The 57671-nt window shown below is 74.2% G+C and carries 47 protein-coding genes (2 of these 47 running past the window's edge); 33 read left to right on the forward strand and 14 right to left on the reverse strand.

All coding sequences use genetic code 11. The annotated features are described in order from the left end of the window. The 8 genes from hutU to ACZ407_RS12730 all read left to right on the forward strand — a co-directional run. Positions 1–1230: the 3' portion of a urocanate hydratase gene (hutU, locus tag ACZ407_RS12695; RefSeq protein WP_468127945.1), read on the forward strand. 435 nt of this gene lie to the left of the window's left edge; 1230 of the gene's 1665 nt are visible here — the last part of the coding sequence; its start codon lies beyond the left edge, outside the window; it ends in the stop codon at positions 1228–1230. A gap of 11 nt (positions 1231–1241) precedes the next feature. Continuing rightward, a complete protein-coding gene (locus tag ACZ407_RS12700) occupies positions 1242–2432 on the forward strand; it encodes an allantoate amidohydrolase (RefSeq protein WP_468128056.1) in 1191 nt (396 codons plus the stop codon). Next, positions 2423–3760, forward strand: coding sequence for a formimidoylglutamate deiminase (locus ACZ407_RS12705; protein ID WP_468127946.1), 1338 nt, complete (start codon positions 2423–2425; stop codon positions 3758–3760). The genes ACZ407_RS12700 and ACZ407_RS12705 overlap by 10 nt, the downstream gene beginning before the upstream one ends. A gap of 111 nt (positions 3761–3871) precedes the next feature. Further along, positions 3872–5038 (forward strand): imidazolonepropionase, encoded by a 1167-nt coding sequence (gene hutI / locus ACZ407_RS12710; RefSeq protein ID WP_468127948.1) that lies wholly within the window; start codon positions 3872–3874, stop codon positions 5036–5038. Between the two features lie 151 nt (positions 5039–5189). Then, the gene (locus ACZ407_RS12715; RefSeq protein ID WP_468127950.1) at positions 5190–5876 is read left to right on the forward strand and encodes an LPXTG cell wall anchor domain-containing protein; all 687 of its coding nucleotides are present in this window, start codon (positions 5190–5192) and stop codon (positions 5874–5876) included. 23 nt (positions 5877–5899) lie between these two features. Beyond that, a complete protein-coding gene (locus tag ACZ407_RS12720; protein ID WP_468127952.1) occupies positions 5900–6973 on the forward strand; it encodes a COG1470 family protein in 1074 nt (357 codons plus the stop codon). Positions 6974–7155: 182 nt separating this feature from the next. Beyond that, the gene (locus tag ACZ407_RS12725) at positions 7156–8313 is read left to right on the forward strand and encodes a hypothetical protein (protein WP_468127954.1); all 1158 of its coding nucleotides are present in this window, start codon (positions 7156–7158) and stop codon (positions 8311–8313) included. Positions 8314–8327: 14 nt separating this feature from the next. Further along, entirely contained in the window at positions 8328–9680 is a 1353-nt protein-coding gene (locus tag ACZ407_RS12730; protein WP_468127956.1) for a hypothetical protein, read from the forward strand. 78 nt (positions 9681–9758) lie between these two features. Here the strand turns inward: ACZ407_RS12730 and ACZ407_RS12735 are convergent, their stop codons facing one another. Beyond that, positions 9759–11273: a peptide MFS transporter gene (locus ACZ407_RS12735; protein WP_468127958.1), complete on the reverse strand. Its 1515-nt coding sequence runs from the start codon at positions 11271–11273 to the stop codon at positions 9759–9761. A gap of 463 nt (positions 11274–11736) precedes the next feature. Here ACZ407_RS12735 and ACZ407_RS12740 point away from each other — a divergent pair, with 463 nt between their 5' ends. Both ACZ407_RS12740 and ACZ407_RS12745 read left to right on the forward strand, forming a co-directional pair. Further along, the gene (locus ACZ407_RS12740; protein ID WP_328970136.1) at positions 11737–12414 is read left to right on the forward strand and encodes a response regulator transcription factor; all 678 of its coding nucleotides are present in this window, start codon (positions 11737–11739) and stop codon (positions 12412–12414) included. Between the two features lie 15 nt (positions 12415–12429). After that, the gene (locus ACZ407_RS12745; RefSeq protein ID WP_468127959.1) at positions 12430–13695 is read left to right on the forward strand and encodes an ATP-binding protein; all 1266 of its coding nucleotides are present in this window, start codon (positions 12430–12432) and stop codon (positions 13693–13695) included. On the opposite strand, the gene ACZ407_RS12750 is transcribed toward ACZ407_RS12745, so the two are convergent. After that, positions 13692–14231: a GtrA family protein gene (locus ACZ407_RS12750; protein ID WP_468127960.1), complete on the reverse strand. Its 540-nt coding sequence runs from the start codon at positions 14229–14231 to the stop codon at positions 13692–13694. The two genes, ACZ407_RS12745 and ACZ407_RS12750, sit on opposite strands and share 4 nt — an antisense overlap. Before the next feature lie 133 nt (positions 14232–14364). Here ACZ407_RS12750 and ACZ407_RS12755 point away from each other — a divergent pair, with 133 nt between their 5' ends. From ACZ407_RS12755 to ACZ407_RS12770, 4 genes are all read left to right on the forward strand, one after another. After that, on the forward strand, positions 14365–15552 hold the full coding sequence (locus tag ACZ407_RS12755; protein WP_468128058.1) for a 5-(carboxyamino)imidazole ribonucleotide synthase: 1188 nt from the start codon (positions 14365–14367) through the stop codon (positions 15550–15552). Next, positions 15549–16076, forward strand: coding sequence for a 5-(carboxyamino)imidazole ribonucleotide mutase (gene purE / locus ACZ407_RS12760; RefSeq protein WP_468127961.1), 528 nt, complete (start codon positions 15549–15551; stop codon positions 16074–16076). Before ACZ407_RS12755 ends, purE begins: the two co-directional genes overlap by 4 nt. Beyond that, positions 16073–17281: a dipeptidase gene (locus ACZ407_RS12765; RefSeq protein WP_468127962.1), complete on the forward strand. Its 1209-nt coding sequence runs from the start codon at positions 16073–16075 to the stop codon at positions 17279–17281. Before purE ends, ACZ407_RS12765 begins: the two co-directional genes overlap by 4 nt. 135 nt (positions 17282–17416) lie before the next feature. After that, entirely contained in the window at positions 17417–18553 is a 1137-nt protein-coding gene (locus tag ACZ407_RS12770) for a dipeptidase (RefSeq protein ID WP_468127963.1), read from the forward strand. A gap of 14 nt (positions 18554–18567) precedes the next feature. On the opposite strand, the gene ACZ407_RS12775 is transcribed toward ACZ407_RS12770, so the two are convergent. Beyond that, positions 18568–19908 carry a UDP-glucose dehydrogenase family protein gene (locus ACZ407_RS12775; RefSeq protein ID WP_468127965.1) on the reverse strand — a complete coding sequence of 447 codons (1341 nt, stop codon included), beginning with the start codon at positions 19906–19908 and terminating at the stop codon, positions 18568–18570. Positions 19909–20112: 204 nt separating this feature from the next. Here ACZ407_RS12775 and ACZ407_RS12780 point away from each other — a divergent pair, with 204 nt between their 5' ends. After that, positions 20113–21276: an acyl-CoA dehydrogenase gene (locus ACZ407_RS12780; RefSeq protein ID WP_468127967.1), complete on the forward strand. Its 1164-nt coding sequence runs from the start codon at positions 20113–20115 to the stop codon at positions 21274–21276. Positions 21277–21370: 94 nt separating this feature from the next. Here the strand turns inward: ACZ407_RS12780 and ACZ407_RS12785 are convergent, their stop codons facing one another. After that, on the reverse strand, positions 21371–22048 hold the full coding sequence (locus ACZ407_RS12785; protein WP_468127969.1) for a tellurium resistance protein: 678 nt from the start codon (positions 22046–22048) through the stop codon (positions 21371–21373). A 142-nt stretch (positions 22049–22190) separates the two neighbouring features. On the opposite strand from ACZ407_RS12785, the gene ACZ407_RS12790 reads away from it, so the two are divergent. Genes ACZ407_RS12790 through ACZ407_RS12810 form a run of 5 tightly spaced genes read left to right on the forward strand, consistent with a single transcriptional unit; the run spans position 22191 to position 28057 of the window. Next, on the forward strand, positions 22191–23693 hold the full coding sequence (locus ACZ407_RS12790) for a methyl-accepting chemotaxis protein (RefSeq protein WP_468127970.1): 1503 nt from the start codon (positions 22191–22193) through the stop codon (positions 23691–23693). Continuing rightward, positions 23690–24196 (forward strand): hypothetical protein, encoded by a 507-nt coding sequence (locus ACZ407_RS12795; protein ID WP_468127972.1) that lies wholly within the window; start codon positions 23690–23692, stop codon positions 24194–24196. The genes ACZ407_RS12790 and ACZ407_RS12795 overlap by 4 nt, the downstream gene beginning before the upstream one ends. 18 nt (positions 24197–24214) lie before the next feature. Next, on the forward strand, positions 24215–24880 hold the full coding sequence (locus ACZ407_RS12800) for a vWA domain-containing protein (RefSeq protein ID WP_468127974.1): 666 nt from the start codon (positions 24215–24217) through the stop codon (positions 24878–24880). Positions 24881–24890: 10 nt separating this feature from the next. Then, the gene (locus tag ACZ407_RS12805) at positions 24891–27113 is read left to right on the forward strand and encodes a protein phosphatase 2C domain-containing protein (RefSeq protein WP_468127976.1); all 2223 of its coding nucleotides are present in this window, start codon (positions 24891–24893) and stop codon (positions 27111–27113) included. Next, positions 27110–28057: a hypothetical protein gene (locus ACZ407_RS12810; protein WP_468127978.1), complete on the forward strand. Its 948-nt coding sequence runs from the start codon at positions 27110–27112 to the stop codon at positions 28055–28057. Before ACZ407_RS12805 ends, ACZ407_RS12810 begins: the two co-directional genes overlap by 4 nt. 63 nt (positions 28058–28120) lie before the next feature. On the opposite strand, the gene ACZ407_RS12815 is transcribed toward ACZ407_RS12810, so the two are convergent. Beyond that, entirely contained in the window at positions 28121–29452 is a 1332-nt protein-coding gene (locus ACZ407_RS12815; RefSeq protein WP_468127979.1) for an LCP family protein, read from the reverse strand. Between the two features lie 105 nt (positions 29453–29557). On the opposite strand from ACZ407_RS12815, the gene ACZ407_RS12820 reads away from it, so the two are divergent. Next, complete coding sequence (locus ACZ407_RS12820; RefSeq protein ID WP_468127981.1) at positions 29558–30094, forward strand: acyl-CoA thioesterase; 537 nt, start codon at positions 29558–29560, stop codon at positions 30092–30094. 69 nt (positions 30095–30163) lie between these two features. On the opposite strand, the gene ACZ407_RS12825 is transcribed toward ACZ407_RS12820, so the two are convergent. Then, complete coding sequence (locus tag ACZ407_RS12825; RefSeq protein WP_468128060.1) at positions 30164–31687, reverse strand: LCP family protein; 1524 nt, start codon at positions 31685–31687, stop codon at positions 30164–30166. Positions 31688–31782: 95 nt separating this feature from the next. On the opposite strand from ACZ407_RS12825, the gene ACZ407_RS12830 reads away from it, so the two are divergent. Then, the gene (locus tag ACZ407_RS12830; protein ID WP_468127983.1) at positions 31783–32808 is read left to right on the forward strand and encodes a glycosyltransferase family 2 protein; all 1026 of its coding nucleotides are present in this window, start codon (positions 31783–31785) and stop codon (positions 32806–32808) included. A gap of 85 nt (positions 32809–32893) precedes the next feature. Here ACZ407_RS12830 and ACZ407_RS12835 read toward each other — a convergent pair whose 3' ends face one another. From ACZ407_RS12835 to ACZ407_RS12850, 4 genes are all read right to left on the reverse strand, one after another. Next, on the reverse strand, positions 32894–34660 hold the full coding sequence (locus tag ACZ407_RS12835) for an LCP family protein (RefSeq protein ID WP_468127985.1): 1767 nt from the start codon (positions 34658–34660) through the stop codon (positions 32894–32896). Positions 34661–34792: 132 nt separating this feature from the next. Continuing rightward, a complete protein-coding gene (locus ACZ407_RS12840) occupies positions 34793–36532 on the reverse strand; it encodes an LCP family protein (RefSeq protein WP_468127986.1) in 1740 nt (579 codons plus the stop codon). A 223-nt stretch (positions 36533–36755) separates the two neighbouring features. Continuing rightward, on the reverse strand, positions 36756–37910 hold the full coding sequence (locus tag ACZ407_RS12845; RefSeq protein ID WP_468127988.1) for an LCP family protein: 1155 nt from the start codon (positions 37908–37910) through the stop codon (positions 36756–36758). Positions 37911–38549: 639 nt separating this feature from the next. Next, positions 38550–39299 carry a TIGR03089 family protein gene (locus ACZ407_RS12850; protein WP_468127990.1) on the reverse strand — a complete coding sequence of 250 codons (750 nt, stop codon included), beginning with the start codon at positions 39297–39299 and terminating at the stop codon, positions 38550–38552. A gap of 149 nt (positions 39300–39448) precedes the next feature. On the opposite strand from ACZ407_RS12850, the gene ACZ407_RS12855 reads away from it, so the two are divergent. The 3 genes from ACZ407_RS12855 (at position 39449) to ACZ407_RS12865 (ending at position 43761) form a co-directional block, all read left to right on the forward strand. Further along, a complete protein-coding gene (locus ACZ407_RS12855) occupies positions 39449–41311 on the forward strand; it encodes a peptidoglycan recognition protein family protein (protein ID WP_468127992.1) in 1863 nt (620 codons plus the stop codon). A gap of 102 nt (positions 41312–41413) precedes the next feature. Further along, positions 41414–42544, forward strand: coding sequence for a mannose-1-phosphate guanylyltransferase (gene manB, locus ACZ407_RS12860; protein ID WP_468127994.1), 1131 nt, complete (start codon positions 41414–41416; stop codon positions 42542–42544). A gap of 209 nt (positions 42545–42753) precedes the next feature. Then, entirely contained in the window at positions 42754–43761 is a 1008-nt protein-coding gene (locus ACZ407_RS12865; protein ID WP_468127996.1) for a DNA-3-methyladenine glycosylase family protein, read from the forward strand. Positions 43762–43840: 79 nt separating this feature from the next. Here the strand turns inward: ACZ407_RS12865 and ACZ407_RS12870 are convergent, their stop codons facing one another. The 3 genes from ACZ407_RS12870 to ACZ407_RS12880 are packed head-to-tail and all read right to left on the reverse strand — an operon-like array spanning position 43841 to position 46729. Continuing rightward, positions 43841–45148 (reverse strand): coenzyme F420-0:L-glutamate ligase, encoded by a 1308-nt coding sequence (locus tag ACZ407_RS12870; RefSeq protein ID WP_468127997.1) that lies wholly within the window; start codon positions 45146–45148, stop codon positions 43841–43843. Next, on the reverse strand, positions 45145–46104 hold the full coding sequence (gene cofD / locus ACZ407_RS12875; RefSeq protein WP_468127999.1) for a 2-phospho-L-lactate transferase: 960 nt from the start codon (positions 46102–46104) through the stop codon (positions 45145–45147). Before cofD ends, ACZ407_RS12870 begins: the two co-directional genes overlap by 4 nt. Before the next feature lie 13 nt (positions 46105–46117). Continuing rightward, positions 46118–46729 carry a cysteine dioxygenase gene (locus tag ACZ407_RS12880; protein WP_468128000.1) on the reverse strand — a complete coding sequence of 204 codons (612 nt, stop codon included), beginning with the start codon at positions 46727–46729 and terminating at the stop codon, positions 46118–46120. A gap of 654 nt (positions 46730–47383) precedes the next feature. Here ACZ407_RS12880 and ACZ407_RS12885 point away from each other — a divergent pair. From ACZ407_RS12885 to ACZ407_RS12895, 3 genes are all read left to right on the forward strand, one after another. Then, complete coding sequence (locus tag ACZ407_RS12885) at positions 47384–47647, forward strand: WhiB family transcriptional regulator (RefSeq protein ID WP_226734470.1); 264 nt, start codon at positions 47384–47386, stop codon at positions 47645–47647. Between the two features lie 178 nt (positions 47648–47825). Continuing rightward, positions 47826–51575: a glycosyltransferase family 2 protein gene (locus tag ACZ407_RS12890; protein WP_468128001.1), complete on the forward strand. Its 3750-nt coding sequence runs from the start codon at positions 47826–47828 to the stop codon at positions 51573–51575. Further along, the gene (locus tag ACZ407_RS12895; protein WP_468128003.1) at positions 51572–53050 is read left to right on the forward strand and encodes a DUF5719 family protein; all 1479 of its coding nucleotides are present in this window, start codon (positions 51572–51574) and stop codon (positions 53048–53050) included. The genes ACZ407_RS12890 and ACZ407_RS12895 overlap by 4 nt, the downstream gene beginning before the upstream one ends. Positions 53051–53088: 38 nt before the next feature. Here ACZ407_RS12895 and ACZ407_RS12900 read toward each other — a convergent pair whose 3' ends face one another. Then, entirely contained in the window at positions 53089–53565 is a 477-nt protein-coding gene (locus ACZ407_RS12900) for a metallopeptidase family protein (RefSeq protein WP_468128062.1), read from the reverse strand. Positions 53566–53741: 176 nt separating this feature from the next. Between ACZ407_RS12900 and ACZ407_RS12905 the strand changes: the two genes are divergently transcribed. The 5 genes from ACZ407_RS12905 to manA all read left to right on the forward strand — a co-directional run. Beyond that, a complete protein-coding gene (locus tag ACZ407_RS12905) occupies positions 53742–54110 on the forward strand; it encodes a DUF3499 domain-containing protein (protein ID WP_468128005.1) in 369 nt (122 codons plus the stop codon). Between the two features lie 67 nt (positions 54111–54177). Next, positions 54178–55542, forward strand: a complete 1365-nt coding sequence (locus tag ACZ407_RS12910) for a phosphomannomutase/phosphoglucomutase (protein WP_468128007.1) — start codon at positions 54178–54180, stop codon at positions 55540–55542. A 118-nt stretch (positions 55543–55660) separates the two neighbouring features. Next, positions 55661–55843, forward strand: a complete 183-nt coding sequence (locus tag ACZ407_RS12915; protein WP_468128009.1) for a Trm112 family protein — start codon at positions 55661–55663, stop codon at positions 55841–55843. Positions 55844–55860: 17 nt separating this feature from the next. Beyond that, positions 55861–56994: an SIS domain-containing protein gene (locus ACZ407_RS12920; protein WP_468128011.1), complete on the forward strand. Its 1134-nt coding sequence runs from the start codon at positions 55861–55863 to the stop codon at positions 56992–56994. 85 nt (positions 56995–57079) lie between these two features. Next, positions 57080–57671, forward strand: the 5' end (the start) of a protein-coding gene (gene manA / locus ACZ407_RS12925) for a mannose-6-phosphate isomerase, class I (protein ID WP_468128012.1). Its footprint extends 608 nt past the window's final position; only the first 592 of its 1200 coding nucleotides appear in the window; it begins with the start codon at positions 57080–57082; its stop codon lies beyond the right edge, outside the window.

Raw genomic sequence — 57671 nt, forward strand, 5'->3', positions numbered from 1 at the left:
GAGACCTTCGCCGCGGTCGCCGCGAAGAAGTTCGGCGGCACCCTGGCCGGCACCATCACCCTCACCGCCGGCCTCGGCGGCATGGGCGGCGCCCAGCCGCTGGCCGTCACCATGAACGACGGCGTCGCGATCTGCATCGACGTGGACCCCCGCGCCATCGAGCGCCGCATCGAGCACCGCTACCTCGACGTCAAGGCCGACAACCTGGCGCACGCGCTCCAGCTGGCCACCGAGGCCCGCGACGCCCGCCGGCCGCTCTCCATCGGCCTCCTGGGCAACGCGGCCGAGCTGGTCCCGCAGATGCTCGCCGAGGGCGCGCCCATCGACATCGTGACGGACCAGACCTCCGCCCACGACCCGCTGTCCTACCTCCCCGTCGGCATCGCCTTCGAGGACATGGCCGACGCCGCCGCCAAGGACCCGGCCGGCTTCACCACCCGCGCCCGCGAGTCCATGGCCCGGCACGTCGAGGCCATGGTCGGCTTCATGGACGCCGGCGCCGAGGTGTTCGACTACGGCAACTCCATCCGCGGCGAGGCCCAGCTGGCCGGCTACGACCGCGCCTTCGCCTTCCCCGGCTTCGTCCCCGCCTACATCCGCCCGCTGTTCTGCGAGGGCAAGGGCCCCTTCCGCTGGGCCGCCCTCTCCGGCGAGGCCTCGGACATCCACAAGACGGACAAGGCGATCCTGGAGCTCTTCCCGGAGAACGAGTCCCTGCACCGCTGGATCAAGATGGCCGGTGAGCGCGTCCACTTCCAGGGCCTGCCCGCCCGCATCTGCTGGCTCGGCTACGGCGAGCGCGACAAGGCCGGCGAGCGCTTCAACGACATGGTCGCCTCCGGCGAGCTGGCCGCCCCGCTGGCCATCGGCCGCGACCACCTCGACTGCGGCTCGGTGGCCTCCCCGTACCGCGAGACCGAGGCCATGCTCGACGGCTCGGACGCCATCGCCGACTGGCCGCTGCTCAACGCCATGGTCAACGTGGCCTCCGGCGCCTCCTGGGTCTCCCTCCACCACGGCGGCGGCGTCGGCATGGGCCGCTCCATCCACGCCGGCCAGGTGACCGTCGCCGACGGCACCCCGCTCGCGGGCGAGAAGATCCGCCGGGTCCTCACCAACGACCCCGGCATGGGCGTCATCCGGCACGTGGACGCCGGCTACGACATCGCCGAGACCGTCGCCGACGAGCGCGGCGTCCGCGTCCCCATGCGCGAGGGCGACCAGGCGTGACCTTCCACGAGATGTGGGCCGAGCTCGCGCCCATCGGCCGCCACGCGGACTCCGGCGGCTACCGCCGGTTCGCGTGGACCGGAGCCGACGCGGACTGCCGCGCCTGGTTCCGCGCCCAGGCGGAGGCGCGCGGGCTGGCGTACGAGACCGACCGCAACGGCAACCAGTGGGCCTGGCTCGGCGACCCCCTCGCCGGGGACGCCGTCGTGACCGGCTCGCACCTGGACTCCGTGCCCGACGGCGGGGCCTTCGACGGCCCCCTCGGCGTGGTCTCCTCCTTCGCGGCCCTGGACGAACTCCGCAGCAGGGGCGTGGAGTTCACCAGGCCGCTGGCCATCGCCAACTTCGGTGACGAGGAGGGCGCCCGCTTCGGCCTCGCCTGCGTCGGCTCCCGGCTCGCCGCCGGACAGCTGACCAAGGAGAAGGCGTACGAGCTCCGCGACGCCGACGGCATCTCCCTGCCGCAGGCGATGGAGGCCGCCGGGTACGACCCGGAGGCCATCGGGGCCGACCCCGAGCGCCTCGCGCGCATCGGCGCCTTCGTCGAACTCCACGTGGAACAGGGCCGCGCCCTGGACCTCAGCGGGGACGCCGTCGGCATCGCCTCCTCCATCTGGCCGCACGGCCGCTGGCGGTACGACTTCGCGGGCGAGGCCAACCACGCCGGCACCACCCGCCTCGCCGACCGCCGCGACCCGATGCTCCCCTACGCGGAGACGGTCCTCGCGGCCCGCCGCGAGGCCGAGCTGGCCGGCGCCGTCGCCACCTTCGGCAAGATCGCGGTCGAGCCGAACGGGGTCAACGCCATCCCCTCCCTGGTGCGGGGCTGGCTGGACGCCCGCGCCTCCGACGGCCGGGCCCTCACCGAGGTCATCGAGGGGGTCCGCCGGGCCGCCCGGCAGCACGCCGAGCGGCACGGGGTCGAACTCACCGTCACCCGGGAGTCCTTCACCCCCGTGGTGGAGTTCCAGCACGCCCTGCGCGACGAACTCGCCCGCATCCTGGGGGAGAAGACCCCCGTCCTGGGCACGGGCGCGGGACACGACGCCGGAATCCTCTCCGCGTCCGTCCCGACCGCGATGCTGTTCGTGCGCAACCCCACCGGCATCTCGCACTCCCCGGCGGAATCCGCCGCGGAGGACGACTGCACCGCCGGTGTCCTCGCCCTCGCCGACGTACTGGAAGGTCTCGCGTGCCGGTGAAGACGTATTGGCTGGAGCACGCCTGGCTCGGCGCCCACGTCGAGCCGGGCGTCGCCCTGGACGTGGCCGACGGCCGCATCACGGCCGTCCGCACCGGGGCCGCAACCCCGCCGCCGGGCGCCGAGGTCCTGCGCGGCCTCACCCTGCCCGGCCTCGCCAACGCCCACTCGCACGCCTTCCACCGGGCGCTGCGCGGCACCGTGCAGGTCGGGTCGGGGACGTTCTGGACCTGGCGCGAGGTCATGTACGCCGTCGCCCAGAACCTGACCCCCGACACGTACTTCGCCCTCGCGCGGGCTGTGTACGCCGAGATGGCCCTCGCCGGCATCACCTCCGTCGGCGAGTTCCACTACGTCCACCACGCCCCCGGCGGCGCCCCGTACGCCGACCCCAACGCCATGGGCGAGGCCCTGATCGAGGCCGCGGCCGCGGCCGGAATCCGCATCACCCTCCTCGACACCGCCTACCTCTCGGCGGGCTTCGGCGAGGCCCCCAACGCCCACCAGCTGCGCTTCTCCGACGGCACCGCCGAGGCCTGGGCCGAGCGGGCCGCCGCGCTCAAGCCGCGCGAGCACGCGGTGGTCGGCGCGGCGGTCCACTCCGTACGGGCCGTCCCCGCGGACCAGCTCGCCACGGTGGCCCGCTGGGCCGAGGAGCGCCGGGCCCCGCTGCACGTCCACCTCTCGGAGCAGACCGCCGAGAACGACGCCTGCCGGGCCGCGCACGGGTGTACGCCGACGCAGCTGCTGGCCGACCACGGGGTGCTCGGGCCGCGCACCACCGGGGTCCACAACACCCACCTCACCGACGAGGACATCGCCCTCCTCGGCGGCACCACCACCGGCACCTGCATGTGCCCGACCACGGAACGGGACCTGGCCGACGGCATCGGCCCGGCCGTCCGGCTCCAGCGCGCGGGCAGCCCGCTCTCCCTCGGCAGCGACAGCCACGCGGTCATCGACCTGCTGGAGGAGGCGCGGGCGATGGAGCTGAACGAGCGGCTCGCGTCCCGGACGCGGGGGCACTGGACCGCGGCGGCGCTGCTGCGCGCGGCGACGGCGGACGGGCACGCGGCGCTGGGGTGGCAGGACGCGGGCGTCCTGGAGCCGGGTGCGCTGGCCGACTTCTCGACCATCGCGCTGGACTCCGTACGGACGGCCGGTCCGGTGCCGCGGCTGGGCGCGGAGACCGCGGTCTTCGCGGCGACGGCGGCGGACGTCCGCCACACGGTGGTCGGCGGCCGCCACATCGTCCGCGACGGGGCGCACACCCTCGTCGGCGACGTCGCGTCGGCCCTGACCGAAGCCATCGCCGCCGTCCGCGGCTGACGTTTTGATTCCCCCACCCCGCCCTTCCTCCGTTCCCCGGGGGTCCGGGGGCGGAGCCCCCGGTTACGGGAAGGGGCGGGGTGGGGGAAGGAACCCCACGAGAGGAACCCCGTGACCACCACCCTCATCACGAACATCGGCAGCCTCGTCACCAACGACCCCGCCCACGGCGAAGCCCTCGGCCTCGTCGAGGACGCCGCCGTGGTCATGGACGGGGACCGGATCGCCTGGACCGGCCCGGCCGCACACGCCCCCGCCGCCGACCAGGCCGTCGACGCGCAGGGCCGAGCCGCCATCCCCGGCTTCGTCGACTCGCACTCGCACCTCGTCTTCGCCGGCGACCGGACCCAAGAGTTCAACGCCCGCATGTCCGGCCGCAGCTACACCGCCGGCGGCATCCGCACCACCGTGGCCGCCACCCGCGCCGCCACCGACGCGGAGCTGGAGGCCAACCTCGTACGCCACCTGCACGAGGCCCGCCGCCAGGGCACCACCACCTTCGAGACCAAGTCCGGCTACGGGCTCACCGTCGAGGACGAGGCCCGCGCCCTGCGCATCGCCGCCGCCCACACCGAAGAGGTCACCTACCTCGGCGCGCACATCGTCTCGCCCGACTACGCCGAGGACCCGGCCGCGTACGTGGACCTCGTCACCGGCGAGATGCTGGCGGCCTGCGCCCCGTACGCCCGCTGGGTGGACGTGTTCTGCGAGAAGGGCGCCTTCGACGGGGACCAGGCCCGCGCGATCCTGACCGCGGGCAAGGCCGCCGGGCTCATCCCGCGCATCCACGCCAACCAGCTGAGCTTCGGCCCCGGCGTGCAGCTCGGCGTGGAGCTCGGCGCGGCCTCCGCCGACCACTGCACCCACCTCACCGACGCCGACGTGGACGCCCTCGCCAACTCGGAGACCGTGGCCACCCTGCTGCCGGGCGCGGAGTTCTCCACCCGCGCCCAGTGGCCCGACGCCCGCCGCCTGCTCGATGCGGGGGCGACCGTGGCCCTGTCCACCGACTGCAACCCGGGCTCCTCGTACACGAGTTCCATGCCCTTCTGCATCGCGCTCGCGGTGCGCGACATGGGGATGACCCCGGACGAGGCCCTGTGGTCCGCCACCGCCGGCGGCGCCCGCGCCCTGCGGCGCACGGACATCGGGGCGCTGACCCCCGGCGCCCGGGCCGACCTGGTGCTCCTCGACGCCCCGAGCCACGTGCACCTCGCCTACCGGCCCGGGGTCCCGCTGGTGTCGGCGGTCTGGCAGCGGGGCGAGCGCGTGGTCTGAACCGGGTCCGGCGCGCGGCGGGGCGCGGCGGGCGCGCGGGCGCCGGCCCGATCCGGTGCGTCCTTTGTCTTCCCTCGGCAAGGCCCCGGGCGTACCTTGGCGGCCGATCTGACTTATCGTCAGTAACTTTGGCCCGAGGGGAAGTCCAGAGGTGTCCAAGCAGCCACGCTCCGCCGCGCTCGCGCTGGCCTCGGCGTTGGCCGGGGCGGCGGTGCTGGCGGCCGCCCCCGCGGCCAGTGCCGACGTCGTCGACGTCAAGTACGACTGCAAGACCCCCATCGGCCCGAAGTCGGCCGTCTCGCCCATCGACATCACGGCGGTCAAGGCCGGCAGCGGCTACAAGCTGACGATGTCCTTCAAGAAGGGCGTCTCCTCCAGCCCGATCGAGCTGGGCAAGGGCGCCATGAAGCCCAGCGCCGTGATCGTGGTGGGCGGGGACGAGACCGGGACCGTGGCCGTCTCCGGGCCGCCCAACGCCGTGGCCGCCCCCGCCGACACCCCCATCAAGATCAACGACCTGTCGGGCACGTACACCCCCAAGCGGGGCGGCCGGCTCACCTTCACCGCGGGCGTGCTCACCATCAACGCCCTGATGACGACCACCACGTGCACCCCCGGCAACCACCCCGGGCCCTCGCTGTCCCTCCAGGCGGAGCCCGTGGCGGGCAGCGCGAACGCCGAGACCGGCAAGAACGCGGCGGGCCGGGCCGCGACCCTGCCGCAGACCGGCCCCATGGACTCCGCCCTCGCCCTCGGCACCCTCGGCGGCACCGTCCTGCTCTCCGGGGCCGCCGGGGTGCTGTGGCTGACCCGCCGCGGCCGGACCACCCGGGCCTGACCCGGCGGACAGGGGACCCGCCCATGCCGTCGCGCACCCGTCGCCGCCACACCGCAGCCCCGGCCCTCCTCCTCGCCCTCCTGCCCCACAGCGCGAGCGAACCCCCCACAGCGGGGGCGCCCCCGGCCCCCGCCCCGGCCGCCGCATCCGCCCCGGCAGCCGCAGCGGTCGGCTCCGGCGCGTCCCCGGGGGAGCCCGTCTGGACGGCCGCGCCCGCCGGCGGCCGTGCCGGCGGGACCGGCAGCGCGGAGGGCCGGCCGTGGTTCTACCTGCAAGGCGCGCCCGGCGCCGTCCTGGAGGACCGGCTCGTGCTCACCAACCCCTCCGGCCGCAGCCGTACGGTCACCCTGCGCGGGGCCGATGCCGGGAACGCGCCCGGCGGGGCCCTCGCCGCACGCCCGACCGCCCGCGGCTCCGGCTCCGGATCCGGCTCCGGGTCCTGGATCCGCTTCGCCGACGCCACCGTCCGGATTCCGCCGCGCACCCGCGCCGTGGTGCCGTTCACGGTGACCGTGCCTGCCGGGGCCTACCCCGGCGACCACCCGGCCGCCGTCGTGGCCTCCGAAGGCGGGCGGCAGGCCGGGGTACGGGTGCAGCTGCGGGTCAGCGGGCCCGCCCTGTCGGCCCTCACCGTCGAGGACGTGTCCGTGACCGGCAGCGGGCGCTCCGCGGCCCTGCACTACACCCTGGTCAACCGCGGGAACACGGTCCTGGTCCCGGAACTCGCGGTACGCGCCGAGGGGGTCTTCGGGGCCGTGCCCGGACCCCGGCCCGCGCGGCCGGGCGCGGAGCTGCTGCCCGGCGGCCGGATCGCACTCAGCGCGCCCTGGCCCGATGCCCCGGCCCTCGACTCCGTGGACCTGGCCCTCACGGTCACCGCCGCCGGAGGAGTACGCGCCACCGGCCGGGCCGCGGCCCGTTTCGTGCCGTGGGGCGCGGTCGCCGGGACCGCGGCGGGCCTCGCGGCCGCGGCGGCCGCCGCATCGGTCCTCGTACGCAGCAGGCGGGTCCGGCGCGCGGCCGCCGACCCGGAACCCGCGGGGGAGCGGGCCACCCGGCCCGCCCCGGAAGCCGAGCTGACGGGAGCGGCCAGGTGAACGGCGAGGTCAGGCGCGGCATCCGGACTCCGACCGGGGGCACCCTCCGGCTCGGGCCGAAAATCCGGCCCGGGGGCACATTCCAGCCCGTCCAGGGGGCACCTCCCGGCGGTAGCCGGGGGAGATTGAGGACCGGGGTCCGGGGCGGAGCCCCGGAAAGGGCCCGGGGAGACGCGCCCCGCGTGCTGCGACTCGTCCTGCTTCTCGCCCTGGCCCTCGGCCCGCTCGGCCCGCTCGGACTGCCCGGGGCCACCCCCCGCCCCGCCGCGGCCGCCGAGGCCACCACCCGCCCCGCCGCGGAGGCCACCGTCGAGCTCTCCCTCACCGAGGCGGCCAAGGGCACCGAGATCACCGTCGCGGGCACCGGCTGGCGCCCCCGCACCCTTCTCACCCTGCTGGTCTGCGGCCAGAACATGATCGGCGGCACCAACAGCTGCGCCAACGCCGACGGCCGCGCCGCCACCACCGACGACACCGGGCGCTTCGGCAAGCAGCTGCCGGTGGCCGCCCCGCCCAAACCCTGCCCCTGCGTGGTCGCCGTGGCCACCGTCACCGGCGAGCAGGCACAGGTGCTCGCCCCGCTGAAGATCACCGACCACCCGGTGGCGGCCCTGCCCGCGCAGACCGGCAGCGCCCGGCTCGCCCTGCTCGCCGCACCCCGGCTGGAGGGCGAGGACGGGGTGCTGACCTGGTTCGGCGCCCCGCCCGCCCGCAAGCTCGTGATCACGGTCGGCAACCTCGGCTCCGCCCCGCTCAAGGACCCGCTCTTCCAGGTCGGCACCGCCCACGGGGTCTTCGCCCCGGTCTGGGAGGAACGGCAGTGGCGCGGCACCGTCCCGCCCGGCGGCAAGGCCCGGATCAGCCTCGACGTGGGCCTGACGGCGGGCGCGCACGGGGACTACACCGTCTCGCTCAAGTACGGCGAGAAGCTCCTCGTCCTCCAGCCCTGGGGGGTGGACCGGCCGTACGGGGTCACCCTCTTCTGGATCCTGCTCTGCGTGGTGGTCCCCGCCGGGGTCTTCCGTACCGGCATGGCCGTCGTCGACCGGGTCCGGCCGCGGGCCGGGGCCGGCGGACGGCACCGCGGGGCGGCCCGGATCCCGGAGGCGGCCGCCGCCGTCACCGCGAAGCTGCCGCGGATCCCGGCCGGGCCCCCGGGCCGCCGGCCCGCGGACCCCCGGCCCCCGGCGGTCGCCGGCGGCAGCACGGCGGCCCTGCCGTGGTTCGGCCCCGGCCGCGCCCCGGCGTCCGCCCCGGCCTCCGCACCCGCGTCCGCCCCGGGCGCCCCCCAGACATCCGCACCGTCTGAGAACAGTTCGACGACGAAGGGAACCCAGTGAAGACCCAACGGAGGGTGAGCGCGGCCGTGGCCGCGGTGCTGCTCGGCGGCGCGGGCATCGTGGTGGCGGCCTCGCCCGCCCAGGCCGCCGAGGTCACGTTCAAGGTGAAATGCGTGCCGCCGGCCGGTGGCGGCGGGCCCGTGGAGGGCGAGACCACCGCCAAGATCACGGCTCCGGCCACGGCCAAGGTCGGGGACGTGGTGGACGTGTCGTGGGAGACGGTCAAACCGGCCTCCAACAACACGGACCTGATGGTGATCCCCAAGGACTCGGTCCAGCCCACCGGCTGGATCACCGCGGGCGGCGGCACCGGCGAGTTCAAGCTCGTCGGGGAGAAGAAGAACCCGGAGATCCCGAAGCGGGCGCCGATGGTCATGTCGGTGATGAAGGGCAAGGTGAAGCTCACCAAGGCCGGGAGGATCACGCTGACCCCGGGCAAGTACGACGTGGCCGTCACCTTCCCGTTCGGCACGTACGTGACCAAGTGCGCGCCGGTCGGAAGCGTGGGTGCCGGAGCGACCATCGACGTGTCGGGCGGCTCCAGCGGCGGCACGACCGCGGGCACGACCTCGGGGACCACCTCCGGTACGACCTCCGGCACCACGAGCGGCACGACCAGCGGCACGACCTCGGGCACCACGTCCGGTACGACCTCCGGCACCACCGCCGGTACGACCTCCGGCACCACCGCCGGTACGACCTCCGGCAACACCAACGGCGGCACCGGCGGCCCCGGCGAGGTCAACGGCAAGGCCGTCACCGTCACCTACGACTGCAAGCCCTTCGTCCCGGACCCGATCAAGGCCCCGGCCACGATCAACGCCAAGAAGAACGGCGGCAGCTGGGACCTGACCGTCAAGACCGGCAAAGGGATCATGAAGAGCCCCGCCGACCTGGCGGCCGGTGCCCTCAAGCCCTCCATGAAGATCAAGATCGGCGGGGCCGACAGCGGCACCGTCGTGGTCACCGGCCCGGCCAACGCCACGGCCGTCAAGGCGGGCGATCCCGTGGACCTCGCCGACATGACCGGCACCTACAAGCCGGGCGCCTCCGGCAAGGCCACCCTCAGCCCCGACGAGCTGCTGATCACCGTCTCCGGCAGCATCAAGGTGCCCTGCAAGGCGGTCGCCAGCGGGGTCTCCCTGCAACTGGACACCGCCGCCCAGCCCGGCGGCAGCGGCAACGCCACCAACGGCACCAACGGCAACACCACCACGACCACGAGCACCGGCGGCGGGCTCGCCGACACCGGCGCGGACGACGAGGGCGGCCTCAAGGCCCTCGGCCTGGTCGCCGGCACCGTGCTGCTGCTCGGCGCGGCCGTCTTCACCTTCACCCCCTGGCGCCGGCTGCGCGGCACCAGGTAGGGGGCACGCCGAACGGCCCGGCACACCAGGAGGTGTGCCGGGCCGTTCCGGTACGTCAGGGCAGTGCCCGCGGGTGCGTCAGTGGACGTCGCCCATGAGCGCCTGGACCTTCTTGCGGTACATGTAGACCGCGAGGCCGGCGACCACCGCGAGCGCGGCCTGGAGGCCGATGATGCCCACGCCGTTGAGGTCCACACCGGCGGTCGAGAGCAGACCGGTGGTGCAGTCGCCCGCGGTGACCGCGAGGAACCAGACGCCCATCATCTGGGAGGCGTACTTCTGCGGGGCCATCTTCGTGGTGACCGAGAGGCCGACCGGGGAGAGGCACAGCTCGCCGATGGTCTGGATCATGTAGATCGAGACGAGCCACATCGGGGAGACCTTGGTGTCGCCGCCCGCCATGTTCATCGGAACGATGAAGACGAAGAACGAGGCGCCTACCAGGACCAGGCCCATCGCGAACTTCACGATGGTGTTCGGCTCCTGGTTCTTGCGGGCGAGCCACAGCCACAGCCAGGCGAAGACCGGGGCCAGGGCCATCACGAACAGCGGGTTCAGCGACTGGTACCAGGTGGCCGAGAAGCCGAAGCCGAAGACGGTGTCGGCGGTCTTGGAGTCGGCGAACAGGGACAGCGTGGAGCCACCCTGGTCGTAGATCATCCAGAAGACGGCGGCGGCGATGAAGAACCAGATGTAGCCGGTCATCTTCGACTGCTCGGTGCTGCTCAGGTCCCGGTCGCGCTTGATCTTCGTCAGCACCGCGATCGGGATGATCAGGCCGGCCAGCATCAGCGGGACCATCGCCCAGTTCAGCGTGTACAGGCCCAGGGCCACGACACCGCCGTAGAAGACCGCCACGATGACGGCGACCAGCGCGACCTTGCCGAGGACGGCCTTGCGCTCCTCCGGGGTCAGCGGGTTCGGGACCACGCTGCTCTTCGGGCTCAGGTTGCGGGTGCCGATGAGGAACTGGGCCAGGCCCAGACCCATGCCGACCGCGGCGAGCGCGAAGCCGAGGTGCCAGTTGTGCTCCTTGCCGACCGTGCCGATGACGAACGGAGCGACGAAGGCACCCAGGTTGATGCCGATGTAGAACAGCGTGAAGCCGCCGTCACGGCGCGGGTCCTCGGGACCGTCGTACAGGTGGCCCACCATCGTGGAGATGTTGGCCTTCAGCAGACCGGAGCCGATCGCGACCAGGATCAGGCCGACGAAGAACATCGCCTGCCCCGGCAGGGCGAGCGCCACGTGGCCCGCCATGATCACGAAGCCCGCGACGGTCACCGTCTTGCGGGCGCCCCACACGCGGTCGCCGAACCATCCGCCCGGCAGGGCCATCAGGTAGACCATCGAGACGTACACCGAGTAGATGGCCGTGGCCGTGGCCGCGGTCATCGCGAGGCCGCCGCCCTGGCTGCCCTTGGCTGCGTCGGCACCGCCGGAGACGATGTAGTAAACGAGAAGGGCCCGCATGCCGTAGTAGGAGAAGCGCTCCCACATCTCGGTCATGAAGAGAGTGGCCAGGCCACGAGGGTGGCCGAAGAAGGTCTTCTCGCCGATGCCGGCCGAGTCCTTCGTCAGGCTTGACGCCATGGTCGTTCCTTGCTTCTGCGGGACGCCTCGGCTTCGTGAGCCTGGCAGCGCCCGGTGGGGGGTGGCCGGCACCGGTGCGGAAAGGCCCGAACCCCACGCCCAGGGGCTTCGCTCCGTCGTGGGGAGTGAAGGGACAACCGCATCGGGATCCACACCCAGCGCGCATCTTCGCGCGCGGGGCCCGGCCCATAGGTCGTTCACTGTCCGGTTCCGGACAGAAAGAGAGGCCTTCGCCCGCGTATGCGGCGCAAAGGTCCTCCGATAGTGCATCAGGCGTCTCGCCACCATACGACACGACAGTGCCGGATATGGAAGGACTTGAGATATGGATCACAAGGTTCCGCGGGAACCGTTTCCCCATATTCGAAGGACATTGATTAATTCGGAAGAAGATCCTTAGGGCCTGCGGAGGCCTTGGCGATCACACAACAGGCCACGTCCCGTGCGGACTACCATCACCCACATGACGCGTGTACTGCTCGCCGAGGACGACGCATCCATCTCGGAGCCCCTGGCCCGCGCCCTGCGCAGGGAGGGATACGAGGTCGAGGTCCGTGAGGACGGCCCGACCGCCCTCGATGCCGGCCTGCAGGGCGGAGTCGACCTCGTGGTCCTCGACCTGGGCCTGCCCGGCATGGACGGGCTGGAGGTGGCCCGCCGGCTGCGCGCCGAGGGGCACGGCTTCCCCATCCTCGTCCTCACCGCCCGCGCCGACGAGGTCGACACGGTCGTCGGCCTGGACGCGGGCGCCGACGACTACGTCACCAAGCCCTTCCGGCTGGCCGAGCTGCTCGCCCGGGTCCGGGCCCTGCTGCGGCGCGGCGCCACCGAGCCCGCCCAGCCCCCCGCCACCCACGGGGTGCGGATCGACGTCGAGTCGCACCGCGCCTGGATGGGCGACGAGGAGCTCCAGCTCACCGCGAAGGAGTTCGACCTGCTGCGCGTCCTCGTCCGGGACGCCGGCCGGGTCGTCACCCGCGACCAGCTCATGCGCGAGGTCTGGGACACCACCTGGTGGTCCTCCACGAAGACCCTCGACATGCACATCTCCTGGCTCCGCAAGAAGCTCGGGGACGACGCCGCCAACCCGCGGTACATCGCCACCGTGCGCGGAGTGGGCTTCCGCTTCGAGAAGAGCTGAGCCGCCGGACCCGCCATGCGCCGCCGTCTGATCAATTCCACGCTCGCCGTGGTGCTCGTCGTGATCGCCGTCTTCGGGGTCTCGCTCGTCATCGTCGAGACCCGGACCATCACCAACAGCGCCCAGGAGAGCGTCGACTCCGAGGCGCTGCGGCTGGTCGGCATCGTCGAGTCGTACGTCCTGGAGAAGAAGCCGCTCGACCCCGAATCGCTGGCCCAGCGGCTGGACCCGGGCCGCTCGGCCCGCGTCCTGGTGCCCGGCCGGCCCGCGGTGGAGATCGGCCCGCACATCGACGGCAGCGTCATCCGGGGCAGTGCCCGGGGCGGGCAGGACGAGCTGGTCATCGTCGAGGAGTCCCGGGACACCGTCACCCGCGAGGTGGGCCGCACCCTCGTGGTGGTCGGAGCGGTGGCCCTGCTCGCCGTCGTGGCCGCCGCCCTGCTCGCCGTACGCCAGGCCAACCGGCTGGCCTCCCCGCTGACCGACCTGGCCGAGACCGCCGAGCGGCTGGGCTCCGGGGACCCCCGGCCGCGCCACAAGCGGTACGGGGTGCCCGAGCTGGACCGGGTCGCGGACGTCCTGGACTCCAGCGCGGAGCGGATCGGGCGGATGCTCACCGCCGAGCGGCGGCTCGCCGCGGACGCCTCCCACCAGCTGCGGACCCCGCTGACGGCGCTGTCGATGCGGCTGGAGGAGATCACGGTCACGGACGACCTGGAGACCGTCCGGGAGGAGGCCTCGATCGCGCTCGCGCAGGTCGAGCGGCTCACCGACGTGGTCCAGCGGCTCCTGACGAACTCCCGGGACCCGCGGACCGGCTCCGCCGTCCCCTTCGACCTCGACGAGGTGGTCAAGCAGCAGGTCGAGGAGTGGCGCCCGGCCTACCGCAGCGCCGGCCGGGCCATCGTCCGCTCCGGCAAGCAGGGCCTGCGGGCCGTGGGCACCCCCGGGGCCGTGGCCCAGGTGCTCGCGGCGCTGATCGAGAACTCGCTCATGCACGGGGGCGGCACGGTCGCCCTGCGCACCCGCGTCACCGGCAACCAGGCCGTCATCGAGGTCACGGACGAGGGTCCCGGGGTCCCCGCGGACCTGGGCAACCGGATCTTCGAGCGGACGATCAGCGGGCGGAACTCCACCGGCATCGGGCTGGCCGTGGCCCGGGACCTGGCCGAGGCGGACGGCGGCCGGCTGGAGCTGCTCCAGACCCAGCCCCCGGTGTTCGCGATCTTCCTGAGCCGGACGGCGCCGGAGCGGGTGGAGCCGGAGCGGACGATCCGCTAGCGGGAGCTGCGGACGGTCTGGCGGCGGCCGCCGGACGCGGGCCGGGCCGCGCTCCCGGGGGCCGCGGGAGCGGCCGTTGCGGGCGTTGCGGCCGTTGCGGGCGGCAGCGCCCGGAACACCCAGGTCCGGTACGACCAGAACCGGAAGGCGGTGGCGACGGCGATGCCGAGGAACTTGAAGACGTTGCTCTGCAGGGGGCTGTCCCAGCCCATCCCGTACGTGGCCGCGTAGAGCACACCGTTCTCGATCACCAGGCCCACCGCGCTGAACAGCAGGAACAGCGTCATCTCACGGGTCCGGCCGCCCTTGTCGCGGTCGCGGTACGTGAAGTAGCGGAAGCCCACGTAGTTGAACGCGATGGCGACCACGGTGGCTATGACGCTGGTCCGCACGACCTGGAGGTCGGTGGTGTGCCGCAGCAGGTTGAAGACGCCCAGGTTGACCAGCAGGCCCAGGCCGCCCACGGCACCGAATTTGGCGATCTCCCGGGCCAGTCCGCGCGCCCGTTCGACGAGAGCCGCCCTCGATGCACTCATGGTGATCGTTCAGCCCCTGTCCGGTCGACGTCGTCGACGTCGGTTGCGTCAACCCAGCCCATGGTAGACGGCGGCCCTCCGGTGCGCCCGGGAGCCGCCTTGACCCGCGGCAGACCGGGGACGGAGCCGTGACCTGGGCGCCGGGCCCGGGGCGGGTTCCGGCGGCGGATACCCTGGAGGAGTGACGTTCCCGGTAGTCGGCATGGTCGGCGGCGGTCAGCTCGCCCGCATGACCCACGAGGCGGGTATCCCCCTCGGCATCAGATTCAAGCTCCTCAGTGACACCCCACAGGACTCGGCGGCCCAGGTCGTGAGCGATGTCGTCATCGGCGACTATCGCGACCTGGAGACGCTCCGCGCCTTCGCGCGCGGCTGCGATGTGATCACTTTCGATCACGAGCACGTACCCACCGAACACCTGCGGGCCCTGGAAGCGGACGGAATCCCCGTCCGGCCGGGGCCCGACGCATTGGTGCACGCCCAGGACAAGGGGGTGATGCGCGCCAAGCTCGACGAGATCGGCGCGCCCAGCCCCCGGCACCGGATCGTGAACGATCCGGACGACGTGGCGGCCTTCGCGGCGGAAGGGGACGGGTTCCCCGTCATCCTCAAGACCGTGCGCGGCGGCTACGACGGCAAGGGCGTGTGGTTCGTGCGCAGCGTCGACGACGCGGCGGCCCCCTTCCTGGCCGGTGTCCCCGTACTCGCCGAAGAGAAGGTGGACTACGTCCGCGAACTCGCGGCGAACATCGTCCGTTCCCCCCACGGCCAGGCCGTGGCCTACCCCGTCGTGGAATCCGTCCAGGTGGACGGCGTCTGCGACACCGTGATCGCCCCCGCTCCGAACCTCTCCGAGGAGCTCGCGGGCGAGGCCCAGGCCCTCGCCCTGAAGATCGCCGCCGAACTCGGCGTGACCGGCCACCTGGCCGTCGAGCTCTTCGAGACCACCGACGGGCGGATCCTCGTCAACGAACTGGCCATGCGCCCGCACAACTCCGGGCACTGGACCCAGGACGGCGCCGTCACCTCCCAGTTCGCCAACCACGTCCGGGCCGTGCTCGACCTCCCCCTGGGCGACCCCCGCCCGCGCGCCCCCTGGACCGTGATGGCGAACGTCCTGGGCGGCGACTACCCCGACATGTACCAGGCGTACCTGCACTGCATGGCGCGGGACCCGCAGCTCAAGATCCACATGTACGGCAAGGACGTGAAGCCCGGCCGCAAGGTCGGACACGTGAACACCTTCGGCGACGACCTTGACGACGTGCTGGAGCGCGCCCGTCATGCTGCCGGCTACCTCCGAGGAACAATCACCGAATGAGCACCCCCACCTCCCCCACCTCCCCGGAAGCGCCCCTCGTCGGCATCGTGATGGGCTCCGACTCCGACTGGCCCGTCATGGAGCTCGCCGCCCAGGCCCTCGACGAGTTCGAGATCCCCTACGAGGTGGGCGTGGTCTCCGCCCACCGCATGCCGCGCGAGATGATCGCGTACGGCGAGGAGGCCGCGGGCCGCGGGATCAAGGCGATCATCGCCGGTGCCGGCGGCGCCGCCCACCTCCCGGGCATGCTCGCCTCCGTCACCCCGCTCCCCGTGATCGGCGTGCCCGTCCCGCTGAAGTACCTCGACGGCATGGACTCCCTCCTGTCGATCGTCCAGATGCCGGCCGGCGTCCCGGTGGCCACCGTCTCCGTCGGCGGCGCGCGCAACGCGGGCCTGCTCGCGGCCCGCATCCTGGCCACTCAGGACGCCGACCTCCTGGCCCGCATGCAGGAGTTCCAGCAGGAGCTCAACGAGCAGGCCACCGAGAAGGGCAAGCGGCTGCGCGCGAAGGTCGCCGGATGACCCTCGGGACCTCCGCCGCGTCCCCCGGTGCCCACCCGGGGGACGCCCTCGCCGAGGCCCGGGAGCTGCTCGCCGAGCACCCCGTCGTCGACGGCCACAACGACCTGCCGTGGGCCCTGCGCGAGCAGGTGCAGTACGACCTCGCGCAGCGGGACATCTCCGCGGACCTGACCGGGCTGCTCCACACCGACCTGCCCCGGCTGCGGGCGGGCGGGGTCGGCGCCCAGTTCTGGTCCGTCTACGTGCGGTCCGACCTGGCCGGGGACGCGGCGGTCAGCGCCACCCTGGAGCAGATCGACATCGTCGGCCAGCTCGTGGACCGCCACCCCGGGGACCTCGTACGGGCCCTGACCGCGGACGACATGGAGAAGGCCCGGTCCGAGGGCCGGATCGCCTCCCTGATGGGCGCCGAGGGCGGGCACTCCATCAACAACTCGCTCGCCACCCTCCGGGCCCTGCACCGCCTGGGCGTCCGCTACATGACGCTGACGCACAACGACACCATCGACTGGGCGGACTCGGCCACCGACGAGGCCCGGCACGGCGGCCTCACGGACTTCGGCCGCGAGGTCGTCCGCGAGATGAACCGCATCGGCATGCTGGTGGACCTCTCGCACGTGTCCGCCGACACCATGCGCGACGCCCTCGCGGCCACCGCCGCGCCGGTGATCTTCTCGCACTCCTCGGCCCGGGCGGTCTGCGACCACCCGCGCAACGTCCCCGACGACGTGCTCGCCCAGCTGCCGGGCAACGGCGGGGTGGCGATGGCCACCTTCGTGCCGAAGTTCATCCTCCCCGAGGCCGTGGCCTGGACCGCCGCCGCCGACGAGAACCTGCGCGCGCACGGCTTCCACCACCTGGACACCACCGCGCCCGCGATGGAACTCCACCGCGCCTTCGAGGCGGCCCGGCCGCGCCCGGTCGCCACGGCGGCCACCGTGGCCGACCACCTCGACCACATGCGCGAGGTGGCGGGGATCGACCACATCGGCATCGGCGGCGACTACGACGGGACCGCCTTCACCCCGGCGGGCCTCGACGACGTCGCCGGCTACCCGAACCTGATCGCGGAGCTCCTCACCCGCGGCTGGTCCCGGGCCGACCTGGCCAAACTGACCTGGTCGAACGCGGTACGGGTGCTGCGCGACGCGGAGGCGGTCGCCGCCTCCCAGGCCGCGCTGCCGCCCTCCAACGCACGGCTGTAGCCCGCCGGCGGAAGTGGTCCGGGTGCCCCGCACACGGTGCGGGGCACCCGAACGCCACATCCCACGAGAACACCCGCGTCCCACGTGTCACGGTGGCAACTACTCCCTGCTGCCGCCGAGACCGGAGCGAACGCCATGGCCGACCTGCAGGATGACCAGTCCCCCCTGGGAGCGGAGCCCGGGGCCGTCGGAGCCGACGACGCGCCGCCCCCCACCGCCCCCGCCACCCCGAGCGCGGGCCCGGCCGAACGCGCCGCCGCCCTGCTCGCCGTCCATCCCGTCGCCGACGGGCACAACACCCTCCCGTGGACCCTGCGGCACAGCCCGTACCACGACATCTCCACCCCCGAACCGGGCATGGACACCGACATCCCGCGACTGCGCGCGGGCGGGGTCGGCGCCCAGTTCCTCTCCCTGCTCGTGCCGGGCACCCCGGGCAGCGACACCCCGCCCGGAGCCGGGGCCCCCGCCGCGGAAGCGGCCGCCGGAGCCGCCGCGGACCGGCTCGTCGCCGAGACCCTCGAACAGATCGACGTGGCGCGCACCCTCGCCCGCAGCCATCCCGACGCCCTGCGGCTGGCCCTGTGCCTCGACGACATGGCCGACGCCCGCAACCGCGGCCGGATCGCCGCCTTCCTCGGTCCGGTCAGCGGCCGCACCCTCACCGGCTCCCTCGGCACCCTGCGCGCCTTCCACGCCCTCGGGGTGCGGAGCCTGGCCCCCGCCGGCGCGGCCTGGGCCGAGGAGGGGCTGACCCCCTTCGGCCACGAGGCCGTACGGGAGGCCAACCGGCTGGCGGTGCTGCTGGACCTGACCGGCTGCCCGGACCCGGTGGCCGTGCAGGTCATCGGCTGCTCCAAGGCCCCGGTGCTGTTCTCGCACACCGCGGCGGCCGCCCTGGTCCCGCACCCGCGCAACGTCTCGGACCAGGTGCTGCGCGCGCTGGGCGCGGCCAAGGGGCTGTGCATGATCACCTGCGCGGCCGACCAGACCGGCGAACGGCTCTCCGACGTGGCCGACCACCTCGACCACGTACGGGAGGTCGCCGGACCGGAGTGCGTGGGCCTGGGCGGGGCCTTCGGGGCCGACCCGCCGACCCCCCGCCCCGAGGGGCTCGCGGATCCCTCCGGCTATCCGCGGCTGATCGCCGAGCTGCTCGACCGCGGCTGGCCCGAGGCCGACGTGGCCCTGCTGACCTGGGGAAACGCCCAGCGGGTGCTGAGGGACGCGGAATTCACCGCCCGCGCCGCCCAGCACCGCCGCACGCCGTAGCGCGGGCCGACGGCTCAGGCGCGGGGCCGGCCCATCGCGCGGTACGTCCAGCCGGCCTCGCGCCAGGCCGTCGCGTCCAGCGCGTTGCGGCCGTCGAGGATCAGGCGGTGCGAGACCACCGAGGCCAGCTCCGCCGGGTCCAGCTCGCGGAACTCGCGCCACTCCGTCAGGTGCAGCACCACGTCCGCCCCGCGCGCGGCGGCCACCGCGGAGTCCGCGTAGCCGAGGGTGGGGAAGACCCGGCGGGCGTTGTCCATGCCCTTGGGGTCGTAGACGGTGACCTGGCCGCCCTGGAGGTGGATCTGCCCGGCGACGTTCAGCGCGGGGGAGTCCCGTACGTCGTCCGAGTCGGGCTTGAACGTGGCGCCGAGCACCGCCACCCGCTTGCCGAGGAAGGCGCCGCCGACCGCGTCCCGGGCCAGCTCGACCATGTGCCCGCGGCGGCGCATGTTGATCGAGTCCACCTCGCGGAGGAAGGTGAGGGCCTGGTCCGCGCCCAGCTCGCCCGCGCGGGCCATGAAGGCGCGGATGTCCTTCGGCAGGCAGCCGCCGCCGAAGCCGATCCCGGCCCGCAGGAACTTCGCGCCGATCCGGTCGTCGTGCCCGATGGCCTCGGCGAGCTTGGCCACGTCGCCCCCGGCCGCCTCGCAGACCTCGGCCATGGCGTTGATGAAGGAGATCTTCGTGGCGAGGAAGGAGTTCGCGGCCGTCTTCACCAGCTCGGCGGTCGGGAAGTCCGTCACCACCAGCGGGGAGCCCTCCGCCATGGGGGTCGCGTACACCTCGCGCAGCAGCTTCTCGGCGTGCTCGCTGCGCACGCCGACCACGATCCGGTCCGGGTGCAGGGTGTCCTGCACCGCGAAGCCCTCGCGCAGGAACTCTGGGTTCCAGGCCAGCTCGACGGCGTCCCCGGCCGGGGCCAGCTCCGCCAGCCGCGCGGCCAGCCGGTCCGCGGAGCCCACCGGCACGGTGGACTTGCCGACGACCAGGGCCGCCCGCTCCAGGTGCGGGGCCAGGGACTCCACCGCCGCGTCCACGTAGCTCATGTCGCAGGCGTACTCACCGTGCTTCTGCGGGGTGTTCACGCAGATGAAGTGCACGTCGCCGAAGGCGCCCGCCTCCGCGTACGAGGTGGTGAAGCGCAGCCGGCCGGTGGAGCCCTCGATCCCGGCCGCGTGCGCCTTCAGCAGCTCCTCCAGCCCCGGCTCGTACATCGGGACCCGGCCCGCGGCCAGCATCTCGATCTTCTCGGGGACGATGTCCAGCCCCAGGACCTCGAATCCCAGTTCGGCCATGGCAGCGGCGTGCGTGGCGCCGAGGTAGCCGGTGCCGATCACGGTGATCTTGAGGGCCATGCGCGTGCTCCTGGGGATGCTGCGGTGCGGTGTGCGGCCCCCGAGCATAGTCGGGCCCGTTCGGGGGACGTTTGCCCTGCGGGACCGCGCTGTCACGCAGCTCACGTACGGGGCGCATACCGCTGCGGGGCCGCCGGGCTCTAAGCTGGCATTTCAGCTCTTGTTACTTAACGGTAGTTAGCGTCACTTTGGGAGTGAGACACCTTGGCGGGTAAGGGACAGCCGGAGTTCGACCTGTACCGCGTGACCGAAGAGCACGACATGCTCCGCGAGTCCGTGCGCGCGCTGTGCGAGGCCAAGATCGCGCCGTTCGCGGCCGCGGTCGACGAGGAGGCCCGCTTCCCGCAGGAGGCCCTCGACGCCCTCGTCGCCAACGACCTGCACGCCGTCCACGTGCCGGAGAGCTACGGCGGCGCCGGGGCCGACGCCCTCGCCACCGTCATCGTCATCGAAGAGGTCGCCCGCGTGTGCGCCTCCTCCTCGCTGATCCCCGCCGTGAACAAGCTCGGCTCCCTCCCGGTGATCCTCTCCGGCTCCGAGGAGCTCAAGAAGAAGTACCTGGGCCCGCTGGCCAAGGGCGACGCGATGTTCTCGTACTGCCTCTCCGAGCCGGACGCCGGCTCGGACGCGGCGGGCATGAAGACCCGCGCGGTGCGCGACGGCGACTTCTGGGTCCTCAACGGCGTCAAGCGCTGGATCACCAACGCCGGTGTCTCCGAGTACTACACGGTCATGGCCGTCACCGACCCGGAGAAGCGCTCCAAGGGCATCAGCGCCTTCGTCGTCGAGAAGTCCGACGAGGGCGTCTCCTTCGGCGCCCCGGAGAAGAAGCTCGGCATCAAGGGCTCCCCGACCCGCGAGGTCTACCTCGACAACGTCCGCATCCCCGCCGACCGCATGATCGGCGAGGAGGGCACCGGCTTCGCCACCGCCATGAAGACCCTGGACCACACCCGCATCACCATCGCGGCCCAGGCCCTCGGCATCGCGCAGGGCGCCCTCGACTACGCCAAGGGCTACGTCCAGGAGCGCAAGCAGTTCGGCAAGCCGATCGCCGACTTCCAGGGCATCCAGTTCATGCTGGCCGACATGGCCATGAAGCTGGAGGCCGCCCGCCAGCTGACGTACGCGGCCGCCGCGAAGTCGGAGCGCGTCGACGGCGACCTGACCTTCTTCGGCGCCGCCGCCAAGTGCTTCGCCTCCGACGTGGCCATGGAGGTCACCACGGACGCCGTCCAGCTCCTCGGCGGCTACGGCTACACCCGCGACTACCCGGTCGAGCGCATGATGCGCGACGCCAAGATCACCCAGATCTACGAGGGCACGAACCAGGTCCAGCGCATCGTCATGGCCCGCAACCTGCCGTAGCGCGCCCGCAGCACCCGCCGCACAGGGCCCCCGGCAGCGCGCCGGGGGCCTTCGGCATGTCCGGGCGCCCGGGCCCCCTCTTCGGACGGCCCCCTCACCAGCCGGGGCCGCGCCCGCCCGGCCGGTCCTGGCCCGGCGGGGGCAGCGGGCGTTTGGGCATGACGGTCCACTCCATGCCGAAGCCGTAGGCGCGGTCGATCTTCTCGTGCGGCCCGGCGGTGGCCGTGTTCGTGAACCAGGTGACCTCGCGGCGCACCGCGAGGCTCCCCGCCTGCGGGACCGCCAGCGCGATCGCGCAGCCCGTGGACCCGGCGGGGGAGTCGTCCAGGAGGATGCGGCAGCCCGGGCCGGCCGGCTCCGTCACCGTGACCGAGGCCCCCAGCCGGCGGAAGTCCGCCGAGCCCTCGTAGATGTACACGAAGAACAGCAGCCGGGCGAAGCGCTCGCGCTGAGCCAGGTTCACCCGCAGGGTCTCGCCGTCCGCGCTGGCACCCGTACGGTCGTCCTGGTCGAGGGCCACCCACGGCCACGCGCCCAGTGCGCCGAAGTCGTCGCCCAGCGCCTGCACACAGGTGGCGCTGCCGTCCGTGAAGCGGATCATGCAGCACAGATTGACGTCCGCGCGCGCCGCCGGGAGCCAGTTCAGATTGGCCTGGAGTACACCCCGCCCGCCGATCCTCACCTGCGGGGATTCCCTCGTCAGCAGCCTGCGCGCGGGCTCCTGCTCCCCGCGCAGCCGGATCACTCCGCGCTGCCGATTGTCCGAACTCATGCGCATTCCCCCTGAGCTGATGGATGATCATATGACGCTCTGTCGGTGTGGGCTATGATCCGACGGCTTTCTGTCATGGGGGTGGGGAATGCCCGTAGGGGCACTGGCGACAGCACCCGAGGTCGCCTCACAGCTCAGGAACTTGGCCGCCCGCCCGGGACTCGCCTCCCGGCGCGACGAACTCACGACACTCGCCGACGCCCTCCAGGGGATCGGAGCCGGCGACATCGACCCCTGGACCGAGGTGGACCTCCTGCGCGCCTACGCCCGGCCGGAGAGCCTCGCGGCCCTGGACCCCGGGATACCGGAACCCCTCTGGTGGAACCGCCTGGAAGTGTTCATCGGCGCCCTGGTGTTCGTACCGCTCCTGATCACCTGGTTCGGCCTGAGCCGGGCCACCAGCGCGTACGAGGCCCTGATCGGGGCCGAACCCAAGGCCGCGGCCCGGCCCTTCCTCCAGCTCTGGCAGTCCGGCTTCGAGGGCCGGCTGACGGGAGCCTTCACCTTCGGGCACGTGGCCCTCGCCGCCACCCTCGTCATCCTGCTGCTGTTCGCCCTCGTGAGCGTGCACGGCTGGCGCCGGTCCAAGGCGGAGCGCCGGGCCGAGGACCTCCAGCGCACCTCCGACGCCCTGCTCGCCGAGCTCGTCCCGGCCCTCACCCGGGCCCAGCTGCTCCTCAACGAGCGCCGGCTGTCCTCCCCGCAGCGCTTCGCCGCCGAACTCGCCGGGGCCGCGGCCACCCTCGGCAAACTCGGCGAGCAGGCGCTCAAGGTGCACCGCCGGCTGGACGCGGCGGCCGCCGCCGTCGAGAACGCCGTACAGGGCGCCGAACAGCGCATCGCCCACGTCGAGTCCGCCGTGCGCCCGCTGGAGCTGGCCGTCGGCCGGGTCGAGGCGGCCGTGGCCGGCAACGCCGACGACATCGAGCAGGCCATCGCCTCGCTCACCGGACCGCTGGAGAAGAACGGCGAGCGGCTCGAACTCGCCGTGGCCGAGAGCGGGACGACCGTTCGCCAGGCACTCGCGGACGTACGGACGGTCAACGGCGAGGTGCGCGACGCGCTGAGCTCGGCGGGGGACCGGGTCGAGGACTCCGTCACCGTCCTGGCCGCCGCCCAGCGGTCGTTCACGACGAGCACCGAGATCGCCACCGACATCTCGGTACAGGTGCTCTCCCGCCTCGGCGAGGTCACCGACCGCACCGCGGAGGCCGTCGTCACCTCCCAGCAGGCCGTGCTGCGGCTCGACGAGCAGACCGGGGCGCTGCGCGCGGCCGCCGAGCGGTTCGCCGAGCTGGCCGAGGCCATGGCCGCCCGCCCGGCGGCCGGCGCGGGCCCGCAGGATCCGGCAGCCGGGGGCGCCCGGGGCGCGGGACGCTTCGGCGGGCCGGCCGGCTTCGGTGAACCCGGCGGCTCCGGGGCACCCGCCGGGCACGGGGAGCCGGGACCGCCGCCGTACGCCCCGCAGGACCGGCCCCCGCAGGACCGGCCCCCGCAGGACGGGGTGCCCCGGGACCGGCCCGGTTCCGGCCGCCCGGCGGTCGCGCTCGACAAGACCGGGCCCCGGGACGCCGTACCGCCGCCCCGGGACGCCGTACCGCCCCGGGACGGCCGGCCCGGCCCGCCGCCCGCGGACCCGCGGTGACCGCCCGGCGGCCCCGGCTGCGGGCCCGCCCCCGACCGCGCTTCAACCCGCTGCACCTGGCGGGCTGGCTCTTCGCCGACATGCTCCTCGTGCTCGCCATCGTCGCCATGGGCGACCAGGGCGACCCCGTGCGCGCCGCCCAGGCCGCCCCGCACGCCAAGCCGGGGGCCACCCCCTCCGCCAAGCCGAAGCCGAAGGGCCCGCGCGCGGTGGTCCGCTCCGCGAAGGAGTTCTCGCTCGACGCCGACGCGGGGGACACGGACCGGATCGTGAACCGGATCCGGTCCGGGACCGCCAAGTGGCAGGGCCGGAAGGCGGCGTTCGTGCTGACCTTCGGCCGCAGCCCCGACGTGGGCAGCGGAGTCGAGTACGCCCGCCGCATCAACTCCCTGCTGGCGAAGGCCCGTCCGGACATGTTCACCGGGGCGACCACCCGCGACTTCTTCGTCCAGGGCTCCTCGGGCGGCCACGCGGACATCGAGATCTACTTCTACACGTACTGACAACAGGAGGCGTGCGCCGTGCAGATCCTTCCCTTCTACCTGGTGTGCGACGAATCGGGCTCGATGGTCGGAGACCCGCTCAACAGCATCAACAGCGCCCTGCCGGAGCTCCACAAGGAGATCAGCACCAACCCCACGGTCGCCGACAAGACCCGCTTCGCGCTGATCGGCTTCTCCGACACCGCCACGGTCCTCCAGCCGCTCGTCGACCTCAGCGACATCGACTCGCTGCCCGGGCTCGCCGCCGGCGGGCTCACCGCGTACGGCGAGGCCTTCCGCACCCTGCTGCGCAGCATCGAGACCGACGTGGACGCGCTCAAGGCGCAGGGGCACGAGGTCTACCGGCCGGTGGTCTTCTTCCTCTCCGACGGCGGGCCCACCGACGAGGGCTGGATGGACGCCCACAAGGACCTCACCGAGGCCCGCTACCGGCCGAACATCATCGCCTTCGGCATCGGCGAGGCCGACCGGCACACCATCGGGCACGTCGCCAACTTCCGCGCCTTCATGCAGGAGGACACGAGCGTCTCCCCGGCGGCGGCCCTGCGCGAGTTCGCCGCGAGCCTGACCCGCTCCATCGTCCGCTCCGCCAACAGCATCGCGGCGGACGGCAGCGGGGGCTTCAACCTGGCCGTGGACGACACCGTGCCCGGCTTCACCACCGTGTCCCTCGACAAGCTCTGAGGCGAGCCGCATGCAGCAGGACAAGAGCCCGGACGGCCGCTCCGTCCCGGCCCCGGACGTACTGAACGAGGCCTTCGACAGCCTCCCCCCGGGCATCGTGGGCCGCCACTCCCGCCCCCACCCGCCCCGGTCCCCGGACCCGTCCCGGTCCTCCGGCCGCTCCCAGGCCCCCGGCCCGCCGCACGACTCCGGGCCGCCGCACGGCCCGGAGGCTCCCCACGGCCTGGGCCGGGCCCAGGGCCAGGGCCAGGGGCACGGGCCCGGCCCCACGCAAGGGGCTGCCTGGGGGCAGGGTGCCGGCTGGCCGCAGGCCCCCGGCACCTCGCACGGCCACGGCGGGATCCCGGGCCCCGGCCAGGTCCCGCAGGAGTGGCCGGTCCCGCCCCGGGCGACCGCGGAGGCCCCTGACCCGCGGATCGCCGCGGCCTCGGGGCAGGGCCCCTCCGACCCCTACGACCCGCCCCCGGGCGCGGCCCCGCCGTACGAGGTCCCGGACTACGAGGTCCCCTCGTACGAGGTGCCCCCGTTCGAGGACCCGTCCCAGCGCCTGCACGAGGAGCCCGCCCGCCGCGAGCCGGCGCCCCGGACGCCGTCCCACGAGGAGGACGCCCGAGGCGAGCGGGGCCGCCGCACGCCGTCCGGTGGGGACGGAGCCCACGGCGACCCCGCTCCGGACCCCTCGTCCCGCGCGGACGGCACCCCGGCCGACTCCGCTCCGCAGACCTCGTCCCGCGCGGACGGCCCTGACGGCGCCCCGGCGCCGCGGACCCCGTCCCGTGCCGACGGCGCGTACGCCGAGCCCGCTCCCCGGGCCCCGTCCCGTGCCGACGGCGCGTACGCCGAGCCCGCTCCCCGGGCCCCGTCCCGTGCCGACGGCGCGTACGCCGAGCCCGCTCCCCGGGCCTCCTCCCGTGCCGACGGCGCGTACGCCGAGCCCGCTCCCCGGGCCTCCTCCCGTGCCGACGGCGCGTACGCCGAGCCGGCCCCCCGGTCCTCGTCCCGCGAGGACCGCGTCCACGCCGAGCCCGCTCCCCGGCCCCCGTCCCGCGAGGACCGCGCTCGCCGTGAGCCCGTTCCGCTGGTCTCGTCCCGTGAGGACGGCGAGTACGGCGGGTCCGCCCGCCGGGACCCCGCGGCGGAGCCGTCCGCCGCGGGCCGGCATGCGGCCCCCGCCCAGGACACCGCCCCGGCAGCGGCAGCGGCAGCGGCAGCGGCAGCGGCACCGCCCCCCGCCGAGGAGGCGGTTCCCGCCCCGGAACCGCCCGCCCCCGGCACGGTGCCGGCGGCCCCCGCCGTGCCCCGGCTCGGCGATCCCTGGTTCAGCGGGCCCAAGCCCCCGCTGTACTCGCCCGTGCCCGCCGCCGCCGTGCCCGTACGCGGTGACGCCGATGCCGCGGCCGTGCCGGACCTGGTGGTGGACGGGGCCGCCGAGGGCCCGCTGACCGTACGGGCGGCCTCCGTGCGCGGGGACTCGCACCGGCACCTCGGCGAGCCCCGCCAGGACTCCGTCCTCGTGGCCCGGCTCGGCGAGCCGCGCACCGGCCTGCTGCTGCTCGCCGTCGCGGACGGCGTCGGCTCCGCCCCCCGCTCCCACACCGGCTCGCAGGCCGTCTGCCGGGACCTGGCCGAAGGGCTCGACCAGCACGCCCCGGAGCTGGTCCGCTGCGTGCGCGAACACGACGAGCTGGCCCTGACCGCCCTGGTCAACTCCGTGCTCGGCAGCGTCGGAGAACGCCTCGCCCAGCGGGCCGCCGCCGCGGGCCGCCGCCCCGAGGACTACTCCACCACCCTCCGCGCCCTCCTCGTCCCGCTCGACCCGCAGCTGCGCTCCCGCGGCTTCCTCGCCGTGGGCGACGGCGGCGCGGCCCTGCTGCGCGACGGCGGCTGGTACCTGGACGTGGACACCCCGGCCGCCCCCGACACCGCGCCCGGCGGGGCCCCCGGCGGCGGGGCGGGGATCATCGACACCCGTACGGCGGCCCTGCCCGGGACCCGGCACACCCAGGCCCGGATCCTCGGCCCGTCCCTGCCCGGGGACGTGTTCGTGCTGTGCACGGACGGGCTGTCCACCCCGCTCGCCGGGGACCCCGGCATGCGCGCCTTCCTCGCCGACAGCTGGGGCCCGCACGCCCACGTCCCCGGCCCCGTGGACTTCCTCTGGCAGCTCCAGTACCGGGTGAAGTCCTACGACGACGACCGCACCGCGGTCTGCCTCTGGGAGGGCACGCCGTGACCGTCGCGGACGGGGCCGACGTCCCGCTCGGCAGCCTGCGGCCGGCCCGCAAGATCGGGGACGGCGGGCAGGGCGAGGTGCACACCCTCGAAGGCCTGCCCGGGGTGCTCTACAAGAGCTACCGGGAGCCGCACCGGGTGGCCGGCAGCGCCCTGACCGACCTGGTCGCGGTCCGCCAGGCCCTCGGCCCGGCCGACCGCGACCGGCTGGACGCCGGGACCGCCTGGCCGCTGTGCCGGGTGACCGACGGCCACCGGGTCACCGGCTTCCTGATGTACGAGGCGCCCGCCACCCTGACCTGGACCACCGCGGACGGCACGACCAAGCTCACCGAGCTCGCCTACCTGCTGCGGCCCGCCAAGGCCGCCTGGAAGGGGGTGGAGCAGCCCGGCCCGACCGAGCGCTACACCCTGGCGGTGGCCCTGGTCGAGCTGCTGGAGCGGCTGCACGCCATGGGCCTGGTCCTCGGCGACCTCTCCCAGGCCAACGTGCTGTGGACGGTCCGGCCCGCCCCGGCCGTCCACCTGCTCGACTGCGACGGCCTCCGGCTCGCCGGCCGGCCGCCCGTGCTCGCGCAGGCGGACACCCCGGACTGGAACGACCCGAAGGCCCCGCCCGGCCAGGCGTCCGTGGACAGCGACCGCTACAAGGCCGCCCTCGCCGTGGGCCGGATCCTCTGCCAGGACGCGTACGTGGCCCCCGGCGCCCACCTGAACCTGGTCCCGGGGGTTCTCGACGACCGCCGCGAGCACGCCGTCCGCCGACTCCACGAGCAGGCGGCCGGGGCCCACGGCACCCGCCCCCACCTGGGGCAGTGGCGGGTGGCCCTCGCCGGCCGGGACGCCATCCGGCTGGCGGCCGCCGAACCGGCCCCGCGGCCGCCGATCGACCCGGCGAAGTTCGACGGGGTCCGCCGGCGCGCCCCCATCAACCTGCGCGACTGACGCGCAGACGCACGACTGCCCCGCCGCCGTCCCCGGCCGCGGGGCAGTCCCGTACGCTCCCCGTCAGTTCGCGGGGACGGTGACCTTCTCGTCGTCCTGGATCTGCTTGACCAGCTGCTTCACCTTGGCCTTGTCCCAGACCAGGTTCCCGCCCCGGCTGCCCGAGATCGGCATGTTCATCGAGGTGCCCTCGCCACCGCTGATGCCCTTCATCGCGAAGAACATCTCGCCCAGGTCGAACAGGCCCATGTCCTCGTCCACGATCAGCGTGTCCAGGCCGGCGCCCAGCGTCGGGTACAGCTGGAACGGGTTGAGGATCGTGCCCGGGGTCGCCGCCTGGCTCGCCAGCGCCGACAGGAACTTCTGCTGGTTCTTCGTCCGCGCCAGGTCGGACTCCGCGAAGGCGTACCGGGTGCGGACGAAGGCCAGGGCCTGCTCCCCGTTGAGGGTCTGCTTGCCCGCCTTGAAGTCGGCCCCGGACTTCTTGTCCTTGAACCCCTTCTCGATGTTCATCTCGACCCCGCCGAGCGCATCGACGATGTTCGCGAAGCCCGCGAAGCCGATCTCGGCGTAGTGGTCGATGCGCAGCCCGGTGTTGTACTCGACCGTACGGACCAGCAGCTCGGGGCCGTCCATCGCGTAGGCGGCGTTCAGCTTGGTGCGCAGGCCCTTGGCCGGGTACTTCTTGCCGGACTCGGAGCCGACGAAGGACGGGATCTCCACGTCGGAGTCGCGCGGCAGCGAGATCATCGAGTTCCCGCCGGAGCACGCGGCGAGGATCATCATCGAGTCGGTCCGCTTGCCCTCGGCCGAACCCGTGTGCAGCTTCTTCTTCTCCTCGTCGGACATGCCCTCGCGGCTGTCCGAGCCGACGATCAGGTACGTGGTGCAGTCGTCGTCCTCGGGGCGCTCGATGACCTTCGACAGGTCCACCTCGCGCCGCACCTTGGAGTCGGCCCAGAAGTACGTGCCGATGGTGGTGACCACCAGCACCGAGGCCAGCACGATCGACCCCACCTTGATCCGCTTGCGCCAGTCCGGAGCCGGCTGCGGGGGCCGGCCGGGGCGCGCCGACGGGGGCGCGGGCGGACCGCCCGGGTGGCCGCCCTGCCCGGACCGGCCGGCGGGGCCGCCGGCGGGCGAGCCGTACACCTGGCCCGTGTTGTAGCCGCTGTCGTAGCCGGCGAACGTGTCGTGCTCCCGGCCCTGCTGCGGGGGCACCCCGTAACCGGACGGCGGGGGGCCGGCCGGCCGCTGCGGGCGCGGGGGCTGCTGCCGCTGGACGTGCCGCATCACGCGGGGCCCCTCGGGCTGCGTGTGGGAGCTGCCGCGTCCGTAGCGCTCGTCGCGCCGTCCGTCGCGGTCGTCGTTCCAGCCATCGGGCCAGTCATTCATGCGGACAAGGATGCCTGGCCCGGAGGGCCCTCCGACAGGGCGGGGGTCACTTCGTACCCGGGCTGTTGCACGGTCGGGCCGAAGTCACCGGCTTATGGTGACTCCATGACTGAAATACCCGGTGACCTCGTGGGCAAGCCGACCTCGGCCTCCCGCACCACGCTCAGCCACATCATGACGAGCCACGACACCAACCTCCTCGGCACGGTGCACGGCGGCGTGATCATGAAGCTGGTCGACGACGCGGCGGGCGCGGTCGCCGGGCGCCACTCCGGCGGGCCCGCGGTCACCGCCTCCATGGACGAGATGGCCTTCCTGGTGCCGGTGCGCGTGGGGGACCTCGTCCACGTGAAGGCCCAGTGCAACTGGACCGGCCGGTCCTCCATGGAGATCGGCGTACGGGTGCTGGCCGAGCGGTGGAACGAGTCCACGCCCCCCACCCAGGTCGGCAGCGCCTACCTCGTCTTCGCGGCCGTGGACGCCGACGGCAAGCCCCGCGAGGTGCCCCCGGTCCTGCCGGAGACCGACCAGGACAAGCGCCGCTACCAGGAGGCGATGATCCGCCGCACCCACCGCCTGGCCAAGCGCCGCGCGATCCGGGAGCTGCGCGAGCGCCGCGCGGCCGAGGGCCTGGACGACTGAGCCCGGGGCCCCGCCGTACGCGGGACCCGTACGCGGGGCCGGCCCGTACGCGGGGCCGGCCCGGCCCCCTCAGGTCGGGTTGCAGGTCACCTGGTCCCCGGTGACCACCCCGAACTCGCCCTGGTACGGGTCCTCCGCCCGCACCCGCACCACCCGGCGGTACTCCGTGCCCGCCGTCACCCGCAGGGTCGGCCCCAGCCCGGGCACCGCCCGCAGCTCCGAGCCCGGCAGCGCCGCGGCCAGGGTGCGCGCCGAGCGGTCCCAGCGCGGGTCGTACGCCACCACCGTGCGCTGCACGTCCCGGCTCGCCCCGGCACTGGGGGCCTGCGTGGTGTTGAAGCCGGTGGCACGCAGCGCCCGGTCCACCCGGCCGCCGAGCCCGTCGATCCGGGTGCCGTTCTCCACGTGCACCCGGATCTGCTGCGGGGCCACGTCCACCAGCACGGCCGGCTCGGCGGGCTGCTTCCGCGGCGGCGCCAGCGGCTTGTCCTCGCGCAGCGCCTCGAAGAGCCGGGCCGCCTTCGGCCCGTCCCAGCGCACCACCGAGCCCAGCCGCGGCACCGGCGAGCCGCCCGGGGCGATCGGCACCGAGGCGAACTCCGAGGAGGACGGGGTGAACTCGCGCATCGCCTGCCCCAGGGCCAGCATCTGCTCCGAGCCGAAGTTCCGGTCCGCCCGCACCGACCCCAGCAGGGTGGAGCTGACCTCCTTGAACTTGACCGGGTTGAGCAGCACCCCGCCGGTGGTCGCCTGCTTGATCAGGGCCGCCAGGAACCGCTGCTGGCGCTGCATCCGGCCCAGGTCCGCGGCCCCGTCGACGTGCCGGGACCGCACGTACTGGAGGGCCTGCCCGCCGGTCAGCCGGTGGGTGCCGGGCAGCAGGTCCAGGCCCGTGTACGAGTCGCGCATGGCCTTGGCGGTGCAGATCTCGACCCCGCCCATGGCGTCGACCGTCTTCATGAAGCTGGTGAAGTCCACCTCCAGATAGTGGTCGATCTTCACCCGGGTCATGTTCTCGACGGTCCGCACGGTCAGGTTCGGCCCGCCCTCCGCGTAGGCCGCGTTCAGCTTCACCGGGTGCGGGCCGTGGTGCTGACCGCTGGACTGGTCGGTGTGGGCGGGCACCTCCGCATAGCTGTCCCGCGGCAGGCTGATCACGCTGGCCCGCTCCCGGTCCCCGGAGACGTGCACCAGCATGATCGTGTCGGTGCAGTGGCAGGGGGCGCCGCCGAGCCGGTACTCGCGCTTGTCGTCCCGGCTGATCTTGTCCCGGCCGTCGGTGCCGACCAGCAGGAAGTTCAGGCCGTGGCCCGCCTGCGGCCGGTTCTTCATGTCCTTGAACGGGTCCACCCGCTCGATGCCGGTGTCCAGGCCCGTCATGACGGCGTGCCCGACCGCCCCCGAGCCGAGCACGAGCACCGAGAGCCCGGTCGCCAGCCGCACGCCCCAGCGCGGCCGCGCCGTCCGCCTGCCCGGAGCCGGGCGCCGGGTCCGGGCGTGCCGTGGACTGGGGGATCGGTGCGGGTGGGGCACGGGGACACCTCCGCGGGGGGCGGGAAGAAGGCGTGGGGATTCGCCACACGGTAGGCCCATACGATCAGCGCCCGGCGGCGCCGCTCCTCCGGCGCGCACCCGTGTCCCCCGTACGCGGTAACGTGACCACCGTTACCGACCTTATGAAGGACCACATGCCCACCCAGCAGCCCGCAGTCTCGGTGATCATGCCGGTGCTCAACGAGGAGCGCCATCTGCGCGACTCCGTCCGCCACATCCTCGGGCAGGAGTACGCAGGCGAGATGGAGGTGGTGATCGCGCTCGGCCCGTCCACGGACCGTACCGACGAGATCGCCGCCGAGCTCGTACGCGAGGACCCGCGTGTCCACACCGTCCCGAACCCCTCCGGCCGCACCCCGGCCGCACTGAATGCCGCCATCAAGGCCTCGCGGCACCCGATCGTGGTCCGCGTCGACGGGCACGGCATGCTCTCGCCGAACTACATCGCCACCGCCGTCCGCCTCCTGGAGGAGACCGGTGCGCAGAACGTCGGCGGCATCATGCACGCCGAGGGCGAGAACGCCTGGGAGGACGCCGTCGCCGCGGCGATGACCTCGAAGATCGGCGTCGGCAACGCCGCCTTCCACACCGGCGGCCAGGCCGGCCCCGCCGAGACCGTCTACCTGGGCGTGTTCCGGCGCGAGGCGCTGGAGCAGCAGGGCGGCTACAACGAGGAGTTCATCCGCGCCCAGGACTGGGAGCTGAACTTCCGGATCCGCGAGGCCGGCGGACTGATCTGGTTCTCGCCGGAGCTGCGGGTCCAGTACCGGCCGCGGCCGAGCGTGCGGGCCCTGGCCAAGCAGTACAAGGACTACGGCCGCTGGCGGCACGTGGTGGCCCGCTACCACTCCGGCTCGATCAACCTGCGCTACCTGGCCCCGCCGACCGCCGTGTGCGCGATCGCGGCCGGGCTGCTCGCCGGCGCCGTGCTCACCCCGTGGGCGCTGGCCGTGCCCGCCGGCTACCTCGCGGCGATCACCGCGGGCTCGGTGCCGGCCGGCCGGGGACTCCCGCTGAAGGCGCGCGCGCAGATCCCCGTGGCCCTGGCGACCATGCACATGTGCTGGGGATACGGCTTCCTGACCAGCCCCCGGTCGCTGGCGCGCAAGGTCATCGCCTCGCGCCGGCCCTCCGTACGGGCGGACTCCGCGGCCCACTGACCGGCGTACGCGGCGCAGTCGTGCAAGGGGCCCGGCCCCCCGAGTCCTCCACTCGGGGGCCGGGCCCCTGCGCGTGTGCGCGGACCTACCAGGTGAAGCCCTTCTGGACCTCCATGCAGGCCCCGCTGTCGTCGCCGTTGAGCGGGCGCGCCGAGTCGGGCGCCTTGTCCCCGGGCTTCGGGGCCGCGGCGGACCCGGAGGCCGAGGCCCCCGGAGCGGGTGCCCCCGGCCTGTCCCCGGAGGGCCAGTCCTTGCCGACGAACAGGGTCACCCCCGACACCTCCGTGGAGCGCTGCACGGCGGTCGGCGGCAGCCCGAGGGCGGTGCCCAGGGCGAGCGCGTCGCCGGCCTGGTCCAGCCCGGCGTAGCGGATCACGGTGGTGTCCTCGCCGGCGGCCTGGCTGTCGGCGCGGGCCCGGGTGAAGCCCTTGCCGGCCAGCAGTGCGGTCACCTCGGTGGCGCGGCCCTGCACGGTGCCCGCGCCCTGCTTGCCGCCGGTGGCGTTGCGGACCATCACCGGGATCTCGCCGGGAGGCGCGGCCGGGTCGGCGACGGGCGAGCCGGTGGGCGCCGGGGCGGCGGTGGTCTGCGGCTTGGTGGTCGAGGAGCCCTTGCCGTCGAGCGGGATGTCGTCGCGGACCATCGCGAACAGCTTCTGGGCGTCGCCCTCCTTCGGCTCCACCTTGCCTTCGAGCCGGTTGCTGTAGACCCACGGCATGGTCGTCATGGTGATGCGGCCGGTGGGGACCTTCTTGAGCTCCATGCTCAGGTCGAAGAGCTTGTCGATCCGGTTGAGGCCGGTGTCCACGACCATGGCCCGGATGGCCGCCTCGGCGAGGCTGTGCAGCTTCAGCGGGTTGCGCAGATTGGCGTTCTTGCGGAACTCGCGCGCCATCGAGTTCATGTACATGTGCTGGGCGTGGGTGCGGGCGAGGTCGGTGCCGTCCTCGAAGCCGTAGCGCGTCCGCAGCCACTGGAGGGCCTGCACGCCCTGGATCACGTTCTCGCCCTTGTGGAGCTTCAGGCCCGAGCCGTGGCCCTGGCTGTCGCGCGAGTACACGTTGTCCGTGACGCAGACCGGGACCCCGCCGATGGCGTCGGCCATCGACACCACGCCCTTGAAGTCGATCATCATGAAGTGGTCGATCGGGATGCCGGTGAGCTCCTGCCAGGTGGCCACCGTGCAGCCGGGGCCGCCCCGCCCGAGCGACTCGTTCGTCAGCCGGTAGCCCTGGGTGGCCTCGTACACCTTGCCGTCGGTGTCGGTGCACTTGGGCAGCTTCAGCAGGGTGTCGCGGGGCATGCTGACGACCGACATGTTGCTGCGGTCGGCCGAGACGTGCACCAGCATCTGGACGTCGGCCAGCGGGGTGCCGCCGAAGGTGTCGCGGGCGCCGCCGAGGTCCTGGTTCGCCTTGTCGTCGCGGGCGTCCGAGCCGATCAGCAGGATGTTCAGCGGGATCTGGCCGAAGGCGTTGGGCCGCGAACCGCCCAGCTTGCTGTCGCCCAGGTTCAGCGCGTCCGTCTGGATGCCGTCGTTGAGGTGGCGGTAGTACAGGTAGCCCGCCCCGGCCGTGCCGAGGATCAGGAACGCCAGGCCGAAGGCCATCCAGCGCAGCACGCGGCGCGGGCCGCGGCGGGTGGCGCGGGCCGCGCCGCGGGGCCCGCGGGGGCCGCCGGGCCGGCGGCCGGGGGAGCGCCGGCGGGTGCCCGTACCGGCCTGCGCCGCAGGCTTGCCGGAGGCGGGCTCGTCAGGCAGGCCGCGCACCGCAGCGGGCGCGCCGCCGGAGCCCGGTATGCCGTCGGGCGCCTCCGCGGACGCACCCTCCCCCCGCACACTGCTCTGCCTCAACCCGTTCCCCCCTGGTCGTCCTGTGTCCTCGGGCCCTGTGCTCAGGGCCCGTGCGCCCGCCGCGGTCGCCGGCGGCCGTCTGGCCGTTGGTCCTGCCGTGGTGCCGGCCGGCTGCGGGCGCGCCGCAGCCGGCTACTTCGCGCAGACTTCCTGGTCGGCCTCTACGCGCTGGATCCCCTCGGGGGCCTGCTCGGGAGCCGTCAGCGGGATGCCCGGCTCCTTGAAGTCCTCACCCAGGGTCAGGACCATCGGGTCCCTCGGAGCCGCGTCCGCCGCCTTCTGCTTCAGCGCGGTGGCGGGCAGCCCCATGATGTCGGCGAGGGCGCGGGCCTGGTCGGCCTGGTTGGGCGCGAACTCCAGCGTGGTCTTCTTCAGCTTCGCCGGGGCGTTGCCGAGGTTGCCGGACTTGAGCACGCCCTTGGAGTTCTGCAGCCAGGTCAGGGTCGTCCCGGCCGAGCCCTGGGGGCCGCCACCGTTGTACACATTCACCCTGACGTCGGATGCGGGCGCCCGGTTGCCTTGGAGCAGAGCTTCCTGCGCGGCGGCCTTCGCGTCCTTGGCCGCCTTCTCCTGCTGCTTCACCTCGGTGAGGGAGGTGTCCGCCTGGATCATCGAGAACAGCGGGACGGCCTTGGACTCGTCCACGACCACGGTGGCCCGGACCCGCTCGCGCGGGTTGTCCTTCACCGGCAGCGTGGTGAAGGTGATGTTCTTGGGGCTGACGCCCTTCAGCTCGTTGCCGAGGTCCATCAGCCGGTTGAGGTTCCCTATCCCCGTGTCGACGGTGAGCGCGTTGGTGGCCGCCTCCGCCAGGGAGAACAGCTTCTTGGGGTTGGTCAGGGTGTCCTTCGACTTCATCTCGCGGATCATCGAGCTGAGGAAGGCCTGCTGGGTCTTGATCCGGTCCAGGTCGCTCTCGTTGCCGAAGGCGTGCCGGGTGCGGACGAAGGCCAGCGCCTGCTCGCCCTCCAGCCGGTGGTCGCCCTTGGACAGCTTGAGCTTGGACTTCTCGTCGTCCACGTCCTTGTCGAGGCAGACGGGGACGCCGCCGACGGCCGAGCTGAGCGTCTTGACGGCGTTGAAGTCGGCCATCATGAAGTGGTCGGGCTGCACGCCGGTGAGCTTGGCGACGGTGCGCATGGTGCAGCCGGGGTCGCGGCCGCCCTGCCCCAGGCTGGTGTTGAAGCGCACGCCCTGCTGGCCCGGCACCGTCTTGATCGAGCCGTCGGGCTGCTTGGTCGGGCAGTCCGGGATGTCCGTGATCAGGTCGCGGGGGATGGACAGCGCGGTCGCGTTCGAACGGTCCTTGGCGACGTGGAACAGGATCGTGGTGTCGGCGTGGCCGACGCTCTCCTTGTCCCCGTAGCCCTCGTTGCCGGCCCCGGTCCGCTTGTCGGTGCCGATGACCAGGATGTTGATCGCCTGGTCCTTCTTGAAGCCGCTGCTGCCGCCGACGATCTCGGTGGTCTTGATGTTGTCGTTCAGGTGCTTGTAGTACAGGTACCCGCCCACCGAGACGGCGACCAGCACGAAGGCCACCGAACCGCCCGTGACGGCGAGGATCTTCTTCCCGCGCGGCTTGTCCTGCTTGCGCTTGCGCGCGCCCCGGCGGCCGCCGGGCGGGGAACCGTCGCCGCGCCGCGGCCCGGGGACGCCGGGTGCGGTACGGGGCGGGGCGCCGGGGGTGCCGGCGGGCGCGGCAGCGCGGCGCGGCCGGGAGGCCGACCGGGGAGCCGGGGGTGCCGGGTGCGGTGCGGGCGGCTGCTCTGCGGAGCGGTCCAGTCGCAGTTCGTAATTGCCGGTGCGGGGGTTGAGGACCCACTGGTCTGCGGGGTCGATTTCATCCGCCCGCCCACGGCCTTGCGCATCCACGGTTGCTTGGTCCTCCGTCGGTGCCACGCGAAGCGCCTCCCCCCAGGCGCTCGGTCATCGATCCGGCAGTGCACGGCCTGGTCTGTAGGCGGCCGGGGCACCGGACCGCTCACCCTATCCGCCCGGTTCCGCTTCAAACCATGCTGGTGACAAAATCCACTCGCCTTATAACGGGACATAGTTCGCATCCCGCTCCGTGAGACGTACTGCCTTTGGGATTGCTTTACCGGCAGGTCGCCGCGGCGGCCGTGGTCCCCGTGAACGTGGGGGCAGGCGTGGCCGTCCCGGCCGGGTCCGCGGGCGCCCGGCCGGGCTCCGGCCGGGCCTGGACCACGGCCACCGGCCGGTCCATCCGCAGCCGCTGGAACAGCCTGGCCGCGTCGGGTTCGAGGAGCTGGTCCCGGTTCGGGTTGGCCGCGTACGGCTGCCGGGGCGCGGTCAGGAACTGCACCCGGCCCACCGGGATCTCCCGCACGCTGCGGACCAGCTCGTACAGGCCCCGGAGCGAGGCGAGCGCCGGGTCGGTGGTGAGGGCGGAGGTGGCGGCGTCCAGGACCGGGTAGAGCCGGGCCGGGTTCAGCAGCACCCCGTTGCTGCGCACCTTCTTCACCAGCGAGGCCAGGAACTGCTGCTGCCGGTCCATGCGCTCGGTGTCGCTGCCGTTGCCCAGGCTGTAGCGGGCCCGTACGAAGCCGAGGGCCTGCTCGCCGTCCAGGGTCTGGCGGCCGGCCGGCAGGCGCAGCTTCGCCTCGGCGTCGTTCACCGGCTCCTTCAGGCAGACCTCGACGCCGCCGACGGCGTCCACCACCTTCTTGAAGCCCTGGAAGTCCACGACCATGTGGTGGTCGATCCGGATCCCGGTCATCTTCTCGACCGTACGGATCGTGCAGGCCGCCCCGCCGAACTGGAAGGCCCAGTTGAACTGGGCGAACCGGGCCGCGGTGCGGCTGCCGTCGGGCGCCCGGCAGGGCGGGATCTCCGCCATCACGTCCCGCGGGATGGAGACGGCCGTCGCGCTCTTCCGGTCGGCCGCCACGTGCAGCAGGATCGTGGTGTCGGAGCGCTGGGTGCCGGCGTCCCGGCCGTACCGGCCGTTGTCCTTCCCGGCCCGCGAGTCCGACCCGATGAGCAGGATGTTCTGCGCGGCGCGCACGGTCACCGCCGGCCGCTCGGACTCGTACTTCTCCAGCTCGGTGGCCGCGGTGGTGTCGGCGGTGATGTTCCCGTCGAGCTTCCGGTAGACCCACCAGCCGAGCCCGGCCCCGGCCACCAGCATCACCACGAGCGCCAGCCCGACCCACCGGAGCACCCGGTGCCGCCCCCGGACCGGGGGCCGGGGTATACCGCCGCCCTCCGCCCCGCCTTCCTTGCCCGCCACGGTCCCATCACCCCTTCCCGCTCCCGGCCGCCGGATCCCGACTGCGACCTCCGTCGATCATCCATCGGGGCGAATCGGCCGTCTCGGGGGCAGGGCCCCATATTCCGCCATGTGGGTGACATTCCGAACATAACGCCCTGCTGGGCACCCGGCCCGCCCGCTTCCGGCAGCGGGCGGCCCGCACGCTCACCGCGGTGGCGGCCAATCCCAGCCCCGCCGGCGTTTGAGGCGCGGGGGTCCGGGGGCGGAGCTCCCGAATCCCGACGGCGGCCCGCACGCTCACTGTGGCGGGGGCGACCCCAGCCTCGCCGGCGTTTGAGGCGCGGGGTCCGGGGCGGAGCCCCGAAACCACGCGGCGGGCCGCACCTTTCCGGTGGCAGGGGCCGACCCCAGCCCCGCCGGCGTTTGAGGCGCGGGGGTCCGGGGGCGGAGCTCCCGAATTCCGACGGCGGCCTGCACGCTCACTGTGGCGGGGGCGACCCCAGCCTCGCCGGCGCTTGAGGCGCGGGGTCCGGGGCGGAGCCCCGAAACCACGCGGCGGGCCGCACCTACCCGGCGGCGGGACGAAACCAGCCTCGCCGGCGTTTGAGGCGCGGGGGCCCGGGGGCGGAGCCCCCGAATCCCCGCGGCGGGATCCGCTCAAGCCGTGTGCGTGACCCGCTCGCTCTCCATCCGCTGAGCCAGCCCCGCCTCACCCAACCGCTCCAGGTTCCGGCACAGCACCACCGACCCCCCCACCGCAAGCGGCGCGAAGAGCCCCGCCGACAACCCCTCCCACGTGTCGAAGTCCAGCCCCGACAGCACGCGCGAACCCGCCTCCAGCCCCATCCGCCCGGCATCCGCCCGCGCCCGCTCCACCAGCTGCTCCCAGCTCAGCTCGGTGCCCGAGACGCTCACCCCGGCCCCCGCCGGGTCCACCGGCACGAACGGAGCGAACCGGTCGCCCTGCCCCGGGACCTCCACCGCGTAGTCCGCGTACCCGGCCGGCGGCTGCGGGAAGCGGCCCCCCAGCGGGCGCAGCGCCAGCGCCACCCGCTCCCCGGAGCAGGCCAGCCCCGCCTCCAGCGTGTCCGGGCCGCTCACGACCAGGTCCGCGTCCGCCGGGTCCCCGCCCACCTCGGCCGTCACGCCCACCGAGGCGCAGGCCAGCAGCCACACCGCGCTCTGCCAGTGCGCGGGCAGCAGCAGGGCCAGCCGGTCCCCGGGTCCGGCGGCCAGATCGCCCTGGAGCAGGTTGGCCGTCTTGGCCACCCAATTGGCGAAGGTGGCCACGGACAATTCCACCCGCTCACCGGTGGCGTCGTCGTAGAAGGTGACCAGCGGGCGGGCCGGATCCGAGGCCATGGCGGATCGCAGCAGGTCGGCAGGGGTGCGGTCGTTGGCGTTCACGCGGCCCAGCGTACGCGGGCCCCCGCGGCCGCTCGCCCGTACGGACCCGCCGGCCCTCGCCCGTACGAGCGACCGGTGACGGCGTGTCACCAGACGGGTCGTCAGTTCTCCGATGGCGGTCCGCCGGATGCGTGTCCAGCATCCTTGTCATGCGTGGATACCTTGCTTCCTCGATCGGAGTCGCGACGGCGACGGCGACCGCGGCCGCAGCCGTGACCGCACTGGCCCTCCCGCTCGCGCTCCCCACCCCGTCCCAGGCGGCAACGGCCCCGTCCGCCCCCGCCGGATCCACCCGTTCGCTGCCCCTGGTCCCCCTCGGGCCGACGGCCGACCGGGTGGCGCCCGCGCCCGGCACGGCGGTCCCGCCGCGGGCCCCGGACGCGCAGGGGCTGTCCGCCCGGGAGGTCGAGAAGTTCTCGATGCTCGGCGTGGTCTGGGACGACGCGGCCGCCGAACTCCACGGCCGGGTCCAGGTCCGCACCCGCTCCGCCCGCACCGGCACCTGGTCCGGCTGGCAGGACGTGGAAACCCACAACCGGGAGCACTCCGCCGACCCGGACGCGGCGGAACGCACCTCCGGCCGGGTCCGCGGCAGCACCGCCCCCCTGTGGGTGGGCGAGTCCGACGGCGTGGAGATCCGCGTCCAGCCGGAGCCGGACGACCCGGCCGACCCCACCGGAACCGGCCACGACACCAGCCACGACACCAGCCTCGACACCGGCCGCGACACCGGCCGCGACACCAGCCACGACACCAGCCGCGACACCGGCCGCGACACCGGCTTCGACGACGCGTGGGGCGACGCCGCGTACGCCGGCCGCCCGGACCACCGCACCGCCACCGCCCCGGGGCCGGCCCGCCACCTCCCCGCGGGCCTCCGCGTCGAACTCGTCGACCCCGGCACCGACCAGCACGAGCAGGAGGAGCAGGAGGAGCAGGAGGAGCAGGAGACGGCCCCCGCCCTCCGTGCCGGGTCCGCCGCCGACGCCCCGACCGCCGCCCGCGGGGACAAGGACAAGCCGGCCCGGCACGCGAAGAAGGCGAAGAAGCCGAAGACGAAGGCCAAGAAGAACAACAAGGCGAGCGGCATGGGCAAGGCGAGCGGCAAGGGCAGGGGAACCCCCCAGCAGCTCCGCCCGCCCAAGGGCACCCCGCCCGCACCCCCCGCAGCCCCCGGAGCCCCCGGAAGCCCCGCATCCCCGCCCGCCCCGCCCACCCCCGCCGACGACGGCGACGACGACGAAAAGGGCACCGTCGGCCTGAGCACGGCCGCCGCCGAGACCTCCGCCGCCAACCTCCCCCTCGCCCCCCTCGGCTCGTACGAGATCCCCGCCCAGACCCAGGAGGAGTCCACTGCAGACGCCCGGGACGCCCTCGAAGGCCAGGTCAGCCCCGGGGCCCGCCCGTACATCGGACCGCGCCCCCGGATCGTCACCCGCCGCGGCTGGGGCGCCGACGAGTCCCTGCGCGAGTCCGGTTTCGCGTACACGAAAACGGTGAAGGCGGCCTTCGTCCACCACACCGCCTCCGGCAACAACTACGCCTGCAGCGAGGCCCCCGCCGTCCTGCGCAGCCTGTACCGCTACCACGTGGTCAGCAGCGGCTGGCGGGACTTCGGCTACAACTTCGCCGTCGACAAGTGCGGGAACGTCTACGAGGGCCGCGCGGGCGGCGTCGCCAAGCCCGTGCTCGGCGCCCACACCATGGGCTTCAACGGCAACAGCATGGGCGTCGCCGTCATCGGCACGTACACCGAAACCCGGCCCCCGGCCGTCGCGGTGGAGGCCGTCGCCCGCCTGACGGCCTGGAAGCTCGGCCTGTTCGGCGCCAATCCGCTCGGCAAGACCACCCTCGTCTCCGGCGGCGGCAACCTCTACACGAAGGGGAGCAGCGTCAAGCTGAACGTCATCTCCGGCCACCGCGACGGCTTCGCGACCGAATGCCCGGGCAAGCAGCTCTACGGCAAGCTCGGTACGGCCAGGTCGACGGCCGCCCGATTCCAAGGGCGCTGAGGGGCCTTCCGGGCAGGTGCCGCACGGCAAGCGGAAGCCTCTGCCTACACTGACGCACCACCCATCCGTGGCGCGGCAGGAAAGCAGAGACACACCTTGACCTTGACGGAACCGACCACCACCCCGAACGCCCCGAGGCCCGCCAAGGCCCCGGCGGAGGCGATCCTCCTGGTGGGCGGCAAAGGGACGCGGCTGCGCCCGCTCACGGTGAACACCCCGAAGCCGATGGTCCCGGCGGCGGGCGTGCCGTTCCTGACCCACCAGCTGGCCCGGGCCCGGGCGGCGGGCGTCGAGCACATCGTGCTCGCCACCTCCTACCTGGCCGAGGTCTTCGAGCCGTACTTCGGCGACGGCTCCGCGCTCGGGCTGCACCTGGAGTACGTCACCGAGAAGGAGCCGCTCGGCACGGGAGGCGCCATCCGCAACGTCGCCTCCCGGCTGCACTCCGGCCCCGACGACCCGGTCCTCATCTTCAACGGGGACATCCTCACCGGCCTCGACATCGGGGCCCTCCTGGACGTGCACCGCACCTCCGGCGCGGACGTCTCCCTGCACCTCAGCCGGGTCGAGGACCCGCGCGCCTTCGGCCTGGTCCCGACCGACGCCACCGGGCGGGTCACCGCCTTCCTGGAGAAGCCGCAGACCCCCGAGGAGATCGTCACCGACCAGATCAACGCGGGCGCGTACGTCTTCCGCCGCTCGGTCATCGACTCCATACCGGCGGGCCGCCCGGTCTCGGTGGAGCGCGAGACCTTCCCCGAGCTGCTCGCCGCCGGCGCACACCTCCAGGGCATGGTGGACTCCACGTACTGGCTGGACCTCGGCACCCCCCAGGCCTTCGTCCGCGGCTCCGCCGACCTGGTCCTCGGCCACGCCCCCTCCCCGGCCGTCCCCGGCCGCCACGGCGAGTCCCTCGTCCTGGAAGGCGCCGCGGTCTCCCCCGAAGCCAAGCTCTCGGGCGGCACGGTGATCTCCCCCGGGGCGACGGTGGGCCCCGGCGCCCGCCTCCACGGCACCGCCGTCCTCGCGGGCGCGGTCGTCGAAGCGGACGCCGTCATCACCGACTCGTACGTCGGCCCCGCCGCGGTCGTGGGCCCCCGCACCGTCCTCACCGGAGCCGTCATCGGCGACGGCGCCCACATCGGCCCCGACAACGAGCTCACGACGGGCGCCCGCGTCTGGTGCCACACGACCCTCCCGGCAGGATCGATCCGCTTCTCGTCGGACGAGTAGGGGCTCCAGCCCCGCCGGGGGGCGGATCCAAGCGGCGAGGAGCCGAATCCGGTCCCGCCAGGGGGTACCTCCCAGCCCCCTCGGGCCGGGGGAATTCGGGGCGCGGGGACCCGGGTTCGGAGCCGCCGAAACCGGGGCCCGCAGGCCGATCCCCCCGGTCTCGGGAAGGGGAGGGCAGGGGAGCAGCCCCGCAGGGCTACCCTCAGAGGGTGGCCGGCCGCTTCGATCCCCTGACCCGCACCGCGGTACGCGGCGGCCGCACCGCCGTACCCGCCGGCACCCCCCGAACCCCGGGCACCACCAGCCCCGGCTCGAAGACCCGCCACTGGACCCCGCCCGGCCCGACCGACCTCGCCCTCACCCTCGGCCCCCTCCGCCGCGGCCCCGCCGACCCCACCTTCCGCACCACCCCCGACGGCTCGGTCTGGCGCGCCTCCCGCACCCCCGCCGGAGCCGGCACCCTCCGCGTCGCGATCCGCGGCGCGGAGGTCGAGGCCGAGGCCTGGGGCCCCGGCGCCGACTGGCTCCTCGACGCCCTGCCCGCCCTGCTCGGCGCGGACGACGACCCGTCCGCGTTCGTCCCCCGCCACCGCCTGGTCCACGCCTCGCACCGCCGCCGCCCCGGGCTGCGCCTGACCCGTACCGGCCTGGTCCTCGAATCCCTGATCCCCGTGATCCTGGAGCAGAAGGTCACCAGCGACGAGGCGTACCGCGCCTGGCGCCGCCTGGTCCGCCAGTACGGCGACCCCGCCCCCGGCCCCGCCCACATGGGCCTCTACGCCATGCCCGAGGCCCGCACCTGGGCCGCCGTCCCCTCCTGGGACTGGCACAAGGCCGGGGTCGACTCCAAGCGCTCGGCCACCATCCTGCGCGCCGCCCGGGTCGCCGCCCGCCTGGAGGAGGCAGCCCACATGGACCTCCCGGAAGCGGCCGCCCGCCTGGAACTCATCCCCGGCATCGGCCCGTGGACCTCGGCCGAGACCCTCCAGCGCACCAACGGCGCCCCCGACGCCGTCACCACCGGAGACCTCCACCTCCCGGGCATCATCGGCTACGCCCTCGCCGGCAACCGCGACGCCGACGACACCGACATGCTCGCCCTCCTCGCCCCGTACGCCGGCCAGCGCCACCGGGCCGCCCGCCTCATCCTCCTCACCGGCCACACCCCACCCCGCCGCCACCCCCGCATGCCCCGCACCGACATCGGCCGCCTCTGACAGCCCGGTCGGCCCGCACGACGCGAAGGGCCCCGGTCGGATCACGGATCCGACCGGGGCCCTCACGTGCGTGCACACCTCACCGCACCGCGATGAACTCCTCCGGGTCCCGGGGTGCCCGCTCCCGCGGGGCCTCCGCCGGGTGGCCGATGGCCACCGCGCCCATCGGGTCCCAGGTGTCCGGGAGGGACAGGACCTTGCGGACCACGTCCCGGCAGAACATCGTCGAGGAGACCCAGGCCGAGCCGAGGCGCTCGGCGGCCAGGGCGACCAGGAAGTTCTGGACCCCGGCGCCCGCGGCGACCACGAACATCTCGCGTTCCGCCGCGTCCCGGCGGGCGTGGCCGTAGTCGTGCGCCCCGTCCATGACCAGGCAGGGGACCGCCAGGTACGGGGCGTTGCGCAGGACGTCCCCGCGCTTGACCCGCTTCGCGACGGACTCTTCGGACTTGCCGTCCCGCCGCAGGTCCGCGATCCACGCCTCCCGCATCGCGTCCAGCAACTCCGTACGGGCGGCAGCCGATTCGAGCAGGACGAAGCGCCAGGGCGTGGTGTGGTGCGGGGCCGGGGCGGTGACCGCCGCGGCCACCGCGCGGCGGACCGCGCCCGGGTCCACCGGGTCGGCCGTGAAGGAGCGCACCGTGCGGCGCATCGTCACGGCCTCGCGGACCGCCTCCGAGGTGCCGAGCCGGAACATGTCGTCGGCGGCCGCGCGCACCAGCTCGCGGGCCGCGCCCTCGCCGAGCGCGTGCGGCAGGCCGCGGACGACCGCGACCGGCAGGCCGCCCGCCTTGCCCTTCACCAGGTCGCCGGCGGCGGCGAGTTCGTCGGCCGTCGCGGTGACCGTCACGTTCAGTTCGTTGCCGTGTGCGTCGGTGCCCCCGCGCAGGTCCTCCAGGACCCGCACCCCGGCCGCGCCGATGGCGACGTCGGTGAGCCCGTTGCGCCAGGGCCGGCCGAAGGTGTCCGTGACGATCACCCCGAGGTCCACCCCGAGCCGCTCCCGCAGCCCCTCGCGGATCCCGCGCGCCGAGGCGTCCGGGTCCTCGGGGAGCAGCAGGACCGTGCCGGGCGCGGTGTTCGAGGCGTCCACCCCGGCCGCCGCCATGACCAGGCCCTGCCGGTTCTCGACGATCCGCAGGGGGCCGCGGCGGGCCACGACCCGTACCGTCTCCGCGTCTATGGCCTCCTCGCGCGAGGAGGCGGCCGTGATCCGGCCCTCCGCCTTCGACACGATCTTCGAGGTGACGAGCAGGATGTCCCCGTCCCGGAGCTCCGGTGCGGCGGCCGCGATCAGGGCGGCCAGGTCGTCGCCGGGGCGGACCTCCGGCAGCCCGGGGACCGCCCACACCTCGTACGAGGGGCGGGCGGGGGAGGGGGCCGTCACCGCCCGGCCCCGGCCAGCTCCAGCGCCGCGCGGGCCATGGCCGCCGTGGCCTCCGTGTCCGTCATCATCAGCGGCACCGCGCGGCAGCGGATCCCCGCGGCCTCGACCTCCGCGACCGCTGCGGCGTCCGCGGTGTCCACGAGCCAGCCGTCCAGCAGCTCCGGGCCGTAGTGGCGGGCGACGGCGGCGGCCGTGGACTCCACCCCCACCGCCGCGAGCACCTTGTCGGCCATGCCGCGCACCGGCGCGCCGCCGACGATCGGGGAGAGCCCCACCACCGGGGCCGCGGCCGCGGCCACCGCCTCGCGGATGCCGGGGACGGCGAGGATGGTGCCGACCGAGACCACCGGGTTCGACGGCGGGAAGAGGATCAGGTCCGCCCCGGCGATCGCCTCCAGCACGCCCGGCGCCGGCTTGGCCTGGTCGGCCCCTACCGGCACCACGGCCTGCGCGTCCACCGCGGCGCGCATCCTGACCCAGTACTCCTGGAAGTGGACGACCCGCCGCTCGCCCGAGTCCGGGTCCTCGATCGCGACGTGGGTCTCCACCCGGTCGTCGGACATGGGGAGCAGCCGGACCCCCGGCTGCCACCGGTCGCACAGCGCCTCGGTGACGGCGCTCAGCGGGTAGCCCGCCGCGAGCATCTGCGTACGGACGATGTGGGTGGCGAAGTCGCGGTCGCCGAGGCCGAACCAGGACGGTCCCACCCCGTAGGCGGCGAGTTCCTCCTTGACGGTGAAGGACTCGTCGGTGCGGCCCCAGCCCTGGTCCTCGTTGATGCCACCGCCGAGGGTGTACATCACCGTGTCCAGATCGGGGCAGACCTTCAGCCCGAACAGGTGAATGTCGTCACCGGTGTTGCCGATGACGGTGATGTCCGCGTCGGGCGCGGCGGACTTCAGTCCGCGGAGGAAACGGGCGCCGCCGATGCCGCCGGCCAGAACAACAATGCGCATGCACCGCAGTCTGTCAGGCGGGGTGCGCGCCCTGCCGCGCCGGGGCGGAAGCGGGAGCCGGGACCGGCGCCGCTGCCGGGGCCAGGTGCGGGGTGCTGCCGTACGCGCTCGTCGTGGCACCCGTCGCCGCAGCCGCCGGCACACCCGCATGCGCGCCCGCAGCCGCACCGTGCATCGGCATCTGCGTCAGACCCGGGTGGTAGACGTGCAGGCTGACCGCGGGCTCCAGCGAGTCGTTGACGATCTCGTGCACGTGCCCGGGGGCGATGACCCGCTCGGCGCCGGTGCCGAGGGCGAGGTGCCCGCGCCCGTTGCGCTCCGTCAGCTCGCCCTGGAGGACGGTCATGACCGCGGAGGAGCGGCCGTGGTCGTGCAGGCCGCTGCCCTGGCCGGGGACCCAGCTGAGCAGCCACACCTCGTAGCCCGGCCCGGTGCGCAGCCGGTGGTACCAGCGGCTGGTGGCGTCGTACTCGACGAGGTGCTCCCACTCCGCGCGGTCCTCCGCGAGCTCCCGGGCGAGGCCGACGAACTCGGCCACCGTGGTCGGGTGCTGCTTGGCGGGCTGGAGGAGGTGCTGGACCTCGAGGATGTCGCCGGCGATCTGGAGGTCGCTGTCGCTGTTCATGGGGAGGGTGTCCTCAGGCGTATGTCAGGGCGCTGGTGCCGCTGTGGTTCGGGTCGGTTGCTGTGCGCGGGGCGCGGGTCCCGGGGCGGGGGACCGGTGCTGGAGCTCTGGAGGCATCAACAGCTGTGACAGCAACAGCGAACCTGGGCAGCGCAGAGGAACCCACGAATGGGGGTCCGGGAGAGCGCTGCGGTCGCTGACATGGGGACAAGGAGACCGCTCCGCGGGGGCGACTGTCAACCCAATGTCCGGATTGGGCGAAAACTTTCACTCATCCGGTTAACGTGTCCGGAGAAAGGTTTGTGCATGGTGTGTCCGGGGAGGTGGCCCGCAGTCGTGCCTGGTCACCACGTCATGTCGTGACCGGAATGTGATCCTCGCCGCTTCCGCCGTCGGAGTGCAACAGGGATCCGTCGGCCTGCGTCCGTTACGGGTGAGGCCGGTGCGCCGGATGTTGCGCATGGCATGTGTCACGATTTTTGGCGATATGAACACTTTCTGTATACGTTTGGTTCCGCAGAGTGAATAAGGGGCCCAATAGCAGATCTCGGCTTGACTGCCCCGGATGCACACACTTGTAATTTCACTCGTGTCGTTTGACCGCATTCGGTGACGGCATCAACACGGGGACGCAAAGACAGACGAGGGGCGCACATGACCGAGCTGTTTCAGGAACTGCTGGTCGAGGAGGCGGACGAGGAGGCCGGGTGGCAGGAGCGCGCACTGTGCGCTCAGACCGACCCCGAGTCCTTCTTTCCCGAGAAGGGCGGCTCCACCCGCGAGGCCAAGAAGGTCTGCCTCGCCTGTGAGGTCCGCTCCGAGTGCCTCGAGTACGCCCTCGCCAACGACGAGCGATTCGGCATCTGGGGCGGTCTGTCCGAGCGGGAGCGCCGCCGACTGAAGAAAGCCGCCGTCTGACCCCCGGCCGCGCAATCCGGACACCACCGACGAAGCAAGACGAGAGCAAACGGTCCGCCTCCTGCCCCTTCCCCGCAGGAGGCGGACCGCTGTGTGCGCAGCCGTTAGTGTGGGGCGCTGTCCAGCAGCCTCCCGGGGCACCCCACCCCGGACCCCCGGCCGGAGGGCCCGTACCGCGATGTCCGTGCACAGCCACTCGACGGCCTCCCATGAGTCGGCCGCCGCCCCCGAGTTCCCGCGGCATGTCGTCACCGCCGTGCTCGTCGCCCACGACGGGGCCCGCTGGCTGCCCCAGGCCCTCGCCGGCCTCCTCGGCCAGGAACGCCCCGTCCAGTACTGGGTCGCCGCCGACACAGGCAGCTCCGACGACTCCGCCCGCCTCCTCGCCGAAGCCCTCGGCGACGAACGCGTCCTGCACCTCGCCCGCCGCACCGGCTTCGGCGCCGCCGTCGAGGAGGCCGCCCGCACCGCCCCCGTCCTCACCCCCGAGGACCTCCCGTACCTGAAGCGGCCCAGCGGCTGGGACCCCGTCAGCCGCACCTGGCGCGACGACGCGTACGACCTCCCCGACCTCCCGCACGGCGAGCCCGTCCAGTGGCTCTGGCTGCTCCACGACGACTGCGCCCCCGAACCCGGCGCCCTCGCCGAACTGCTGCGCGTGGCCGACGAGAACCCGCAGGCCGGGATCATCGGCCCCAAGCTCCGCGGCTGGTACGACCGCAAGCAGCTCCTCGAAGTCGGCGTCTCCATCGCCCACAGCGGCCGCCGCTGGACCGGACTCGACCGCCGCGAACAGGACCAGGGCCAGCACGACCAGGTCCGCCCCGTCCTCTCCGTCTCCACCGCCGGCATGCTCGTCCGCCGCGACGTCTACGAGGCACTCGGCGGCTTCGACCGCCGGCTGCCCCTCATGCGCGACGACGTGGACCTCTGCTGGCGGGCCCAGTCCGCCGGACACACCGTCCTCGTCGCCCCCGAAGCCGTGCTGCGGCACGCCGAGGCCGCCGCCCGCGAGCGCCGCACCGTCGACTGCGCCGGCCGCGGGGCGGCCGGCCCGCACCGCGTGGACAAGGCCGGCGCCGTCCACACGCTCCTCGTCAACACCCCCGGGCCGAAGCTCCCGTACGTGCTGCTGCGCCTCCTGCTCGGCACCGTCCTGCGCACCCTCGCCTACCTCGTCGGCAAGGCCCCCGGCCAGGCCGTGGACGAGGTGGGCGGACTCGTCCGCACCCTGCTCCGGCCCGGCCGGATCCTCGCCGCCCGCCGCAGGCGCGGCCGCCCCGCCGTCCCGGCCAAGGAACTGCGCCCGCTGTTCCCCCCGCCCGGCGCCACCCTGCGCGCCACCGTCGAACAGATCGCCGGATACCTCGGCGCCGGCCGCGAAGCCGAAACCGGCAACGCCGGCCGGCACGGCGGATCCGTCGAATCCGGACCCGGCGGAGACGACGCGGACTTCCTGGAGATCGAGCAGTTCGCCCGCCTCAAGCGGATCGCCCGCAAGCCCGCACCCGTCCTCTTCGCCCTGCTCCTGGCCGTCTCCCTCGCCGCCTGCCGCGCCCTGCTCACCGGCGGCTCCCTCAGCGGCGGCGCCCTGCTCCCCGCCCCCGGCGGAGCCGGCGCCCTGTGGAGCACCTACCTCGGGGAATGGCACGCCGTCGGCACGGGCGGCACCGGCACCGCACCCCCCTACCTCGCGGTCCTCGCCGCCCTGTCCACCCTGCTCCTCGGCTCCACCCAGACCGCCCTGACCCTGCTGCTGGTCTGCTCGGTGCCGCTCGCCGGACTCACCGCCTACTTCGCCTCCCGGCCGCTCGTCGAATCCCGGCTGCTGCGCGCCTGGGCCGCCGTCGCGTACGCCTTCCTGCCCGCCGTCACCGGCGCCCTCGCCGGCGGCCGCCTCGGCACCGCCGTCCTCGCCGTCCTCCTCCCGCTCATGGCCCGCGCCGCCGTCGCCGCGTACGGCTTCGGCGGGGCCGACGGGGCCAAGGGCAGCTGGCGGGCCACCTGGACCTTCACCCTCCTGCTCACCCTGGCCACCGCCTTCACCCCGGTGGTCTGGCCGCTCGCCGTGCTCCTCGGCCTCGCCGCCCTCGGCCTGCACCGCGCCGCCCTCAGGACGTACGCCCCGCGCTTCCTCGCGACGGCCGCCACCCCGCTGCTCGTCCTCGCCCCCTGGTCGCTCTCCCTGCTGACCGGCCCCTCCGCCTTCCTCCGCGAGGCCGGACTCCCGTACGGCGAAGGCTCCGCGAGCGCGCTCGACCTGCTCGGCACCAGCCCCGGCGGCCCGGGCGCCCCCGGCGGCCTGCTCCTCGCGGGCATCCTGCTTGCCGCGCTCGCCGCCCTGCTGCGCGCGGAACGGCGGTTCGCGATCCTGGCCGCCTGGGCCGCCGCCCTCACCGGCCTGGCCGCCGCCGTCCTGCTCAACCACTCCGGCTGGGCCGGCCCCGGCACCCTCCTCTACGCCACCGGCCTGCTCTGCGCGGCCGTGCTCGGCGCCGACGGCGCCCGCGAACGCGTCGCCGCCCAGAGCTTCGGCTGGCGCCAGCCCCTCGCCGGCCTCATCGCCCTCGCCGCCGCAGCCGCCCCGCTGCTGTGCGCCGCCGGCTGGGTCATCGGCGGGGCCGACGGCCCGATCGAGCGCCGCGACCCCGTCCAGGTGCCCGCCCTCGCGGCCGAGATGAGCCGCTCCCGGGACCAGCCCCGCACCCTCGTCCTCCTCGGCGACTCGCCCGCGAAGGTCTCGTACACCCTGGTCCGCGGCTCCGGCGCCCGCCTCGGCGACGCCGAGATCACCGCCGCGCACGGCACCGACCCCCGGCTCGACAAGGTGGTCGCGGGCCTCGTCGCGGGCTCCGGCGCCGACCAGAGCGACCAGCTCGGCGCCTACGCGATCCGCTACGTCGTCCTCAAGGACGGCGCCCCCCGGCAGATGAGCCGCGTCCTCAACGCCACCCCCGGCCTCAACCGCCTCAGCAAACTCGACGGCATCTCCCTCTGGGAGGTCAAGGGCCAGGTCGCCCGCGCCGTCATCCTGTCCGGCAAGCCCGGCGAGGACCCCATCACCGTGGCCGCCGGAGCCGTCGGGGCGCACACCGCGATCCCCGCGGGGCCCGCCGGCCGGGTGCTCCGCATCGCCGACACCGCCGCCCCCGGCTGGCGCGCGGCCGTGGACGGCGAGCCCCTCCCCAAGAAGACCCTCGACGGCTGGGCCCAGGGCTTCGAGCTCCCCGCCTCCGGCGGCCGCCTCGACCTCGCCTACGAGGACTCCGCCGCGGTCACCGGCTGGCACTGGGCCCAGGGCTCCCTCGCCCTCGTCCTGCTGGTGATGGCCCTCCCCGGCCGCCGCCGCGAGCTCGACGACGACCTGCCCGAGGAGGAGGCCGCCGTACCGGCGCAGGCCGCAGACGGAGAGGGCCGCCGGGCCCGCCGGCTGCGCGCCGCCGAGGCCGAGTCCGCGGCGGCCGGCCACGGCGAGCAGGCCGACCCGTACGCCGTTCCCGGGACCGGCCACGAGACCCCGTACAGCGCGGTCCCGGCCCAGCCCGACTACGGCCAGTGGGACACCCCCTCCTACGCCGGGGCCCCGGCCGCCGACCCCTACGGCCCGTACGGGAGCGGCTACGAGGCCCACGGCGGCCACGACCCCCAGCCCCCCGGCCCGTACGGCGCCCAGGACGGCGGCTACGAGCCCGCGCCCGCCGGCTACGAGCCCGCCCCCGCGCCCACCGGCTACGACCCGCACACCGGTCTCCCGTACGACCAGGGCGGGTACCCCGCCGCACCGGACCCGGCCGCGTACCAGGAGCACTACGAGGCGCCCTACGCACCGCCCCACGAGGCTCCCTACCAGGCGGCCCCCTACCAGGACCCGTACGAAGACCCCTACGGCCGGGACCACCGGCGTCCCGACGGGAGCGAGCAGCAGTGAACCGCGCACCCCTGACCCTGGCCGCCGTGGCCGCGGCCCTCGCCGCCGTCACCGGCATCGCCGCGTTCACCGCCCCCGCCGGCCCCGCCGAGGCGGGCGGCCGGACCGCCGCCCGGCTGCCCGTGGAGCGCTCCACCCTGGTGTGCCCGGTGCCCAGCGGCTCCGACGTGGCCGAGACCGCGTACACCGCCTTCACCCCCGCCGGCACCCCCGGGACCGCCGCGGGCAAGGGCACCGCCGCCCTGCTCACCGCCGCCAAGAAGCCCAAGGCGCTGCTCACCCTCAAGGAGCCCGGCAAGCCCGTCGGCGCCACCGCCTCGGGCGCCGAGGCACCCGCCCTCACCGGCTCCGCCGACGGGGTCCTCGCCCCCGGCTGGAGCGCCCAGCAGACCACCACCGTGCCCGTCGGCTCCGCCCGCGGGCTCCTCGGCACCGCCTGCTCCGCCCCCGACACCGACCTGTGGTTCCCGGGCACCGGCACCGCCAAGAACCGCCAGGACTACCTGCACCTCACCAACCCCGACGAGGACACGACGGCCGTCGTCGACATCCAGCTCTACGGCCCCGAAGGCGAGGTCAAGCCCCCCCACGAGAACCCCGACGGCTACAAGGTGCTGCCGCGGACCTCGCTCTCGATCTCCCTGGCCACCCTGACCGCCGGGCCGGTCGCCGACCTGACCGCGCACGTCACCACCCGCAGCGGCCGGGTCGGCGCCACCGTGCAGGTCCAGGAGGACGGAACGGGCGCCGACTGGCTGCCCGCCGCCGCGGACGCCGCGCCCGCCCTGGTCCTCCCCGGCATCCCCGCCGACGCCACCTCCGTCAAACTCGTCGTCCACGCCCCGGGCGAGGACGACGCCGACCTCAAGGTGCGGCTGGCCGGACCCACCGGCTCCATCACCCCGGCCGGCTTCGAATCCCTCCACGTCAAGTCGGGGATGACGGCCGTCGCGGACCTCAAGGACGTCACCCGCGGCGAGCCCGGCTCCCTGCTGCTGACCCCCGCCGACGACCGGCACCGCACCCCCGTGGTCGCCGCCCTGCGCGTGGTCCGCGGCACCGGCGAGAAGCAGGAGCTGGCCCTGATCCCGGCCGCCGCCCCCGTCGGCGTACGGGCCACCGCGGCCGACAACCGGGCCGCCGGGACCACCCTCTCGCTCACCGCCACCGGCGCCGACGCCACCGTCAGGGTGACCGCCTCCGCGGGCACCGGGGGCGGCACCCCCGCCTCGAAGACGTACACCGTCAAGGCCGGTACCACGCAGGCCGTCACCCCGCCGGCGCCCGCCGGGCTGAAGGGCTCGTACGCGCTGACCGTGGAGACCGTGTCGGGCGGGCCCGTGTACGCGGCGCGCACCCTCGCGGTGCCGCACGACGGAGTGGCCATGTTCACCGTGCAGACCTTCCAGGACGACCGCGGCAGCGTCCCCGTACCGGAGGCCGCCCAGGACCTGTCGGTCCTCGGCCGCGACTGAGCCGCCCGCCGGGGACCGCCCCGGCGGGCGCACCGCCGTCAGTCCGCGTCCGGCCCGTTCTCCCCGTACCGCGGGTCCACCGACTCCGGCTCCAGCCCCAGCAGCTCGGCGACCTGCTCCACCACGATCTCGTGCACCAGCAGCGCCCGGTCGTCCCGCGACTTCGTGCGGATCTCCACCGGCCGCCGGTACACGACGATCCGCGCCGGCCGGCCGTCGTGCGGCCCGACCAGCCCGCCCAGCGGCACCGCCTCGTCGTTCCAGCCGCTGTCCGGCCCGCCCGGCGACGGCACCTCGGCGACCACGAACTCCACCTCCTGGAGCTGCGGGAACTTGCGCTCCAGCCGCTCCACCGAGTCCTGGACCAGATCGCCGAAGAGCTGCGCACGGCTGGCCGCCAGCGGCACCTGCGGCGGAGCCACCGGCCCGCGCATGCCGCGGCCGTGCCGGTCCCGGCGCCGGACCCGGGGCTCCCCGGTCCGCTCACCGCTGCTGGGAGGTACGGAACTGTCCATCACAAGCGCAGCGTAGCCCGCGGCCGGGCCCCCCGAGAGGCCGTCCCGGCCGGTCCGGCGGGCCGCTCCCGCACCCCCTCCGGCGGCCCTATGGCCGAGATCACGTCACGACACGGGGGAGTGAGCCGGGGGAGAGTCGTCGCGGCCCGGTCAAGAGTGCGGTACCGTCCAACGTCGTGAGCCCTGTACGTCGCTGTTCGCGCACCGCGTGCGGCCGCCCTGCCGTCGCAACACTGACGTACGTCTACGCCGACTCGACCGCAGTTCTCGGCCCGCTCGCCACCTACGCCGAACCCCACTGCTACGACCTGTGCGCCGAGCACTCCGAGCGCCTGACCGCCCCGCGCGGCTGGGAAGTCGTCCGGCTGTCCGACGGATCGGCCCCCTCCCGCCCCAGCGGCGACGACCTCGAAGCCCTCGCCAACGCCGTCCGCGAGGCTGCCCGCCCGCACGGCCGCGCCGCCGAAGCGGGCGGGAACCCGGGCTCCGGGCCGTCCGGAGAGCCCCGTCGTCACCTGCGGGTTCTGCGCTCACCCGAATCCTGAAGCCTGCGCTTCACCGGGTGCGGGTAGGTTGGGTCAATCCACACCGGACCTCAGGAGGGCAGGCCACGTGGCTGCTGATCTGTCGCAGATCGTCAAGGCGTACGACGTACGGGGAATCGTCCCCGACCAGTGGGACGCCTCGCTGGCGGAACTCTTCGGCGCCGCGTTCGTGCAGGTCACGGGAGCCTCGGCGATCGTCGTGGGCCACGACATGCGCCCCTCCTCCCCGGAGCTCTCCCAGGCCTTCGCGCGCGGCGCGGCCGCCCTCGGCGCCGACGTCACCGAGATCGGCCTGTGCTCCACCGACCAGCTGTACTTCGCCTCCGGCAGCCTCGGCCTGCCCGGCGCCATGTTCACCGCCTCGCACAACCCGGCCCAGTACAACGGCATCAAGATGTGCCGGGCCGGGGCCGCCCCCGTCGGCCAGAGCACCGGACTCGACGAGATCCGCGCCCTGGTCGAGCAGTGGAGCGAGGCGGGCGCCCCCGCCCCCGCGGCCACCCCCGGCACGGTCACCCGGCGCGAGACCCTCGACGACTACGCCGCGCACCTGAAGTCCCTGGTGGACCTCACCGCCATCCGCCCGCTGAAGGTGGTCGTGGACGCGGGCAACGGCATGGGCGGCCACACCGTCCCCACCGTGCTCGCCGGGCTGCCGCTGACCGTGGTCCCCATGTTCTTCGAGCTGGACGGCACCTTCCCCAACCACGAGGCCAACCCCCTCGACCCGAAGAACATCGTGGACCTCCAGGACCGGGTCCGCGCCGAGGGCGCCGACATCGGCCTCGCCTTCGACGGCGACGCCGACCGCTGCTTCGTCGTGGACGAGCGCGGCGAGGGCGTCTCCCCCTCCGCCATCACCGCCCTGGTCGCCGCCCGCGAACTGGCCCGGCACGGCGGCACCGGCACCGTGATCCACAACCTGATCACCTCCTGGTCCGTGCCCGAGGTGGTCCGCGAGCACGGCGGCACCCCCGTGCGCACCCGCGTCGGCCACTCCTTCATCAAGGAGGAGATGGCCCGCACCGGCGCCATCTTCGGCGGCGAGCACTCCGCGCACTACTACTTCAAGGACTTCTGGAACGCCGACACCGGCATGCTGGCGGCCCTGCACGTCCTCGCCGCCCTCGGCGGCCAGGACCGCCCGCTGTCCGAGCTGGTCTCCTCGTACGACCGCTACCGCGGCTCCGGCGAGATCAACTCCACCGTCGCCGACCAGACCGCCCGCCTCGCCGCGATCCGCGCCGAGTACAGCGGCCGCCCCGGCGCCCGGCTGGACGAGCTCGACGGGCTCACCGTCACCACCGACGACTGGTGGTTCAACGTCCGCCCGTCCAACACCGAGCCGCTGCTCCGGCTCAACGTCGAGGCCCGCGACGAGGCCACCCTCGCCGCCGTGCGCGACGAGGTCCTCGCGCTCATCCGCGCCTGACCCCGCCCCGCGGCCGCACCCCGCACCCCGCCTGCCGCACGGGCCGCGCCCCGGCCCGTGCGGCGGTACGCTGACCTGGCCCAAACCGCACCGCACCGCCCGTTCGAAGGGACACCCCATGGCGCTCGAAGCCGGCCTTCTGGAGATCCTCGCCTGCCCGGCCTGTCACTCTCCGCTGCAGGACGAGACCAAGGCCGAGACGCCCGAGCTGATCTGCACCGGCAAGGACTGCGGGCTCGCGTACCCCGTACGCGACGGCATCCCCGTGCTCCTCGTGGACGAGGCCCGCCGCCCCGCCTGACCCCACCGGAGGCCGTCATGCTCGACGAGTCGCTGCTCGACGCCCCCGAGGCCCTCGCCCGGGCGGACCGCCGCGGACTGCTCCGCGGCGCCGCCGAGGCCGGGGCCCGGGTCCGCACCGCCGCCCGCCACGCCACCGAGGCCGGCCTGGCCGACCTCCGCCCCGACGGCCGGCCGCGGGCCGTCCTGATCGCGGGCCCCGGCACCGCCGCCACCGGCGTCGCCGACCTGCTCGGCGCCCTGGCCGGGTCCTCCGCCCCCGTCACCCGCCTCCACCCCACCGGGGTGGCCCCGGCATCCGGTGCCTTGCGCTGGGCGCTGCCCGGCTGGGCGGGCCCGGTGGACCTCCTCCTCATCGTCACCATCGACGGCACCGAACCCGGCCTCGCGGTCCTGGCCGAGCAGGCCTACCGGCGCGGCTGCACCGTGGTCGCCGTGGCCCCCGAACGCTCCCCGCTCGGCGAGGCCGTCGCAGGCGCCCACGGACTGCTCGTCCCCATGGCCAAGGCCCCGTACCAGGAGTACGACGAGAGCGCCGCAGCCGGTCCCGGAGCCCTGTGGGCCCTGCTCACCCCGCTGCTCGTCCTCCTCGACAAGGTCGGGCTGGTGTCCGCCTCCCCCGACAGCCTCCAGCTCGTCGCCGACCGGCTCGACCGCACCGCCGAACGCTGCGGCCCGGCCATCGCCACGTACGGCAACCCGGCCAAGACCCTCGCCGCCGAGCTCGCCGACTCCCTCCCGCTGATCTGGACCGAGGGCGAAGGGGCCGGTCCCGCAGGCCGCCGCTTCGCCGCCACCCTCGCCGAGCTGGCCGGCCGCCCCGCGCTCGCCGCCCAGCTGCCCGAAGCACTGCCCGCCCACGGCGTGCTGCTCGCCGGCGCCTTCGCCGCCGGCGCCGATCCCGACGACTTCTTCCGTGACCGGGTCGAAGAGCCGCAGGCTCTGCACGCCCGGGTCGTCCTGCTGCGTGACCGGCCGGCCGGCGCACTCACCGCCGCCCCCGCCGCACGCGAACTCGCCCTCAGCCACGACACGGCCATCAGCGAGCTCGAACCGGAGGAGGGCAGCGAGCTGGAACTCCTCGCCGAACTCCTCGCCGTCACGGATTTCGCCACCGCCTACCTGGCGCTGGCCTCAGGGGGGCGTCCCTGACCGGGGCGCACCGACCGGAGGACCGGTACCGGCACCCGCCCGTGCCCCGCGCCGGTCCTCCCCCCTCCTCCAAGGAAGACGACCGATGGACCGCCTCACCAACACCATCCGCCCGTACGCCTGGGGTTCGCCGACCCTCATCCCGGAACTCCTCGGGGTGACCCCGACGGGAGAGCCGCAGGCCGAGATGTGGATGGGGGCGCATCCCGGAGCGCCCTCCCGGCTGGACCGCGGAGCGGGCGAGACCAGCCTCCAGGAGGTCATCGCGGCCGACCCGGAGAAGGAGCTCGGCGCCCCGGCCCTCGCCCGGTTCGGCCCCCAACTGCCCTTCCTGTTCAAGCTCCTCGCCGCCGGCGCCCCCCTGTCCCTCCAGGTGCACCCCGACTCCGCCCAGGCGCAGGCCGGCTACGCGGAGGAGGAGCGCCGCGGGATCCCGCTCGACGCCCCGCACCGCACGTACAAGGACCCCAACCACAAGCCCGAACTGATCTGCGCGATCACCCCCTTCGAGGGACTCTGCGGCTTCCGGCCGCCGGTGGAGACGGCCGACCTGCTCGCCGGGCTCGGCGTCGACTCCCTCAAGCCGTACGTGGACCTCCTGCACGCGCACCCCGAAGAGGCGGCCCTGCGCGAGGTGCTCACCGCCGTGCTCACCGCCGACCGCGAGGAGATGGGGC

This window comes from Streptomyces sp. NPDC030809 (assembly GCF_055572195.1).

Bases quoted from the DNA above. Each gene is read 5' to 3' on its own strand.
- ACZ407_RS12700 (WP_468128056.1), top strand. From the start codon at position 1,242: ATGTGGGCCGAGCTCGCGCCCATCGGCCGCCACGCGGACTCCGGCGGC.
- ACZ407_RS12720 (WP_468127952.1), top strand. From the start codon at position 5,900: ATGCCGTCGCGCACCCGTCGCCGCCACACCGCAGCCCCGGCCCTCCTC.
- ACZ407_RS12735 (WP_468127958.1), bottom strand. From the start codon at position 11,273: ATGGCGTCAAGCCTGACGAAGGACTCGGCCGGCATCGGCGAGAAGACC.
- ACZ407_RS12740 (WP_328970136.1), top strand. From the start codon at position 11,737: ATGACGCGTGTACTGCTCGCCGAGGACGACGCATCCATCTCGGAGCCC.
- ACZ407_RS12745 (WP_468127959.1), top strand. From the start codon at position 12,430: ATGCGCCGCCGTCTGATCAATTCCACGCTCGCCGTGGTGCTCGTCGTG.
- ACZ407_RS12750 (WP_468127960.1), bottom strand. From the start codon at position 14,231: ATGAGTGCATCGAGGGCGGCTCTCGTCGAACGGGCGCGCGGACTGGCC.
- purE (WP_468127961.1), top strand. From the start codon at position 15,549: ATGAGCACCCCCACCTCCCCCACCTCCCCGGAAGCGCCCCTCGTCGGC.
- ACZ407_RS12765 (WP_468127962.1), top strand. From the start codon at position 16,073: ATGACCCTCGGGACCTCCGCCGCGTCCCCCGGTGCCCACCCGGGGGAC.
- ACZ407_RS12770 (WP_468127963.1), top strand. From the start codon at position 17,417: ATGGCCGACCTGCAGGATGACCAGTCCCCCCTGGGAGCGGAGCCCGGG.
- ACZ407_RS12775 (WP_468127965.1), bottom strand. From the start codon at position 19,908: ATGGCCCTCAAGATCACCGTGATCGGCACCGGCTACCTCGGCGCCACG.
- ACZ407_RS12785 (WP_468127969.1), bottom strand. From the start codon at position 22,048: ATGAGTTCGGACAATCGGCAGCGCGGAGTGATCCGGCTGCGCGGGGAG.
- ACZ407_RS12805 (WP_468127976.1), top strand. From the start codon at position 24,891: ATGCAGCAGGACAAGAGCCCGGACGGCCGCTCCGTCCCGGCCCCGGAC.
- ACZ407_RS12815 (WP_468127979.1), bottom strand. From the start codon at position 29,452: ATGAATGACTGGCCCGATGGCTGGAACGACGACCGCGACGGACGGCGC.
- ACZ407_RS12820 (WP_468127981.1), top strand. From the start codon at position 29,558: ATGACTGAAATACCCGGTGACCTCGTGGGCAAGCCGACCTCGGCCTCC.
- ACZ407_RS12825 (WP_468128060.1), bottom strand. From the start codon at position 31,687: ATGGGCCTACCGTGTGGCGAATCCCCACGCCTTCTTCCCGCCCCCCGC.
- ACZ407_RS12830 (WP_468127983.1), top strand. From the start codon at position 31,783: ATGCCCACCCAGCAGCCCGCAGTCTCGGTGATCATGCCGGTGCTCAAC.
- ACZ407_RS12855 (WP_468127992.1), top strand. From the start codon at position 39,449: ATGCGTGGATACCTTGCTTCCTCGATCGGAGTCGCGACGGCGACGGCG.
- cofD (WP_468127999.1), bottom strand. From the start codon at position 46,104: ATGCGCATTGTTGTTCTGGCCGGCGGCATCGGCGGCGCCCGTTTCCTC.
- ACZ407_RS12880 (WP_468128000.1), bottom strand. From the start codon at position 46,729: ATGAACAGCGACAGCGACCTCCAGATCGCCGGCGACATCCTCGAGGTC.
- ACZ407_RS12885 (WP_226734470.1), top strand. From the start codon at position 47,384: ATGACCGAGCTGTTTCAGGAACTGCTGGTCGAGGAGGCGGACGAGGAG.
- ACZ407_RS12890 (WP_468128001.1), top strand. From the start codon at position 47,826: ATGTCCGTGCACAGCCACTCGACGGCCTCCCATGAGTCGGCCGCCGCC.
- ACZ407_RS12900 (WP_468128062.1), bottom strand. From the start codon at position 53,565: ATGGACAGTTCCGTACCTCCCAGCAGCGGTGAGCGGACCGGGGAGCCC.
- ACZ407_RS12915 (WP_468128009.1), top strand. From the start codon at position 55,661: ATGGCGCTCGAAGCCGGCCTTCTGGAGATCCTCGCCTGCCCGGCCTGT.
- ACZ407_RS12920 (WP_468128011.1), top strand. From the start codon at position 55,861: ATGCTCGACGAGTCGCTGCTCGACGCCCCCGAGGCCCTCGCCCGGGCG.